At 71.0% G+C, this 54457-nt stretch carries 63 protein-coding genes and 1 pseudogene (2 of these 64 running past the window's edge); 35 read left to right on the forward strand and 29 right to left on the reverse strand.

What is annotated here, in order from left to right:
- The 9 genes from EV375_RS03595 to EV375_RS29530 form a co-directional block, all read left to right on the forward strand.
- On the forward strand, positions 1-970 hold the 3' portion of the coding sequence (locus tag EV375_RS03595) for an NADH-quinone oxidoreductase subunit B family protein (RefSeq protein ID WP_130298162.1). The gene continues 104 nt to the left of window position 1, outside the view; the window shows 970 of its 1074 coding nt (coding positions 105-1074); its start codon lies beyond the left edge, outside the window; its stop codon occupies positions 968-970.
- 91 nt (positions 971-1061) lie between these two features.
- Entirely contained in the window at positions 1062-2801 is a 1740-nt protein-coding gene (locus EV375_RS03600; protein ID WP_486588689.1) for a nickel-dependent hydrogenase large subunit, read from the forward strand.
- Between the two features lie 10 nt (positions 2802-2811).
- On the forward strand, positions 2812-3330 hold the full coding sequence (locus EV375_RS03605) for a nitrogen fixation protein NifU (protein ID WP_130298164.1): 519 nt from the start codon (positions 2812-2814) through the stop codon (positions 3328-3330).
- A 53-nt stretch (positions 3331-3383) separates the two neighbouring features.
- A complete protein-coding gene (locus tag EV375_RS03610) occupies positions 3384-4088 on the forward strand; it encodes a DUF5947 family protein (RefSeq protein ID WP_207227974.1) in 705 nt (234 codons plus the stop codon).
- Positions 4081-4290 carry a hypothetical protein gene (locus EV375_RS03615; RefSeq protein ID WP_130298165.1) on the forward strand — a complete coding sequence of 70 codons (210 nt, stop codon included), beginning with the start codon at positions 4081-4083 and terminating at the stop codon, positions 4288-4290. The genes EV375_RS03610 and EV375_RS03615 overlap by 8 nt, the downstream gene beginning before the upstream one ends.
- The gene (locus EV375_RS03620) at positions 4287-5018 is read left to right on the forward strand and encodes a DUF6084 family protein (RefSeq protein WP_207227975.1); all 732 of its coding nucleotides are present in this window, start codon (positions 4287-4289) and stop codon (positions 5016-5018) included. Before EV375_RS03615 ends, EV375_RS03620 begins: the two co-directional genes overlap by 4 nt.
- Positions 5006-6049 (forward strand): hypothetical protein, encoded by a 1044-nt coding sequence (locus tag EV375_RS03625; protein ID WP_130298166.1) that lies wholly within the window; start codon positions 5006-5008, stop codon positions 6047-6049. The genes EV375_RS03620 and EV375_RS03625 overlap by 13 nt, the downstream gene beginning before the upstream one ends.
- Positions 6046-6864, forward strand: coding sequence for a hydrogenase maturation protease (locus EV375_RS03630; RefSeq protein ID WP_130298167.1), 819 nt, complete (start codon positions 6046-6048; stop codon positions 6862-6864). Before EV375_RS03625 ends, EV375_RS03630 begins: the two co-directional genes overlap by 4 nt.
- A gap of 5 nt (positions 6865-6869) precedes the next feature.
- Positions 6870-7001, forward strand: a complete 132-nt coding sequence (locus EV375_RS29530) for a hypothetical protein (protein ID WP_486588254.1) — start codon at positions 6870-6872, stop codon at positions 6999-7001.
- Positions 7002-7043: 42 nt separating this feature from the next.
- On the opposite strand, the gene EV375_RS03635 is transcribed toward EV375_RS29530, so the two are convergent.
- From EV375_RS03635 to EV375_RS03645, 3 genes are all read right to left on the reverse strand, one after another.
- Positions 7044-7832, reverse strand: coding sequence for a VOC family protein (locus EV375_RS03635; protein WP_130298168.1), 789 nt, complete (start codon positions 7830-7832; stop codon positions 7044-7046).
- 32 nt (positions 7833-7864) lie between these two features.
- The gene (locus EV375_RS03640) at positions 7865-8197 is read right to left on the reverse strand and encodes a plasmid stabilization protein (protein ID WP_130298169.1); all 333 of its coding nucleotides are present in this window, start codon (positions 8195-8197) and stop codon (positions 7865-7867) included.
- Between the two features lie 177 nt (positions 8198-8374).
- On the reverse strand, positions 8375-9187 hold the full coding sequence (locus EV375_RS03645) for a class I SAM-dependent methyltransferase (RefSeq protein ID WP_486588255.1): 813 nt from the start codon (positions 9185-9187) through the stop codon (positions 8375-8377).
- Positions 9188-9461: 274 nt separating this feature from the next.
- Between EV375_RS03645 and EV375_RS03650 the strand changes: the two genes are divergently transcribed.
- Entirely contained in the window at positions 9462-10079 is a 618-nt protein-coding gene (locus EV375_RS03650; protein WP_130298170.1) for a sigma-70 family RNA polymerase sigma factor, read from the forward strand.
- Positions 10079-10852, forward strand: a complete 774-nt coding sequence (locus tag EV375_RS03655; RefSeq protein WP_486588256.1) for a hypothetical protein — start codon at positions 10079-10081, stop codon at positions 10850-10852. Before EV375_RS03650 ends, EV375_RS03655 begins: the two co-directional genes overlap by 1 nt.
- Before the next feature lie 147 nt (positions 10853-10999).
- Here EV375_RS03655 and EV375_RS03660 read toward each other — a convergent pair whose 3' ends face one another.
- The 12 genes from EV375_RS03660 to EV375_RS03715 form a co-directional block, all read right to left on the reverse strand.
- Positions 11000-11425, reverse strand: coding sequence for a hypothetical protein (locus EV375_RS03660; protein ID WP_130298171.1), 426 nt, complete (start codon positions 11423-11425; stop codon positions 11000-11002).
- A 118-nt stretch (positions 11426-11543) separates the two neighbouring features.
- Complete coding sequence (locus EV375_RS03665) at positions 11544-12020, reverse strand: gas vesicle protein K (protein ID WP_130298172.1); 477 nt, start codon at positions 12018-12020, stop codon at positions 11544-11546.
- Positions 12021-12099: 79 nt separating this feature from the next.
- Positions 12100-12369 (reverse strand): gas vesicle protein, encoded by a 270-nt coding sequence (locus EV375_RS03670; RefSeq protein ID WP_130298173.1) that lies wholly within the window; start codon positions 12367-12369, stop codon positions 12100-12102.
- The gene (locus EV375_RS03675) at positions 12359-13255 is read right to left on the reverse strand and encodes a GvpL/GvpF family gas vesicle protein (protein ID WP_130298174.1); all 897 of its coding nucleotides are present in this window, start codon (positions 13253-13255) and stop codon (positions 12359-12361) included. The genes EV375_RS03670 and EV375_RS03675 overlap by 11 nt, the downstream gene beginning before the upstream one ends.
- 8 nt (positions 13256-13263) lie before the next feature.
- The gene (locus EV375_RS03680) at positions 13264-13758 is read right to left on the reverse strand and encodes a gas vesicle protein (RefSeq protein WP_486588257.1); all 495 of its coding nucleotides are present in this window, start codon (positions 13756-13758) and stop codon (positions 13264-13266) included.
- Between the two features lie 45 nt (positions 13759-13803).
- Positions 13804-15012, reverse strand: coding sequence for an SRPBCC family protein (locus EV375_RS03685; RefSeq protein ID WP_130298175.1), 1209 nt, complete (start codon positions 15010-15012; stop codon positions 13804-13806).
- The gene (locus tag EV375_RS03690) at positions 15005-15706 is read right to left on the reverse strand and encodes a hypothetical protein (protein WP_207227976.1); all 702 of its coding nucleotides are present in this window, start codon (positions 15704-15706) and stop codon (positions 15005-15007) included. The genes EV375_RS03685 and EV375_RS03690 overlap by 8 nt, the downstream gene beginning before the upstream one ends.
- Before the next feature lie 52 nt (positions 15707-15758).
- Positions 15759-16016: a gas vesicle protein GvpG gene (locus EV375_RS03695; RefSeq protein ID WP_130298176.1), complete on the reverse strand. Its 258-nt coding sequence runs from the start codon at positions 16014-16016 to the stop codon at positions 15759-15761.
- Between the two features lie 22 nt (positions 16017-16038).
- Positions 16039-16752: a GvpL/GvpF family gas vesicle protein gene (locus tag EV375_RS03700; protein WP_130298177.1), complete on the reverse strand. Its 714-nt coding sequence runs from the start codon at positions 16750-16752 to the stop codon at positions 16039-16041.
- 5 nt (positions 16753-16757) lie between these two features.
- Positions 16758-17210, reverse strand: coding sequence for a gas vesicle structural protein GvpA (locus tag EV375_RS03705; RefSeq protein ID WP_130298178.1), 453 nt, complete (start codon positions 17208-17210; stop codon positions 16758-16760).
- 70 nt (positions 17211-17280) lie between these two features.
- Entirely contained in the window at positions 17281-17697 is a 417-nt protein-coding gene (locus tag EV375_RS03710) for a gas vesicle protein GvpO (protein ID WP_130298179.1), read from the reverse strand.
- A 163-nt stretch (positions 17698-17860) separates the two neighbouring features.
- The gene (locus tag EV375_RS03715) at positions 17861-18871 is read right to left on the reverse strand and encodes a LacI family DNA-binding transcriptional regulator (protein ID WP_130301569.1); all 1011 of its coding nucleotides are present in this window, start codon (positions 18869-18871) and stop codon (positions 17861-17863) included.
- A 213-nt stretch (positions 18872-19084) separates the two neighbouring features.
- On the opposite strand from EV375_RS03715, the gene EV375_RS03720 reads away from it, so the two are divergent.
- Complete coding sequence (locus EV375_RS03720; RefSeq protein ID WP_486588690.1) at positions 19085-19966, forward strand: phytanoyl-CoA dioxygenase family protein; 882 nt, start codon at positions 19085-19087, stop codon at positions 19964-19966.
- Between the two features lie 39 nt (positions 19967-20005).
- Positions 20006-21427, forward strand: coding sequence for a sugar porter family MFS transporter (locus tag EV375_RS03725; RefSeq protein WP_165434675.1), 1422 nt, complete (start codon positions 20006-20008; stop codon positions 21425-21427).
- Between the two features lie 48 nt (positions 21428-21475).
- Here EV375_RS03725 and EV375_RS03730 read toward each other — a convergent pair whose 3' ends face one another.
- From EV375_RS03730 to EV375_RS03745, 4 genes are all read right to left on the reverse strand, one after another.
- Positions 21476-22297 carry a carbohydrate ABC transporter permease gene (locus EV375_RS03730; RefSeq protein WP_130298182.1) on the reverse strand — a complete coding sequence of 274 codons (822 nt, stop codon included), beginning with the start codon at positions 22295-22297 and terminating at the stop codon, positions 21476-21478.
- On the reverse strand, positions 22294-23196 hold the full coding sequence (locus EV375_RS03735) for a carbohydrate ABC transporter permease (protein WP_130301570.1): 903 nt from the start codon (positions 23194-23196) through the stop codon (positions 22294-22296). Before EV375_RS03735 ends, EV375_RS03730 begins: the two co-directional genes overlap by 4 nt.
- An 89-nt stretch (positions 23197-23285) precedes the next feature.
- Positions 23286-24773, reverse strand: coding sequence for an extracellular solute-binding protein (locus EV375_RS03740; RefSeq protein ID WP_130298183.1), 1488 nt, complete (start codon positions 24771-24773; stop codon positions 23286-23288).
- Positions 24774-24848: 75 nt separating this feature from the next.
- Positions 24849-25958, reverse strand: a complete 1110-nt coding sequence (locus EV375_RS03745) for a PfkB family carbohydrate kinase (protein WP_130298184.1) — start codon at positions 25956-25958, stop codon at positions 24849-24851.
- Positions 25959-26202: 244 nt separating this feature from the next.
- Between EV375_RS03745 and EV375_RS03750 the strand changes: the two genes are divergently transcribed.
- Together EV375_RS03750 and EV375_RS03755 are read left to right on the forward strand one after the other, a co-directional pair.
- Positions 26203-26979 (forward strand): DeoR/GlpR family DNA-binding transcription regulator, encoded by a 777-nt coding sequence (locus tag EV375_RS03750; RefSeq protein ID WP_130298185.1) that lies wholly within the window; start codon positions 26203-26205, stop codon positions 26977-26979.
- The gene (locus EV375_RS03755; RefSeq protein ID WP_207227977.1) at positions 26976-28352 is read left to right on the forward strand and encodes a 6-phospho-beta-glucosidase; all 1377 of its coding nucleotides are present in this window, start codon (positions 26976-26978) and stop codon (positions 28350-28352) included. Before EV375_RS03750 ends, EV375_RS03755 begins: the two co-directional genes overlap by 4 nt.
- Positions 28353-28377: 25 nt before the next feature.
- Here EV375_RS03755 and EV375_RS03760 read toward each other — a convergent pair whose 3' ends face one another.
- Positions 28378-29010 (reverse strand): class I SAM-dependent methyltransferase, encoded by a 633-nt coding sequence (locus EV375_RS03760; RefSeq protein ID WP_130298186.1) that lies wholly within the window; start codon positions 29008-29010, stop codon positions 28378-28380.
- Positions 29011-29361: 351 nt separating this feature from the next.
- Positions 29362-30309, reverse strand: coding sequence for a 2-hydroxyacid dehydrogenase (locus EV375_RS03765; RefSeq protein WP_130298187.1), 948 nt, complete (start codon positions 30307-30309; stop codon positions 29362-29364).
- Positions 30310-30602: 293 nt separating this feature from the next.
- Between EV375_RS03765 and EV375_RS03770 the strand changes: the two genes are divergently transcribed.
- The 9 genes and pseudogenes from EV375_RS03770 to EV375_RS03810 form a co-directional block, all read left to right on the forward strand.
- Positions 30603-32066 (forward strand): MFS transporter, encoded by a 1464-nt coding sequence (locus EV375_RS03770; RefSeq protein ID WP_130298188.1) that lies wholly within the window; start codon positions 30603-30605, stop codon positions 32064-32066.
- Between the two features lie 35 nt (positions 32067-32101).
- The gene (locus EV375_RS03775; protein ID WP_486588258.1) at positions 32102-32863 is read left to right on the forward strand and encodes an IclR family transcriptional regulator; all 762 of its coding nucleotides are present in this window, start codon (positions 32102-32104) and stop codon (positions 32861-32863) included.
- Positions 32864-33012: 149 nt separating this feature from the next.
- The gene (locus EV375_RS03780; RefSeq protein ID WP_486588259.1) at positions 33013-34092 is read left to right on the forward strand and encodes a sulfotransferase family protein; all 1080 of its coding nucleotides are present in this window, start codon (positions 33013-33015) and stop codon (positions 34090-34092) included.
- Between the two features lie 193 nt (positions 34093-34285).
- Positions 34286-34924: a helix-turn-helix domain-containing protein gene (locus EV375_RS03785; RefSeq protein WP_130298189.1), complete on the forward strand. Its 639-nt coding sequence runs from the start codon at positions 34286-34288 to the stop codon at positions 34922-34924.
- Positions 34921-36228, forward strand: coding sequence for an MFS transporter (locus tag EV375_RS03790; protein WP_486588260.1), 1308 nt, complete (start codon positions 34921-34923; stop codon positions 36226-36228). Before EV375_RS03785 ends, EV375_RS03790 begins: the two co-directional genes overlap by 4 nt.
- 37 nt (positions 36229-36265) lie before the next feature.
- Positions 36266-37105, forward strand: a complete 840-nt coding sequence (locus EV375_RS03795; protein ID WP_165434676.1) for a Scr1 family TA system antitoxin-like transcriptional regulator — start codon at positions 36266-36268, stop codon at positions 37103-37105.
- The gene (locus EV375_RS03800) at positions 37102-37341 is read left to right on the forward strand and encodes a DUF397 domain-containing protein (RefSeq protein WP_130298191.1); all 240 of its coding nucleotides are present in this window, start codon (positions 37102-37104) and stop codon (positions 37339-37341) included. The genes EV375_RS03795 and EV375_RS03800 overlap by 4 nt, the downstream gene beginning before the upstream one ends.
- Positions 37342-37410: 69 nt before the next feature.
- Positions 37411-37743, forward strand: a complete 333-nt coding sequence (cutA, locus tag EV375_RS03805) for a divalent-cation tolerance protein CutA (protein WP_207227978.1) — start codon at positions 37411-37413, stop codon at positions 37741-37743.
- Positions 37744-37901: 158 nt separating this feature from the next.
- A pseudogene (locus EV375_RS03810) lies at positions 37902-38051 on the forward strand (transposase); the annotation flags it as partial.
- Positions 38052-38095: 44 nt separating this feature from the next.
- Here EV375_RS03810 and EV375_RS03815 read toward each other — a convergent pair.
- The gene (locus tag EV375_RS03815; RefSeq protein ID WP_130298193.1) at positions 38096-39751 is read right to left on the reverse strand and encodes an FAD-binding dehydrogenase; all 1656 of its coding nucleotides are present in this window, start codon (positions 39749-39751) and stop codon (positions 38096-38098) included.
- Between the two features lie 323 nt (positions 39752-40074).
- Between EV375_RS03815 and EV375_RS03820 the strand changes: the two genes are divergently transcribed.
- A complete protein-coding gene (locus EV375_RS03820; RefSeq protein WP_130298194.1) occupies positions 40075-40614 on the forward strand; it encodes an NUDIX domain-containing protein in 540 nt (179 codons plus the stop codon).
- Between the two features lie 113 nt (positions 40615-40727).
- A complete protein-coding gene (locus tag EV375_RS29020; RefSeq protein WP_165434646.1) occupies positions 40728-40883 on the forward strand; it encodes a hypothetical protein in 156 nt (51 codons plus the stop codon).
- A 57-nt stretch (positions 40884-40940) separates the two neighbouring features.
- Here EV375_RS29020 and EV375_RS03830 read toward each other — a convergent pair whose 3' ends face one another.
- Positions 40941-41255 (reverse strand): hypothetical protein, encoded by a 315-nt coding sequence (locus tag EV375_RS03830; RefSeq protein WP_130298196.1) that lies wholly within the window; start codon positions 41253-41255, stop codon positions 40941-40943.
- Positions 41256-41300: 45 nt separating this feature from the next.
- Here EV375_RS03830 and EV375_RS03835 point away from each other — a divergent pair, with 45 nt between their 5' ends.
- The 6 genes from EV375_RS03835 (at position 41301) to EV375_RS03860 (ending at position 46239) form a co-directional block, all read left to right on the forward strand.
- Complete coding sequence (locus tag EV375_RS03835; protein WP_130298197.1) at positions 41301-41696, forward strand: DUF202 domain-containing protein; 396 nt, start codon at positions 41301-41303, stop codon at positions 41694-41696.
- The gene (locus tag EV375_RS03840; protein ID WP_130298198.1) at positions 41693-42028 is read left to right on the forward strand and encodes a DUF202 domain-containing protein; all 336 of its coding nucleotides are present in this window, start codon (positions 41693-41695) and stop codon (positions 42026-42028) included. The genes EV375_RS03835 and EV375_RS03840 overlap by 4 nt, the downstream gene beginning before the upstream one ends.
- A gap of 86 nt (positions 42029-42114) precedes the next feature.
- A complete protein-coding gene (locus EV375_RS03845; RefSeq protein ID WP_130301575.1) occupies positions 42115-42588 on the forward strand; it encodes a gluconokinase in 474 nt (157 codons plus the stop codon).
- A 153-nt stretch (positions 42589-42741) separates the two neighbouring features.
- Positions 42742-43692, forward strand: coding sequence for an MBL fold metallo-hydrolase (locus EV375_RS03850; RefSeq protein ID WP_130298199.1), 951 nt, complete (start codon positions 42742-42744; stop codon positions 43690-43692).
- Positions 43693-43989: 297 nt separating this feature from the next.
- Positions 43990-45012 (forward strand): phosphotransferase family protein, encoded by a 1023-nt coding sequence (locus tag EV375_RS03855; protein WP_130298200.1) that lies wholly within the window; start codon positions 43990-43992, stop codon positions 45010-45012.
- A 3-nt stretch (positions 45013-45015) separates the two neighbouring features.
- On the forward strand, positions 45016-46239 hold the full coding sequence (locus EV375_RS03860; protein WP_130298201.1) for an acyl-CoA dehydrogenase family protein: 1224 nt from the start codon (positions 45016-45018) through the stop codon (positions 46237-46239).
- Positions 46240-46640: 401 nt separating this feature from the next.
- On the opposite strand, the gene EV375_RS03865 is transcribed toward EV375_RS03860, so the two are convergent.
- A complete protein-coding gene (locus tag EV375_RS03865) occupies positions 46641-47081 on the reverse strand; it encodes a nuclear transport factor 2 family protein (RefSeq protein WP_130298202.1) in 441 nt (146 codons plus the stop codon).
- Positions 47082-47357: 276 nt separating this feature from the next.
- Between EV375_RS03865 and EV375_RS03870 the strand changes: the two genes are divergently transcribed.
- From EV375_RS03870 to EV375_RS03880, 3 genes are all read left to right on the forward strand, one after another.
- Complete coding sequence (locus tag EV375_RS03870; protein ID WP_207227979.1) at positions 47358-47567, forward strand: hypothetical protein; 210 nt, start codon at positions 47358-47360, stop codon at positions 47565-47567.
- A 113-nt stretch (positions 47568-47680) separates the two neighbouring features.
- The gene (locus EV375_RS03875) at positions 47681-48703 is read left to right on the forward strand and encodes a phosphotransferase (RefSeq protein ID WP_130298204.1); all 1023 of its coding nucleotides are present in this window, start codon (positions 47681-47683) and stop codon (positions 48701-48703) included.
- 1 nt (position 48704) lies between these two features.
- Positions 48705-49541 (forward strand): class I SAM-dependent methyltransferase, encoded by an 837-nt coding sequence (locus EV375_RS03880; RefSeq protein ID WP_486588691.1) that lies wholly within the window; start codon positions 48705-48707, stop codon positions 49539-49541.
- A 67-nt stretch (positions 49542-49608) separates the two neighbouring features.
- Here the strand turns inward: EV375_RS03880 and EV375_RS03885 are convergent, their stop codons facing one another.
- The 5 genes from EV375_RS03885 to EV375_RS03905 form a co-directional block, all read right to left on the reverse strand.
- A complete protein-coding gene (locus EV375_RS03885; protein WP_130298206.1) occupies positions 49609-50601 on the reverse strand; it encodes an NADPH:quinone oxidoreductase family protein in 993 nt (330 codons plus the stop codon).
- Positions 50602-50762: 161 nt separating this feature from the next.
- Positions 50763-51308 carry a TetR/AcrR family transcriptional regulator gene (locus EV375_RS03890; RefSeq protein WP_486588692.1) on the reverse strand — a complete coding sequence of 182 codons (546 nt, stop codon included), beginning with the start codon at positions 51306-51308 and terminating at the stop codon, positions 50763-50765.
- Positions 51309-51462: 154 nt separating this feature from the next.
- Positions 51463-53127, reverse strand: a complete 1665-nt coding sequence (locus EV375_RS03895) for an acyl-CoA synthetase family protein (protein ID WP_486588261.1) — start codon at positions 53125-53127, stop codon at positions 51463-51465.
- On the reverse strand, positions 53124-53981 hold the full coding sequence (locus tag EV375_RS03900; protein ID WP_130298208.1) for an SDR family oxidoreductase: 858 nt from the start codon (positions 53979-53981) through the stop codon (positions 53124-53126). Before EV375_RS03900 ends, EV375_RS03895 begins: the two co-directional genes overlap by 4 nt.
- A gap of 197 nt (positions 53982-54178) precedes the next feature.
- Positions 54179-54457, reverse strand: partial view of an SAM-dependent methyltransferase gene (locus tag EV375_RS03905; RefSeq protein ID WP_130298209.1) — the final stretch only. Its footprint extends 528 nt past the window's final position; only the last 279 of its 807 coding nucleotides appear in the window; its start codon lies off the right edge, out of view; it ends in the stop codon at positions 54179-54181.

Consider the following 54457-nt stretch of genomic DNA (forward strand, 5'->3'; position numbering starts at 1 on the left):
CACGGTCTCGGTGACCGCGGCCTCGCTGCCCAGCCTGGAGGACGTGGTACTCGGCGCCATCCCCGGCCTTCCCAAGGTCCACCTGCACAACAAGGTGCTGGCCTACGAGACCGGCGAGGACTTCCTGGCGGCCTTCCGCAAGGGAGCAAGCGGTGAGCTGGGGCCGTTCATCCTCGTCGTCGAGGGGTCCATCCCGAACGAGAACATCAACGGTGACGGCTACTGGACCGCCATGGGCAACGACCCGGACACGGGGGAGCCGGTCACCCTCAACACCTGGCTCGACCGGTTGGCCCCGCAGGCATGGGCCGTCGTCGCGATCGGCACCTGTGCCACGTACGGCGGCATTCACGCGATGGCGGGCAATCCGACCGGCTGCATGGGGCTGGCCGACTATCTCGGCTGGGACTACCGCTCCAAGGCCGGTCTGCCGATCGTCAACGTCCCCGGGTGTCCCGTGCAGCCGGACAACTTCATGGAGACGCTGCTGTGGGTCCTCCACCAGGCGGCCGGGCTGGCACCCACCATCCCGCTCGACGAGAACCTTCGGCCCACCTGGCTGTTCGGCAAGACCGTCCACGAGGGCTGCGACCGCGGCTCGTACTACGAGCAGGGCGACTTCGCCAAGGACTACAACTCCCCCAAGTGCCAGGTGAAGATCGGCTGTTGGGGGCCGGTCGTCAACTGCAACGTCACCAAGCGCGGCTGGATGGACGGCGTCGGCGGCTGCCCCAACGTGGGCGGCATCTGCATCGGCTGCACCATGCCCGGGTTCCCCGACAAGTTCATGCCGTTCATGGACGAGCCGCCCGGGGGCTCGCTCTCCTCGTCGCTGATGGGTCTGTACGGACCGTTCATCCGCAGCCTCCGGTCGATCACCAACCGTTCGGCGAACCGTGAACCCAAGTGGCGGCACGACGAGCCCGCGCTGACATCCGGCTACCAGCCCCGCTGGACCGGCCGCAACTAATCCGTTAAGCGACCTGCGAGAGGAACGAGAAGTGGCGACCGCCCAGCAGACCACCAAGGCCCCGGGTACCGGTGAGCGCGAACTGACCGAAGTGGCCTTCGACCCGATCACCCGGATCGTCGGCAACCTCGGGATCTACACGAAGATCAACTTTCCGGGCCGTGAGGTGGTCGAGTGCCGCAGCACCTCGTCCATCTTCCGCGGCTACAGCGTCTTCATGAAGGGCAAGGACCCGCGGGACTCGCACTTCATCACCAGCCGGATCTGCGGCATCTGCGGCGACAACCACGCCACATGCTCGGTCTACGCCCAGAACATGGCGTACGGCGTGAAGCCTCCGCCGCTCGCCGACTGGATCATCAACCTCGGCGAGGCGGCCGAGTTCATGTTCGACCACACGATCTTCCAGGACAACATGGTCTTCGTCGACTACTGCGAGCGCATGGTCAAGGAGACGAATCCCGGAGTCCTCGAGCGCGCCGAGCGCACCGCCGCGCCCCGTGCCGAGTCCCACGGCCACCGCACCATCGCCGACATCATGCGCTCCTTCAACCCGTTCGAGGGTGAGACGTACAAGCAGGCGCTGGTGATGAGCAGGCTGACGCGCGAGATGTGCTGCCTGATGGAGGGCCGCCACGTCCACCCGTCGACGCTCTACCCGGGCGGCGTCGGCACCGTCGCGACGCCGCAGCTCTTCACCGACTACCTGGTGCGGCTGATGCGCTGCATGGACTTCGTCAAGCGCGCGGTCGCCATGAACGACGACGTCTTCGACTTCATCTACGAGGCGCTGCCGGGCTACGAGGAGGTCGGGCGCAGACGCACGATGCTCGGCTGCTGGGGCAGCTTCCAGGACCCCGACGTCGTCGACTACGACTACCGGACGATGAACACCTGGGGCAATTCCATGTTCGTCACCCCCGGCATCGTCGTCGACAACAAACTGGTCACCACCGACCTCGTCGACATCAACCTCGGCATGCGCATCCTGCTCGGCAGCAGCTACTACGAGGACTGGACCTCCGAGGAGACGTACGTCGACCGGGACCCGCTGGGCAACCCCGTCGACCGGCGGCACCCCTGGAACCAGACGACGCTCCCGCAGCCGCAGAAGCGCGACCTCGACGGCGGCAAGTACAGCTGGGTCATGAGCCCGCGCTGGTACGACAAGCGGACGGGGGACCATCTGGCCCTCGACACCGGCGGCGGTCCGATCGCCCGGCTGTGGGCGACCTCGCTGGCAGGAAAGGTCAACACCCCGTACGTGCGTTCCACCGGCCGCAGCGTCCAGATCGATCTGCCGAAGACGCCGATGACGCCGGAGACGCGGCTGGAGTGGACGCCGCCGGCCTTCCCCAACACCATCGAGCGCAACCGCGCGCGGATGTACTTCGTCGCGTACGCGGCAGGCATGGCGCTGCACTTCGTCGACCGTGCGCTGGACGAGGTGCGCGCGGGGCGCACGAAGGTCTTCGAGGACTTCAAGGTCCCGGAGGAGGCCATCGGCGTCGGCTTCCACGAGGCGGTGCGCGGCGTGCTCTCCCACCACCTCGTCATCCGCGACCGCAAGATCGCCAACTACCACCCCTATCCCCCGACGCCGTGGAACGCGAGCCCCCGCGACCACTACGGCACGCCCGGCCCGTACGAGGACGCCGTCCAGGGCATGCCGATCTTCGAGGAGAACAGCAAGGAGAACTTCAAGGGCATCGACATCATGCGCACAGTCCGCAGCTTCGACCCCTGTCTGCCCTGCGGGGTGCACATGTACCTCGGCGGCGGGCGGACCGTGCGGGAGAGCCACTCCCCCACCTTCGGCGCTCTCGCGTGAGGCGGCTGGGATGAGGTGGAACGAGCGCGAGGCGCGTGAACACGTGGCCCGGACCGAGCAGTTGCTCTCCGGGCTGGACGGCATCACCGACACCGCCGTCCGCGAGCAGGCCCTCGACGCGCTGCACGCACTGGCCGCGATGTACGGCGAGTGCCTCGACCGGGTGATGAGCGGAGCCGACGACGCGACGCGGGCGGCGATCGCGGGCGACGAACTTGTCGGTCACCTGCTGCTGGTCCACGGGCTCCACCCCGAGGCTGCCGGGCAGCGGGTGCGCCGCGCCCTGGAGGACATGCGCGGCGTCACGGTGCTCTCCGCCGACGAGGCCGGGGTGCGCGTGCGCATCGCCCCGCAGGGCTGCGGCGCTCCGTCCCCGGAAGAGCTGGCGCAGACGGTCCGCGAGACGGTCGCCTGGGCGGCGCCCGAGGTCGCCCGGGTGGAGACCGAGGACGCCGCGCCGGAGTCGGCGCTGATCCCCGTGGACTCCCTCTTCCGGGGCGCCGCCGCGCAGCCCGCCGGGAACCGGTGAGCGGCGTGGGCCCCGCGGCGCCGTCGCACCCGGTGAGCGGTGCGGCACGGGGCATGCCGGGCGGTCGGCTGCGTGCCCTGCTGGAGCGGCCGCAGGCCACCGGGGCCCCGGGAAGTGCCGGAGCGTCCTCAGCCGCCGACGCCGAGCGGTGCGACCTGTGTGCCGAGCAGGTGCCGGAGAGTCACCGGCACCTGCTGGACGTCCAGGAGAGTTCGGTGCTGTGCACATGCGGGCCGTGTGCTCTGCTCTTCGGCCAGAGCACGGCGGGCGGCAGGCACTACAAGCTGCTGCCGGACCGCCGGACCCCGCTGGATGGATTCCGGATCGACGCGATGCTCTGGGCCCGGCTCCGGGTCCCGGTCGGCCTGGCGTTCTTCGTACGCGACGGCGCGTCCGGCGAGGTGGGCGTGGGGTACCCCAGTCCTCTGGGCGTGACACGCTCCGCCGTCGAACCGGAGGTCTGGGAAGAGCTCACACGGGGGTACCCGGAGCTGGCAGAACTCGCGGACGACGTGGAGGCGCTGCTGGTGCACCGCTCGGACGGCGCGGACGAGCACTGGATCGTCCCGCTCGACGACTGCTACCGGCTCGCGGCCCTCGTACGCACCCACTGGCGGGGGCTGTCCGGCGGCCCCGAAGTGCGCGAGCACCTGGACGCGTTCTTCGCGGGACTCGCCGGGCCCTCCCCGAAGCCCCGCACGAGCGGAACCGCCGTGCTGCCGAGCACAGCGGACGAACCGAGGAGTCAGCATGGCTGAGATCAAGGTCGGCAGGCCGCACGTCAGGCCCGACAAGGCCGCACACGTCACCGGAGTACGCCAGGGCAATCACGAGGGCGTGTACAAGCGTCAGCCGGGACACCTGCCCGACGACACCTCCACCGCCCGCAGGTCCACGGGCATCGGCTCGAAGTCGAAGGACCCGATCCTGCCCGGCATGCCGAACCTCTCCCCCGCGTGAAGGCGCACACCGCCCCGAGCGCGACCGAAGCGCCGCCCGGCCCCGGCGCCGGGCGGCGCACTGACCTGCCCGACCTGGACTTCACCGTCACGGGTGCACGTCCCATGGCCGACGCCGCCGTACCGACGCTGGTCTTCCGGCTCGCCCTCGCACGCAGCGGCGGCGGCAGGGTCCGCTCCGTCTCGCTCAACACGGACGTGCGCATCGCGGTGGCCCGGCGGGGCTACGACAGGGCCGACCGGCTGGTCATGGCCAGGCTCTTCGGCCAGCCCGAGCAGTGGGCCACCAGCATGCACCCGCTGACCTGGGCCAGGATCAGCATGGTCGTCCCGCCCTTCGACGAGCGTGCGGAGAGCGATCTGCCGGTGCCCTGCAGCCGGGACATGGAGCTCGCAGTCACGTCGTACTTCCACGGAGTGCGCGACGGGGAGATCCCGCTGGAGTTCCTCTTCAGCGGGACCGTCTTCCACGACGGGCCCGACGGGCGGCTGCGCACCGCGCAGATCTCCTGGACCAAGGACGCCGCCTTCCGCCTTCCCGCCGCCCTCTGGCACGAGGTGACGGGCAGTTACGACGGCGGCACGAGCTGGCTGCCGCTCTCGCCCGGCACCTACGGCGAACTCACGGCCCACCGGGACCGCCACGCACTGACGAGCTGGGACGAGACGGTCTCCGACCTGCTCGCCCGCGCACGGAACACCGCAGGAGGTACGGCGTGGACGCCGTAGAGAAGATCGCCCGCGCCTGTCTCTACGAGGGATACCTGCTGTGGCCGTACCGCAGGGGCGCGCTGAAGAACGCCCAGCGCTGGACCTTCGGCGGCGTCTACCCACAGCGCTGCGGCGAGCTGATCGGTGAACCCTCGCGGATGCGCACGGAGGTGCTGCTGCGCGGCAGCCCGGCGGCGAAACTGACGGTGCACGTACGGTTTCTGCAGGTCATCGACCGGCAGGTGTACCGCAACGGGCCCACGGGGCCGGTTCCCGTCGACGAGCTTCGCGTGGCCGGCCACAACCATCTGACGTGGCAGGAAGCGACCGAACGGCGCTGGGTGTGCCCCCCGTGGTCACCGCGCCGCGGTCCGCGCACCAGCACGGTCGACATCGCGGCGGGCTCGGACCGCGAGGCGCTGCGCTCCGAGTCGGGCAGCGTCGCCGGGACGCTCGTGCGGAGCTGGCAGCGGCTGACGGGAAAGGTCCGGCTGTCTTCCGTGCCCGTCACGGACACCGTGATGCGCGTGACGGTGGACGTCCGGAACACTTCGCCGTGCCCACTTCCCGCCGCCGGTGCCCGGGGGGCGCGGGACGCGATGGCGCCGTACTCCTTCGTCTCCACACACGCCGTGCTGAACACCGACTCGGGCCAGTTCGTCTCGCTGACCGATCCGCCGGCCGGGCTGCGGGAGGCCGCGGCGGCCTGCGAGAACGTCGGTGTGTGGCCGGTGCTGGTGTCGCAGGACCCGCAGGCCGCGCAGCGCAGCCCGCACTACTCGTCCGAAGTGCTCTCCTCGCCCATCACCCTCTACGACTATCCGGCCGTCGCACCCGAGAGTCCCGGTGACCTCTTCGACGGGGGCGAGATCGACCAGCTGCTCATCCTCAGCGTCCTCAGCCTCACACCCCGCGAGCAGGACGAAGCGCGGGCAACCGATCCGCGCGCACGGGAGATCCTGGACCGCTGCGCATCCCTGGAGCCGGAGGAGCTGGCCGCCCTGCACGGGACGATCCGCGCCTTCCGGCCGGTACTGGAGGCACGATGACCACGGCTTCCGGACGGACCGTCCAGGTCGGGGACGTACGGCTGGGCCGCGGAAGCCGCGTGCGGCTGCGGCCGCGGCAGTCGGCGGACGTGCTCGACCTGGCGCTCACGGGACGCACGGCGGAGGTCGACGCCGTCGAGGAGGACCTGGAGGGCCGCGTCCACGTCGTCGTGACGCTCGACGGCGACGACGGACGGGACTTCCGGACCGGCCTGGGCCACCGCTTCTTCTTCACGCCGGAAGAGGTGGAGCCCGTCGAGAGCGGCCCCGCGGGCCCGCGCATCCTCGTCGCCGGCATCGGCAACTTCTTCATGGCCGACGACGCCTTCGGGCCTGAGGTCGTGAGTGCCATGCGCGGGCGGCCCCTCCCGGAGGGCGTCCACGTCGCGGACTTCGGCATCCGCGGGATGGATCTGGCCTACCGGCTGCTGGAGGGCTACGACGTCGCCGTGCTCGTCGACGCGGCTCCGAGGGGCAAGGAACCCGGCACGGTCCACCTGATCGACCCCGGACCGCCGAGCACCCCGGCGGACACGGCCGACGGCGCCCTTCCGCAGGCGCACGGCATGAACCCCGTGCAGGTGCTCGCGCTCGCGCGGCAGCTGGCGGACGGGACGCAGGAACTGCCCCGCGTGCTCGTCCTGGGATGTGAACCGTCGGTGCGGATGCGCGGCGACGAACCCGACGTGGTCGTCGGACTGAGCGAACCGGTGCGGGCCGCGGTGCCGGTGGCCGCGGACATGCTGGAGTCGCTCACCGGCGAGCTGCTGCGCGATCCGCACCGCGACCTGAGCAGACCTGCAGTTGGGAGGTGAGGGACATGAGGAAAGGGATCTTCATTCCGGCGGTCGCCGTCCGCGTCGCCGTCGGCACCGCCGTGCTGGCGGTGGCCGCGATGACCGCGATCAGCGCACCGGGGATGGTGCGCTACATCAAGATGAAATCGATGTAGGGGCGGCAGGCGTGCGCGCGGCCGGGGGCGGCTCGTCACCTCTCACGGGAGTGCACGGTTCTCACGGGAGTGCACGGTGAACAGACCGCCCTCGGGGTCGACCAGGCGGGCCGAACGCCCGAAGGGATTGTCGCCGGGGCCGGTCGCGACGGCACCGCCGGCGGCGACCGTGGTCTTCGCGGCGTCGTCGACGTCGTCCACGGAGAAGGAGACGTGCCAGCGCGGCCGGATGTGCGGATCGGGCGCGGACTCGATCGCTCCGCCGCGCAGCGTGGCCACGGCGCGGCCGTCGACCCGTACGACGACCGCCTCGTACTGGTAGTCGACCTCGCAGCGTCCCGCTTCGGACGCCCAGCCGAAGACTTCGGCATAGAAGATGGCGGCGGCGAAGGCGTCCCGGGTGCGCAGCTCCAGCCGGGCCGGCAGATCGCGGCGGTCGGCGTCCCAGCTGGAGAGCACCGCGCCCTCCCAGAAGCCGAACGTGGCGCCGGCGAGGTCGGCCGCCAGGGCCGTGCGTCCCTCGCCCATGCGGAGCGGGCCGACCGCCACCGTCGCGCTCCGCTCACGCACACGCGCTGCCGTCGCGTTCGCGTCGGGAACGGCGAAGAACGGCGTCCACTGCACGGCCACGCCCATCGTGCGGGCGATGGCGCCCAGGCCCACCACGGGCACGTCCTCGGAGTAGGCGACGCTGAACTCCTCGCCGAGGCTGGCCCGCCGGAAGGACCAGCCCAGCACCTGGCCGTAGAAGCGCTGGGCGTTCTCGAGGTCGCCCGTCGCCAGGCTCACCCAGCAGGGCGCTCCGTACACGGGTGACACCTCGGAGGCCATGCCGGCTCTCCTCGCCGCTCCTGCGTAGCCGATCAGCGGCCCAGTGCTTTCTGGAGCTGGCGCTTGTTCATCGAGGAGCGGCCCTCGATCCCGCGCTGCCGGGCCTCGTTGTAGAGCTGGTCCCGGGTGGGGCCGCCCTTGGGGCCCATGCCCCGGCCCGAGCGGGTGCCGCCGCGCGCGGATGCGGACCTGCCCTTGGTGGAGGTCCGGCTGGCGCGCTTCGCCTCGCCCGTACGGGCCCGCTCCTTGTTGACCGTCCGGGCTGCGATCTCCTTGGCGCGGCCCTTGGAGGTGCCGCGCTTCTCGGCGCCCTCCTTGATGTGCTCGTACTGCCGCTCACGCTTCGCGTTCGACCCTGCAGGCATGACGCCTCCCTGTCTCACGTTCGGACCAGTGCCCCGGCTACCCGTCCGCAGCGATTGCTAACAAGAAGGCGCATAACGGAAGCGACCGGCGCCTTCGCCCCCGGAGGTTGAAAGCGCGACGACCCGGCGGCGGCGGGCGTCAGCAGGGCAGGGCAGGTCAGGGCAGGAGGCCTCGCGTCAGGGCTTGCGGGCCACCGCGCCGTAGCACGTAGCCTCCGCGTCGGTGACCTGGGAGAGGTCGTGCTCGGGATCGGGACGCCAGCGGTGGGTGACGGTGATGCCCGGGTCGAGCAGCTCCCAGCCGTCGAAGAACCGGGTGAACTCCTCGCGGGTGCGGGCCTGTACGGGGGTGCCGGCCGCGTCGTAGGCGGCGAGGGCCCGCGCCAGCGGCTCCGGGTCGAAGTCCGGGGTGACGTGGCTGATCGTCAGTGTGCTGCCGGAGGGCAGGGCCTCGCGGAAGTACTCGACGACGTCGTGGGCGGTGCGCTCCCCCGGTACGAAGTGGAGCAGCGCGATCAGGCTCAGGGCGACGGGGCGGCCCAGGTCGAGGGTCTCGCGCACCTGGGGGGACTTCAGCAGGGCCTCGGGGTCGCGGGCGTCGCACTGCACGTAGGCGGTGCGGCCCTCGGGGCTGCTGCGCAGCAGGGCGTGCGCGTGGGTGAGGACGATGGGGTCGTTGTCGGTGTAGACGACGCGCGCGTCGGGAGCGGTCTCCTGCGCGATCTCGTGCAGGTTGGGCGAGGTGGGGATTCCGGTGCCCACGTCCAGGAACTGGCGCATTCCCATCTGTGCCAGGTGCCGCACCGAACGGTGCATGAACTGCCGGTTGGCGCGGGCGGCGACCAGCAGGGCGGGGAAGACGGCCATGGCTTTGCCGGCGCTCTCGCGGTCGGCCGGGAAGTTCGTCGTGCCGCCGAGGAAGTAGTCGTACATCCTCGCCGAGTGGGCCCGGTCGAGCGCCAGGTCCACCGCGCCCTCGTCAACGGCCACAGGATTCCGCCTTTCTCGATTTCCGCGTCACGCACGGCTGTCGTGGCCGCTATCGTGCGCCACTCCGGTGAACTTGCCCAAGGCACATGGGAGTCGGCGGCCGGGACCGGTCGCAGCGTGGCGCGAAAGCAGCCCATCCGGACGGGCACGGTAGCGGGTCTTTCACTCTGTGTAGTATTTTGGCCGGACTTCCGCGGACACGTGCGTTTCCGGCTGTTCGCGTCTTCTTGACCAACGCTTTCCGACCGACGTTCTCCCATGGGAGGGCTCCTCCATGACGGCCGAGGACTACCAGCCGCCCGGCCCCGCCGCCCAGGCAGCGACCGCGACGGACGTGGCACACGACGGCCTTGACCGCCGGCGGCTGATGCTCTCCTTCGACGCGTTCGACACCTCCCACCACCGGCTCTGGCTTCGCTACGCGCACACCCAGGCCGGCAGCCGCGAGGCGGCGCAGCGCATCGTCGAGGACGCGTGCCGTCATCTGCTCGCCCACTGGGAACACGCCCTGCGCCGGCAGTCGCTCACCGGGTACGCCTGGACCGTGCTCAAAGAGCACGTGGCCACATGGCTGGCCGAGCGCGGGCTGCGGCCGCAGCTCGCCGAGACCGCGGCCTTCCACACGGCGGTGCGCAGGGTGCTGCTGGACGAACTGCGCGACGAATTCGCCGTTCTGGAAGGCGAGATGGGACTATACGCGGCGATCGTGCGGCTCCCGGAGCGGCAGTACGACGTGGTGGTGCTGCGCTACGTCCTGGGCTGTTCGGAGGAGGAAGTGGCCGACTGTCTCGGTTTTGAGACAGCGACGGTGCGCTCCCACATACGCTATGCGAAACGGAGGCTCGCCCGGGAGCTGCGCACGGCACCGGGGCCCGGCACAGGGGAAGGCTGATGCGGGGGAGGTACGAACACCGCACCATCGACGCGCTGTTGAGCGGTGCGGAGGTGCTCGCCGACGACTACGACGAGAGCGACGTGGCCACGGTGAGGGAGCGGGTGCTCGCCGGCGCGGAGCGTCGGGGAACCGGCGGCTCAACGGGTTCAGCGGTTTCCGCCACCGCGGCGGCGGCTTCCACGTCAGGGGCGGACCCGGCGGCGGTTCGCGCGCGTCATTACCCCACAGAGTGCGAACAGGCCACGCACGACCTGGACTTGGCGGTAAGCCTCGTCGTCAACGCCCCCGAGGCGGCGGCGAGTCTGACGCGTCTGGTCGACGACCAGGAGGCCATCGCACCGGAGGGCGCGCTTGTCTTCGGGTGCCTGCTGCATCTGGCGCGCTACCGCGAAGCGGCCCAGTTCTGGTGGCAGTTCGCGGCCGGCGGCGGCTCCGGGACCGCCGCGTTCTGCCTGTGCCTGCACCACCGGCGGCACGGAGAGTTCCGCGACGCCGAGTACTGGCGGGCACAGTCGGCCGGGCTGGCGCGGCGCGCACGTACGGCCGCGGCGCCGGCGCCCCGCCCGCCGCAGCCGCCCGCCGCACGTGCCCTCCTGCCGGACGGTGTGCGGCACGGGCTGCTGAGCGAATGCCACGAGGGCGGGCATCCCCGCCTGCCGAACGCCCTGGAGGCGGTGATTCACCGGCTTCCCGTGCTGGACGACGACGAGGACTTCGGGGAAATCCCCCAGCCGGCCAGGGACTTGACGGGGCATCTGACCGCTGTCTGAGAGCGGCCGGCCGGCGCTCGCATGTGGTGGGACCTTCTCGCGGACCCGCCACCCGGCACCCGGCAGGCGCCCGCCTGCCCTGCCGGGCGCCTGCCGGGTGAGCTGCTGGTCGCTGCTGCTCAGCCGTGAGGCGGTCTGCGAGCGGTGTTACAGCCGCCCGCCGGTGAGCCGCGTGAACGGGCCCGTCCTGCGCCTGGCCGAGTAACGGCCGGCCGCGAAGGTCGCGGCGAAAGCGGTAAGCGCTCCGGTGCCGAGGCCGGCGGCGACGGCCTTGCGGTTCTTCACCACGGTCCATGTCGCAGAAGCGGCGGTCGCGGCGGTGCTGGAGACGGAGACGAGCTTCTGGCGTCCCGCCTCGGCACTCCTGCTCGCGACGTGTCCGGCGCGCCTGGTGGCGTCCCCGAAGTTCCGGCCGCCGCCCTCGACGGCTTCGCCGACCGAGTGGGTGGCCGAACTCGTCTTCTCCGCGGCGTTGGTGATGCCGCGGTCCGCCTTCTCCCCTGCGGCGGCGGGCTTCTTGGTGCCGGCTGCAGCCTTTCCTGCGGTGCTTGATGTCTTGCCGTTCTGAGTCATGGTCAACGGGTTGCCGTGCGTTGGGGCTTGAAACATTCGATGTGGAGGGATTGTGTGCAACCTCCCCGGGGAAGAAGCTCCCACCCCGTGCGCGCTGCGGCCGCGGCCCGGGCAGGGCCTATCCGTCCTGGCGTGGCAGCAGTGAACCGAGCGGCCCCAGGTCGAGGTTGAGGTCCTCCATCGTGAGCCCGTAGCGCTCGCACAGCTCCGTCATGCGCTCGTGGAGGATCATCAGCGTCATGCCTATCCGCTCCTCCTGGTCCTCGCTCAGGTCGCCCTGGTCGACTCTGTTCAGGGCCGTGCGTTCCATGAGCTGACGCAGCAACTCCACGATCGTCAGGACGAGTTTCATCAGATCGCGCTCGACGGAGTCGGGGTCCGTGCGCAGCCTCTGGGCCAGCCTGCCGTCGCCGCGCGAGCCGCCTTCGTCGGGCCCGGCGGGCAGCAGCTCGAAGGCGCGGGCCGCCGAGCGTGCAACGTCGTCCAGGCGGACGCCGTCCGGCAGCCCTTCCGGGAGCCTGCCGGACTCCGGCCGCGCCGGCTCGCTTCCGGCCTCGTGCCCCGCGTTGTGCCGGGGCTCCTGCTCACTGGTCATGCCTGGCTGTCTGTCCGTTCCGTCGGTACGGTCTGCCGGTCCCTGCCCTGCGCCGACGGACCGGCCGGCGCGGCCGCGCTCACCACGGCGCCGGGTCGTCGGCGGTGACCGAGTGGATCACGGCACGCAGGTTGATGCGCACCAGGTCGACGTCCGCGATGGAGAGCACGAGGTCGCCGGTCAGCACCGCGCCACCGGACAGCAGCCGGTCCAGGAGGTCGATGAGGGCAACCTGGCGGCCGGCCAGCCCGTTCTCCTCGGCGATCCCCTCCGCGAAGCCGTCGGACGCGGACCGGGTGCCCGCCGCCACGGTGTCGGCGAAGCCGTGGCCGGGCAGTTCAGGTTCCATCGCCGGCGGTTCCCGCGTGCTGGGACTGCTGCGGGGAGGGCGACGACGGCGGGGTCGCGAACGAGTACGGCGCCCACGGCCCCGTCAGCACGACGCGGACACCCGGCACGCCCTCGGCGAGGCCGCCGATCGCGGCCCTGAAGTCCTCACTGCGCGCCTCGGGCACCAGATAGGCGTCGTTGGTGATGTTCTCGCCCGGCCCGGAGGCCAGTTCGCCCTGCTGCGGCCGGTGCGAGACCCTGGCCGCGGCGATGCCGTCCGCGAGCGCCGCCACGCGTTCGCCCACCGCGCCGGCCGCCCGGTAGGTGTCGCGGTGTGTGCTGCGCTGCTGCCTGCGCTGCTGAAGGTACGCGCGTCCGGGACTGCCGGACGCCGGCGACGACGCCCCACCGGGCGAGGACGCGGAAGCGGCGCCGGCCGCCGCCTCGCGGGGGTCGGCGTAGATCTTCACGCCCCACTCGACGTGGCCCTCCAGCCGGGAGAGCAGAGCGTCGAACTCGCCTTCCCGCTCGGCCAGCATCTCCGCGACCCGCCCGTCGTCGAGGTACACCGTCGCCAGGCGCATGGGCAGCACCGTGGTGTGCTCGTACGCCGCGCCGACGACTGCGTGGTGGGAGCGGGCCATTGCCTCCAGCCGCGCCATGTCCTCCAGTTGGGCCTTCAGCCCGGCCTCGTCGTAGAGACCCGCCGGGACGTCCGACACGAGCGCGCTCAGCCCGGCGGCGTCCACGGTGCGCACCGGAGAACCGGACGGACCGGAGAGCCCGTCGGCCGCGGATTCGAGCCGGCCGCCGCCGCGGCCGACCGCGAAGACGTAGCGGACCCGGGTCCGTTCGTCCTCCTGGCCGTGCTGCGGCACTGCGGGCTCTCCCTCCGGGATCGGCATCCTGATCATCACCTTCCGCGCTTGCGCGTGCCGTCGCCGTCGCCCTGCCGTGCGGCGGCCCGCTTCCGGGCGGGCTCCTCGCCGGTGGCTGCGCTCTCGTCCGTCCCTTCGCCGGCGGGGAGTTCGGCGGCCGAGCGCAGCCGTTCGATCTCCTGGCGGAGCCGGTCGTTCTCCTCCGCCAGGGCACTGCTGTTCTCACCGCCGCCCATGGCTGCGCCGGACTGCTGCGAGCGGACGGGCGCCCGGGAGGAGAGCGACGGGTCGTTCTCCCACCAGTCGATCCCCATCTCCTTCGCCTTGTCGACGGAGACCACGAGCAGCCGCAGTTTGATGGTCAGCAGCTCGATGTCGAGGAGATTGATCTGGATGTCGCCGGCGATGACGACGCCCTTGTCGAGCACCCGCTCGAGGATGTCCGCCAGGTTGGCGGAGGAGCCCTGCTGGCCGTACGGGCCCGCCCTGTTGGCGGACGGGCCCATGCGGCCGGCCAGTGAATCGGACACGTGGTATCAGCCTTGCCTGCTCAGTCGGAGTGTCACTTCGGACGGTCAGCGGCCGGCGGAGACAGTCCGGCGGCCACGCTCGACTTCCTCTTCAGCGTCGTCCGCCTCTTCCTCGTACTCCTCCTCGGGCTCGTACTCGTCGTCGTACTCGCCCTCGGGGTCCGCCTCTTCGTCTTCGTCTTCCTCTTCGTCTTCGTCTTCGTAGTCGCCTTCGGGTTCGTAGTCCTCGTCGAACTCGCCCTCGGCTTCTTCGTCCTCGACGTCCTCGTCCTCGTACTCCTCGCCGGACCCGTCCTCGCCGGAGGGGCGGTCCTCGTCGTCGTACTCGTCCTCGGCGGCCTCGGAACGGGACTCGGAGCTCCCGGACTCGGAACCCACGGCCTCGGAGCTCTCGGACTCCTCCCCGGCGCGCTCTTCCTCCTCGACGGCGTCGTCGTGCTCGACCACGACCTCGCCGTCCCGGATCTCACCGCGCCAGCCGTGCGTGGCCTCGCCCCGCATCATGATGAACTTGCGGTACAGCTTCAGGTCCAGCCGCGCGCGGCGGCCCTGCGCCCGCCAGATGTTGCCGGTCTTCTCGAACAAGCCGCCGGGGAAGTACTCCAGGACCAGCAGCACCCTGGTCAGGTTGTCGGTGATCTTGTGGAAGGTCACCACACCCTTGACGCTGCCCTTGGCGCCGTCGGTCGTCCAGGAGATGCGCTCGTCGGGGATCTGCTCCGTGACACTGGCCTTCAGGCTGCGCGTGGACTTGGCGACCTTCACCTTCCAGTTGCTGGAGGTGTCGTCGGCCTTCTCGACGCTGACGACGCCCTTGGCGAAGGTGCTGAACTCCTGGAACTGCGTCCACTGGTCGTACGCCTCGCGCACCGGCACGCCCACGTCGATGTCCTCGACGATGGTCACGCTCTTCGACTTGCCGCCGCCGCTCTTCCTGCCCTTGCCGAACAAACCCTTGACCTTGTCCTTGACAATTTCCTTGACGTGCGAGGTGCCCACCGCCATGGCGGCCTGCGCCGGGGACTTGCCCTCGCTCAGCGCCTGGCCGCCCTTCGCGAGGCTGCCCACGAGGGCGCTCGGGCCGCCGCCGGGATCGGCCAGCTTGCCGACGCCCTCGCCCAGCTTGCTGCCCAGGCCCGACACGGCCTTGAAGGCGCGGGCCTGCAGGTACGACTGGAGCTCCTGCTTGAGACGGTCGGTGGCCGGGTCGTTCGCCACTTCTTCCTTGAAGGTGCTCAGCGCGGACTCAGCCATTGCCGCCTCCCCGGTTGGCGGCCTTGCGCGCGCCGCCCGAAGCGGTCTTCGCGGCGGTCTTGCGCGCGCCGCCGGTGGTCTTGCGCGCGCCGCCGGTGGTCTTGCGCGCGCCGCCGGCGGTCTTGCGCGCGCCGGACGAGGCCGACTTGCGGGCGCCGGCCCCGGAGCCGCCGGTGCGGCGGCCGGACGCCGCCTTGCCGTTGGAGGAGGCGGCGCTCCCGGTGGGCTTGGCCGTCCTGGCGGCCGTGCCGCCCGCCGAGGTGGACTTGCGCGGCCTGGGCCGCGCTTCGCGCTCCTCGTGCTCGTCACGCCCGTCACGCTCGCCGGCCTCGTCACGGCCGGCTTCGGCGCGCTCCGCACCGTCCTCGGCGGCCTCGGCACGCCTGGCGCGCCGCGTGGGGTCGTTCATGTCGAGCGTGCGTTCGTGGAGGGAGTCGGCGAGACTGCCGGCCCGCTTGGTGACAGCAGAGGTCAGCGCGGACTTCGTGTTGTCGAAGAGGTCCTTGCGGACCTGGTCGCTCAGCTGTCCGACCACGGGCGAGTTCGCCACCATCCTGGCCAGCTGCTGCGGATTGATGTTGAGCTTCTTGCCGGCGAGGGCCATGCCCAGGCCGATGGCCAGTTTGGCCTTCTTGGTGCGCCCCAGGAGGTAACCCCCCACGAGCGCCATCCCTATCTTGCTGTTGTCCGTCATCTTCCGGTCACCTTCCGTCTCCCCGCCCTTCTGGACGGGGGTCTGGGCGCAGTCATGAGCGCTCCTGTTGCTGTCGTTGCCAGGCCTGGCGCCACTCCAGTTCGTCCAGGAGCTGGTCCTCGACCCGGTCGAACTCCTCTTCCGTGATGCGGCCGTCGAGCAGTTCCTGCTCCAGTTCGGCGAGCTGCCGGAGCACCGGCTCCGGGTCGTAGTACTGCTGCTCCGCGGTCAGCACGAGCTGGTCCATGACCCACAGCGCACCGCGTACGGGAGCGAGCGGCAGGGCCAGGAGTTCGGTGATGAGGCCCATGAACAGGCCCTCCGATCACGTGTCAGACGAAGCTGTAAGGGGGCAGCGGTCCGTAGAGGTTGAGCGAGTAGGCGTCGCCCTTGCGCTCGGCCTCCTCGTGCACGGCCTGTGCGAAGGCCGCCGCGTCCTCCCGCCGCACCAGGAACGAGGCGTTGAGGAAGTGCGACTGCGTCGGCTCCGCGACGGTGTGACGCTGTGCGCCGCCCGACAGCCGCTCCAGCAGTTCCCCACCCTCGGCCTCATGACGGGCCTGGACCTCGTTCGAGACCAGCTCGCCCAGCCGGATCTTCTCGTCCCGGGCCTCGGGACGGTCCTTGGTGACCTCGCGCAGACGCTGGATCTCCTCGGATCCGGCGACGATCTCGCGCAGCAGGTCGTCCTCGTCCCGGCCCGCCTTGAGGTTGTACTCGACGCAGCCGTCGAGCTCCGAGAGCCGCTCGGCATAGACGTCCTGGTTCTCCTCCAGCACCGTCTCGACGGCTCCGTCGTCGGGGCCGACCAGGCCGAAGCGCATCGGCAGCGTCGCGCCGTCCGCCATCAGCTTCTCCAGGACGGCCTGGTGAGCGGCGAGGTCGCGGCGCTTGGCACGCAGGTCCCCGGGAGCGTCGCTGACCACGGCGCTCAGGGATTCCGACTTGACCGTACGCAGCGTTCCTGCCGGTTCGCCGACGCCGTTCAGCCCTTCGAGGTTCTTCGGGTGGCCGGCGGCCGTGATCGCGTAGATGTAGGTGGACAACCGGATCAGTCCTCCTTGCGGCGGGTCGTGCGGCGGCTGCCGGCGGAGGCGGACTTCCTCGGTTCCCGCTCGTGCTCTTCGTCGTCGGCGTCGCGTCCCCTCTGGAAGGACTCGCTGAAGGCCTCGACCGCTCCGGTCAGGGCTCCTTTCGACTTGCCCTTCGCGCCGCTCTCCGTCGCGTCGCCCACGATGTCGGTGAGCTGGCTCGGCGCCTTGCGCCCGGCCTCGAGGTCCAGCCTGTTGCAGGCCTCGGCGAAGCGCAGATAGGTGTCCACGCTGGCGACGACCACACGGACATCGATCTTGAGTATCTCGATTCCGACGAGGGAGACCCGCACGAAGGCATCAATGACGAGACCACGGTCCAGGATCAGTTCGAGGATGTCGTAGAGATTCCCACCGCCGCTGCCGCTGCTCGGCTGAGAGTTGCTCGTCTGTGGGACTACCGTCACCTTCATCATCCTTTCGGGAAGGCATTGCAGGCGGAGACCGCCTTTTCGTGATCAGTGCTGCGGACAGCGCGGCGGCTTACTTCCGCTGATCGATCTGGCCGCGCGCGTACCGGCGGGTGCGCTCGTAACCGAGCAGATTTCCCTGGCCGTCGAGCTCCACGTGGTAGGTGCCCATCACGCTGGTCGTCTCGGGAACGCGCTCCACCTCTACGACCTCTACGTCGGCCTTCCAGCCCTGGTCCGTGGCCTTGACCGACGAGACGGACGCGGGCTCGCGCTGAAGGAGCCCGGCGAGCTGTCCGGCCGCGAGACGCATGGCCTCCGCGATCGGAACCCGCCCACTCTGCGAACTGCCGCTGCGCCCCTGACCACGGTCGGCGCTGCTGCTGCGGTCCTGCTTCTGATCAGCGTTCTCCGGCGCCCGACTTGACCGTCGGGGGACCGCCTGTTGCGTTTTTTCGTCTTTGCTCTCTTTGTCACCCGTTGTCGCCATGCTCTCACCCCTTTCCGTGAGGCCGGGCTGCAGTCCTGTGTTCCAGGTCTCTCACCGCTCAATCAGCGGAGGGTCTGTTGGGTGCCCCGACTGTGAAGACCTATGCGTCGGGCTACACGCGACAATCACAACTGCCCCGAGAGAGCGGGCAGTTGGGCTCAAATCAGGCGGAAGCGGTCTCGCGCACGACCAGTCGGTGCGGGACGGTGACCCGGCGCGCGGGCAGATGACCGAGGCGTCCGTACACGCGGTCCGCCAGGCACTGCAGAGCGCGCTCGGCGATCTGCCCCTTGTCGGGCGAGACGGTGGCCAGCGACGGCACCGAATACCTGCCGTCCTCGATGTCGTCGAAGCCGACCAGCGCCAGGTCCGCGGGCACCCGCAGACCCGCTTCATGGGCGGCTCGCAGCGCACCGAGGGCGAGTTCGTCGCTGAAGCAGAAAACGGCGTCGGGCGCCTGCCGCGAGTCCAGCAGTTCACGCATCGCGCGAAGGCCCTCCTCGCGGTGCAGGGTGGCGACCTCCCGCGTCAAGGACTCCCTGTGGGGCAGCCCCGCGGAGGCGAGAGCCTCCCGGTAGCCCTGCGCGCGCTGTTCGGCGGTGCCGTTGGAGAGCTGCGGCTGGAGGCCGATCGCAGCGATGCGGCGGCGGCCCAGGGAGGCGAGATGGTCCGTGGCCTCACGGGCGGCGGCGACGTTGTCGATGGCCACGTGGTCCGCGGTCCCGCCGGTCTCCTGCTCACCGAGCACGACGAGAGGCAACGTGGCGCTGTGACGGCCCAGCTCCCCCGGGGTGAGCGACCAGGGGCTCATGATCATCCCGTCCACGGTGTGCCGCTCGGAACCTTCCAGCAGGCGCCGCTCCCGCTCGGCGGTGCCGTCGGTGCGGTCGATGAGCACCGTCCAGCCGCGGTCCTGAGCGGCGTCGATGAGCAGCTCCGCTATCTGCCCGAAGTACGGGGAGCGGACCTCGGGGACGGCGAGCCCGATCAGCCCGGTGCGCCCCTGCCGCAGATTGCGCGCCGCGAGATTGGGCCGGTATCCCAGTTCGTCGATGACGCGCAGCACCCGCTCACGCGTGGCGGGAGCCACGGCGGCGGCGTTGTTGACGACGTTGGAGACGGTACGGACGGAGACGCCGGCCCTGGCTGCCACGTCCTTCAGCTTCGCCGCCACCTGCGCCCGTCCTTCCGGTCCGGTCTCCACCCCGCCGTTCACTCGCACCGGCGAACCGATCCTCCCATGCCGGGCAATGCGACGGTGAAATCTTCCTCCATCGTATTGCCACGCTGCATGCAACGTTGCAACAGTGGCGGTCACGCCAACTCTCACGGAAGGAGTCCGCCTGTGACCACGACGAGCACCCGGCCGGACAGCGACGCCGATCCGGTGAGCCTGTCGGCCATCGGCAACGTGGTGCGCGACCTGTACACCGACGGCATCAGCGCATGCCGCGGCGCCTTCACGCCCGAGTGGGCCGACCGCATGCGGGAGGACATCGAGGAGGCTTTCGAGGAGGCGCGGCATCGCCCCGGCGGCGCCGTGGGACGCGGGCCGAACCGCTACTACGTCGAGATACATCCGCAGCAGCTGCGAGGGTTCGCCGACCTGGCCGGGCACCCCTGGGTACGGGCGGTCTGCGAAGCGGTGCTCGGCCCGCAGTACTCGATCGTCGAGCTCGGGTTCGACATCCCCTTCGCGGGCGCCGTACGTCAGCCCTGGCACCGCGACTTCCCCATGCCCGACGTCACACGGACCCGTCGCCACCTGAACTCGCTCGCCTTCAATCTCACGGCGGTCGACACCACGGAGGAGATGGGGCCGTTCGAGATCGCGCCCGGCACGCAGTGGGACGAGGGCAGCAGCTTCGAGCACGGCATGTTCCCGCCCCGCGAGGACTACGCCCGCTACGACGAGCTCGGCGTACGCAAGTTCCCGCAGCGGGGCGACATCTCGGTGCGTTCGGCACTGACCATCCACCGCGGAACCGCCAACCTCTCGCAGCTGTCCCGCCCGGTGCTCGTACTCGGCGTGGACGCCCCCGGAGCTGGTAACGACGGGCATCACGACATGGCCGTCACCCGCGACCACTGGGAGACGCTGCCGGAGCACCTGCGCGCCCACCTGCACTGCCCGGTCGTCGACTCGCTCACGCCGATCGTGCAGAAGCACACCATCGAAGGCCTGGTCATGGGCGACGCAGACCCCGGCTCCCCCACCGGAGGAATGGCCGCCGTCGCCCCCGAGGACGCCGGCCCCGAGGGCGGCTGACCGCCCGGCGAAATGGACGAACAAGGAAAGGGCCTCACCGTGACCACCCCTGCTCCGCCGGACACGGCCGACTCCGCCGCACCCGGACGCCAGCCACCGCTGCTGTACGCCGTTGCCGCGATCTCCGCTCTCGGGGGTCTGCTCTTCGGCTACGACACCGGCATCATCGCCAGTGCACTGGTCGACCTGGCGCGCGACTTCCAACTCTCCTCCCGCGCACAGGAGATCGTGGTCAGCGCCATTCTCGTGGGCGCCATGGTGGGCGCCCCCGTCTCGGGGACGCTCGTCGCCCGCCACGGGCGCAAGCCCGTCGTGACCGGCGTCGCCGTCCTCTTCGCCGTGGGCGCCGTCGCGGCCGCCGTCGCGCCCGGCACGGGCACGCTCATCGCCGCCCGCTTCATCCTGGGGCTGGCGGTCGGGGCGGCGTCGAACACCGTGCCCGTCTACATAGCCGAGACCGCACCCGCGGCGATCCGCGGTCGGCTCATGGTGCTCTTCCAGCTCATGGTGGCCATCGGCCAGCTCATCTCCTACCTGGTCGGCTACGCCCTGGCGGGGCCCGGCGGCTGGCGGTGGATGTTCGCGCTGGCGGTCGTGCCCGCGGTGGTGCTCGCAGTCGGGATGCTGCCGCTGCCGGAGAGTCCGCGCTGGCTCGTCGGACAGGGGCGGACGGAGGAGGCCGCCGCCGTACTCACCAAGCTGCGCCGGCCCGGGTCGGACATCGGCGGGGAGATCACCGACATCAAGGCGGTACGCACCAAGGAGCGCGGCGCGGGCTGGCGTGCCCTGCGTGGAAGCTGGGTGCGCCCGGCGCTGGTGGTCGCACTGGGGATCGCCGCGTTCTCCCAGCTGACGGGCATCAACGCGATGGTCTACTACGCGCCCAAGCTGCTCACGGACGCCGGGTTCGGCGACTCGACGGCGCTGCTCACCGGCGTCGGGATCGGTGTGATGCTGGTCCTCGCGGGAATCGCCGGCACCCTGCTCGTCGACCGGACGGGGCGGCGCCGTCTGCTGCTGTGGCTGCTGCCCGGTTCGGGACTCGCCATGGCGGTGCTCGCTCTGGCGTTCCTCGGCGCTTCCGGCTCGGAGGCGCAGAAGTGGACCGTCATCCTGTCGCTGTTCGCCTACATCTTCCTCAACGGCGCGAGCATGCAGGCCGTCGTCTGGCTCATCGGCCCGGAGGTCCTGCCGCTGGCCGTGCGCGGCCCGGCCATGAGCCTTGCCACCACTGCGGTGTGGGGTTTCGACCTCGTCATCGCGATGACGGCGCTGACCGCCGTCGACACCTTCGGCCGTACCGTGACGTTCCTGGTCTACGCGCTGATGAACGCGGCCTGCTGGATCTTCGTGCTGCGCCGGGTTCCGGAGACGCGCGGACGCACGCTGGAGGAGATCGAGCAGGCGCTGCGCCACCCCGCGGGCAGGAAGAGCACCGCGAAGGAGCCGACGAACGCCTGACGGACCTCCCGGAACCGCCGGGCCGCGCCAGCGACGCGGCCCGGCGGTTCACTCCTTCACGGCGCCCGTCAGCATGCCCTCGATGAAGCGGCGCTGCAGTGCCACGTACACCACGACGACCGGCAGGGCGATGAGCACCGAGGCGGCCGCGAGCAGCGCCGTGTCCGAGCTGTGCTGCCCCTGGAAGAAGGCCAGCCCGAGCGGGACCGTGCGGTGGGCTTCGTCGCTGACCATCACCAGTGCCATCAGGAACTCGTTCCACGTCCACATGAAGACGATGACGGTCATCGTGGACAGCGCCGGACGCCCCATCGGAACGAGTACGCGCCACAGCGTCGTCCAGCTGGACGCCCCGTCGAGGCGGGCGGCCTCGATGACCGAGCGCGGGCTGCTGCGGAAGTACGCGCGCATCCAGAACACGCCGAAGGCGAGCGACTGCGCCGTCTGCGGCAGGATCAACGCCCAGTAGGTGTCGGTGAGTTGCCAGTACCGCATGTCGAAGTACAGCGGCACGACGAGCGCTTCCTGGGGCAGCGTCAGTCCGAGGACAAAGAGGTAGAACAGCACGCCCGAGCCGCGGAAGCGCATCACGCCGAAGGCGTAGGCGGCGAGAGTGGCCAGCACGGCCGTGGCCGTGACGACGACGACCGCGACGAGTACCGAGTTCGTCAGGTACGAGCCGAAGTGCCCGCGGGTCCATGCCTCGGCGAAATTGGCCCAGTTGAGGCCGTCCGGCAGCGAGAAGCCCGCGGCCTGCGAGGAGGAACGCCCGAACGCCGTGGAGAGGATGCCGATCACGGGCGTGAGGCTGATGACGGCGAACAGGGCGAGAATCCCGTAGGTTGCGCTGCGTTCTATGCGGCCGGTCATCGGTTGCGTCCTTCTACGAGCCGTGCGACGGAGACCGTCAGCACGAAGATCAGCACGGTCAGCCCGACGCCCATCGCGGCCGCCGACCCGACCTCGTTCGTCTCGAACGCGCGGTGGTACACCTCGTAGGCGGGTACGGAGGTGGCGTTGCCCGGGCCGCCGCCCGTCGTGATGTAGATCAGGTCGAAGTTGCGCAGCCCGGCGACGATGGTCAGGGTCAGCGCTACGGCGATCTCCGCGCGCAGCGCCGGGAGGGTGACGGCGAGGAACTCCCGCACCGGGCCGGCTCCGTCCATGCGTGCGGCCTCGTACAGCTCACGCGGGATGCGCTGCACGCCGGCGAGGAAGAGCACCACGCACAGCCCCGTCTCCACCCAGGTCCCGATCGTGCCGACCGCGGGCAGCGCCCAGGTGTAATCGCCGAGCCAGGAGCGTGCGAAGGAGCCGAGGCCGACCGCGCGCAGCGAGTCGTTGAGCAGTCCGTCCGGGCCGAGGATGGAACGCCAGGCGACGCCGACGACGACCATCGCCAGGACCTGCGGCAGGAAGAACACCGTGCGGAAGAAGGTCGTCCCCCGCACCCGGAAGCGGGAGAGCGCCGAAGCCAGGAGCAGGCCCAGTGCCACGGGCAGGACGGCGTAGAAGAGCAGCAGCACGAGGGCGTGCAGGAAGGGCCCGCGCAGCGACGGATCGGTCAGCAGGGCCTGGTAGTTGGCGGCTCCCGCCCAGGTGGCGACGGTCAGTCCGTCCCAGTGCAGCAGCGAGAGCCACACGGTCTGTCCGAGCGGGAAGAGCAGGAAGACGCCGTACAGGACGAGGGCCGGTAGGACATAGAGGTAGCCGACCGCGCGCGGCTCGCCGGGGGCCCCGCCTCTGCGGCGGCCCACGGTGCGGCGCAGCGGCCCGGAACCTCCGTCCGCCGCCGCGCTCCCGGGGTCGCGGGAAGCGCCGTCGCGGGGTTCGGCGGCCGGTGCCGCGGGGGCGGAGCTCACTGCTTCGCCTTCCCTTCGGCCCGCTTCTTCTCCTGGAAGTCCGTGTAGGAGCGCTGCATCTTCGACGACAGCTCCTCCGGGGAGAGCGAGCCGTCGATGACGCCCTGGAGGTCGGCGGAGAGCGAGTCGTAGAAGTCGGGCGTGGTGTAGTCGAGGTACGGCACGAGCCCGTCGTCGGCGTTGAGCTGCTGCCAGCCCTTCACCATCTGGGCGTCGACGCTGCCCTCGGGAATGCCGCGGGCGGCCTTGCCGGGCAGGGCGGGCAGCACGCCCTCCTCGGTCATCACGTCGGCCGCGTGCGTGCTGGTGATGAAGTCCAGGTAGGCGGCGGCGACTTCAGGATGACGGGACTTGGACGTGACGGACCATGCCAGGCCCTGACCGCCGGTGGTGACGGGTGCTGCGTCCTTCTTCGCGGGAGGCGGAGGCATGAATCCGAGGCTGTCGCCCATGGTCTTCTTCAGATCCGGCAGTTGCCAGGTGCCGGTGATGAGGAAGGCTCCCTCGCCGCCGGTGAACTTCTTTGCCGCGTCGTCGTATCCGGTGCCGTTGGCCCCCTTGGGGATGAAGCCGCGCTTCTTCCAGTCGGCGAGAGTCCCGGCGGCTTCCTTCGTCGGTTCGTTGTCGAAGCCCTTGCCGCGGCCGAAGACGCTCTCGCGGGTCTCCTCCGCCCCGCCGGCCTGGTTCTGGAGCACGCCGAAGGTGTGGATCGCCGGGTACTTGTCCAAGTTGCCGAACTGAACGGGGAGTTCACCCTCGTCCTTGATGCGGGGCAGTGCGTCCGTCAGCTCGTCCCAGGTCTTCGGGGGCTTCACCCCGGCCTTCTCCAGGACGTCCTTGTTGTAGTAGACGCCGATGTACTCGCCCGTCTGGGAGATGCCGTAGAGCCGTCCGGTTCCGAAGTCGCGCCCGTCGGCGGAGACCCGGTTGAGGTTGAGCAACGTCGGGGGGTAGCGGGTGTTCCAGGCGTAGATGCCCGCGTAGTTGTCGAGCGGCGTGAGCAGCCCCGCCTTCACGAAGGCCACCATGTCGGCGTAGCCCTGGTTGGCCTGGATGACGTCCGGGGGCTTGTTCCCCGAAATGGCCAGTTTCAGCGTCGTCTTGAGGTCGGAGAAGCTGCGCGCGACGCGCTTGATGCGGATGTGCGGGTACTTCTTCTCGAACTCGGCGTTGAGCCGCTCCAGTTCGTCGTTCTGTCCGCCGCGGACCTCCTGGTCCCATACGGTCAGAGTGGCCTTGCCCGCCTTGGACGGGTCGGGCTTGGAGGTGACGGCCGCTCCGGGCACGCCTGCTCCGGCCGCGCCGGAGCCGTCGGTCCCCGGCACGCAGGCCGCGGCCAGCAGCGCGCCGCCGAGGGCCAGAGCGAGCGCCGCGGTACGCCGCCGGGTCCGTCCCGTGGCGCTGAACGGGCCTTGACGGAACGGGCGTTGGCGGAGCGGCGCCCGTCGCACCGGGCCCGCGCCCGTCAGTCGCTCAGCACGCATGGAGTCTCCTCTCGGCGCCCTGCCGCGGTGACCGTGGTACGGACCGGGCGGGCCGCCCCCGTACCGCGGCACCCGTCAGGTCGCACGGAATCCGATGGTGGGCGTGGCACGGCGCAGTGCCGAGCCCCGGTTCGCCCCGGGCAGCAGGTCGGACAGGAAGGCGTAGCGCCGCATCACGTCCTCGCTCTGTCCTCCGCAGCGGGTCGCGTACTGCCACCACGCGGCGACCTCGGGCCAGCCCGGCGCGGAGAGCGAACCGCCGAAGTGCTGCACGGACAGGGCGGCGGTGAGGTTGGCGAAGGCGAGCCGGTCGGCGAGCGGCCAGCCGGCGAGCGTGCCGGTGATGAAGCCGGCGACGAAGACGTCACCGGCACCGGTCGGGTCCAGCGCCTCGACGGGCAGCGCGGGTAGGTCGGCGCTCTCGCCGGTCAGCGAGTCGACGGCGACGGCACCGCCGGAGCCCTTGGTGACGACGGCGATAGGCACGAGTTCGGCCAGGGCACGCACCGCCTCCTCGGGGCTTGCGGTGCGCGTGTAGTGCTGTGCCTCGGCCGCGTTGGGCAGGAAGGCGTGGCAGTAGGCGAGGTCGGCCAGGGTGTCCGGATCCCAGGCTCCGGTGTCGTCCCAGCCGACGTCGGCGAAGATCTTGCTTCCCTCGTCGTGGGCCTCGCGCACCCAGCTCTCCAGCCGCCCGGGTGCCAGGTCGGTGAAGCAGGCGCGGGAACGCGGGCGCGCGGCCGACCGCACGCAGGGGGCCGGGGCCTCGTGCCCGTGGGAGACCATCGTCCGCTCACCCTCGTAGGCCATGGAGACGGTGACGGGCGAGTGCCAGCCCTGGGCGCGGTGGGACGGTCCGAGGTCGATGCCTTCGCTGTCGGCCAGCGACTCCCAGCAGTAGTCGCCGTACACGTCGTCCCCGAACGCGGCGGCGAGGGAGGTGCGAAGTCCGAGGCGGCGCAGGGCGGTTGCCATGTTGGCCACGCCGCCGGGGGACGAACCCATGCCGCGGGCCCAGGACTCGGTGCCGCGTACGGGAGCGTGGTCGAGCCCGGTGAAGATGATGTCGAGGAAGACGGTGCCGGTCAGGAACACGTCCTGCTCCGGGCCGCCGTCGCCGCGCAGGGCCGACAGCGGGTCCAGGGCCGCCGAAGTCGGCGCCGGCTGCGCGCTCCCGGTCGTGCTCACTGCTCCTCCCGCCCCCTCTGCGCATGTCCTGCTGCATGTTCTGCGGCCTGTGAAGACCCGTCCTCCGGTGCACCGGCAGCGTCGTGCTGTGACGGCGTCGCGCTGTGAGCCCCCGGGCCGTGAACGGCCGGGCGCAGCCGGAAGCTCCTCGATTCTTTGAGCGATACCTTGCACGTCAGCGGCGACGAGTGCAAGACCCCGGTCACACTCGCGCAAAGACGCTCACGCACGCTACATTGCTGACATGTTGCGCGAGACCCGTCATGAGCGGCTGCTGAAGCTGCTCCGCGAGGAGGGCGTGCTGCCCGTCGGGCAGATCGCACATCGCCTCGGCGTCAGCGAGGCCACCGCGCGGCGCGACCTGAACGACCTGGGCAACGCGGGCCGGCTGACGAGGGTCTACGGCGGCGCCGTGGCGCGGGGCCCGGTCGAACGGCCCTTCGCGGAGGAGGAGGTCGACGACCGCGCGGACAAGGACGCCATCGCCAGAAGCGCCGCCGCCACGGTCGAGGACGGAGAAGTGGTGCTGCTCGACATCGGCACCACGGTGCTTCAGCTCGCGCGCAGGCTCCACGGCCGCAGCATCACCGTGGCGACCAGCAACCTCGCGGTCTACGAGGAGCTGAAGGACGACCCCGAGGTCACGCTGGTACTCCTCGGCGGCCAGGTGCGCCGCAACTACCGCTCGCTCGTAGGCCACTTGACGGAGTCGAGCCTCAGTCACCTCTACGCCGACCGGCTCTTCCTCGGCACCAGCGGCGTACTGCCCGACGGGCGCGTGCTGGACACCACCGACGTCGAAGTGCCCGTCAAACAGGCCATGCTGGCCTCGGCGCGGCACGTGGTGCTGCTCGCCGCGGCACGGAAGTTCCCCGGGACGGGCACTGCCCGCGTCTGCGGGCCGCAGGACATCGACGCCCTGATCACCAATCAGGCGTCGGACCCGAAAACCCTCGCCGTCTTCCGCGAGGCCGGGGTGAAGGTGGAGACAGCCATGGACGCGGAGGTGGAGGGCCGATGAGGCTGACGGTGCTGGGCGGCGGCGGATTCCGGGTGCCCCTGGTGCACCGGGCGTTGCTGGAGGACGAGGGCGACGACGCCGGACGCATCACCGAACTCGTGCTCCACGACACCGACTCGGACCGCCTGGGCGCGATCACATCGGTCCTCGCCCACCAGGCGGAACAGTCGCGGCGGGACCCGGACCGGGGCGGCGGGGGCCCGGCACCCGCCGTGCGCGCCACCACGGACCTCGACGAGGCGCTGCGCGGCGCCGACTTCGTCTTCTCCGCCATCCGCGTCGGCGGCCTCGAGGGACGCGCCCGCGACGAGCGCACTCCCCTCGCCGAAGGGGTCCTGGGCCAGGAGACGGTGGGCGCCGGCGGCGTCCTCTACGGGCTGCGCACGCTGCCCGTCGCCGTGCACATCGCCGAACGCGTCGCCGAAGTCGCCCCCGACGCGTGGGTCATCAACTTCACCAACCCCGCCGGCATGGTCACCGAGGCCATGAGCCGCGTGTTCCGCCAACGGGGCCTGGGCGAGCGGGTGATCGGCATCTGCGACTCCCCGGTGGGCCTGTGCCGGCGCGCGGCCCGCGCCCTGGGAGCGGACCCCGACCGCGCCGACTACGACTACGTGGGGCTGAACCATCTCGGCTGGCTGCGCCGCGTCGTCGTCGACGGCAAGGACCGGCTGCCCGGGCTTCTCGCGGACGACGCGCTCCTCGGGTCCTTCGAGGAGGGCAAGCTCTTCGGCGCCGGCTGGCTGCGGGCCCTGGGCGCGCTGCCCAACGAGTACCTGCACTACTACTACTTCAACCGCGAGGCCGTCGCCTCGATCCGGGGTTCGCAGGCCACCCGTGGGGAGTTCCTGCGCGAGCAGCAGTCCCGCTTCTACGAAGGGGCACGCCCGGGGCGTGCGGCCGGCCCGCCCGAGGCGTACCAGGCCTGGGCCCGCACGCGCCGGGAGCGCGAGGAGACGTACATGGCCGAGAGCCGCGAGGCGACCGGCGGCTGGGAGCGCGACAGCTGCGACCTGGAAGGCGGCGGCTACGACCGCGTCGCCCTCGCCCTGATGCGTGCGGTCTCCCGCAACGAGCGCACCACGCTGATCCTCAACGTGCCCAACCGCACCGCCGTTCCGGGTCTGGACGCGGAGGCGGTGGTGGAAGTGCCGTGCCTGGTCGACGCCGGTGGCGCCCGGCCCCTCTCCGCCGGCCCCGTCGCCGCGGACCAGCTCGGCCTGATGCTCCAGCTCAAGGCGGTGGAACGTTCGGCGATCGAGGCCGCGGAGAGCGGCTCACGGGCGGCGGCCCTGCGGGCGCTGGCCCTTCATCCGCTGGTGGATTCGGTACGGGTCGCGGAGCGCATCCTCGACGCGTCGGGCGGGTTCTGAGCCGCCGTCCCCAACTCGCCGATCATCAGCCGCTGTTGCGGAAGACGAGCAGATAGCGCCAGAAGAGCAGCCTGCGGATGCGGGAGCCGGGCAGCAGGACGGCCGCTTCCGACCGGACCTGCGACAGCGTCATCCCGGGCTGCCTCGTCGGGGGATCCGTCCGTGCCCGGCCTGCCGGAGCCGGTGCGGGACGCAGCCGTTCCAGTGCCCGAACAGCAAGCCTGGCAACGGCGTTTACGGGCACGGCGGTCAGGCTCCAGAGAAGGTCGAGCCGGCCCTTCTCCCGGTAGCAGCCCAGGATCACCAGGACGCCTCCGGGCGCGAGCGCCGCTCGCAGCGCGGAGACCGTACGGAACGGCACATGGTGGATGCTCGCCAGGCACGAGATGAAGTCGTAGTGCTCCTCGGGCAGTTCGAGGGCCGTGACGTCGGCCTGCCGGAAGTGCGGGTTGCGTGCGCCCGCTGCGGCAGGGCCCAGGGCATGTGCCTGCTCGATCACCTCCTGGGAGGGGTCGATGGCATCGACGTCCATCCCGAGCCGGGCGAGTCGCCGCGCGAACCGTCCGGTCCCGCAGCCCACGTCCAGCGCCGTGCCGCCGTGCCGCGGCACATGGCGCGACAGCAGCCGGTGATAGTGATCGTTGTGGTCGAAGGGCACCGCACGATCGTGTCACGGGACGAAGCCGACGAGGCGAGTCCCCCGGGTGTTCACCCGCGCTCCACGGCCGCACCGGACGGCCCCCGCTCGCCGGAACCCGTCGGCGCCCACCAGCGCCCACCAGCGCCCACCGGCGAGCGGGGGAACCGGGGGCCAGGCAACGCAGGACGGTGCGGCCGGGGGCTCCCTGTGAGTCCGGCGGAGCGGGGTGCGCTTCGCTTCACCGGAACGCAGGCGCGGGGCAAGGCCGTTGGCCGCGAGCCTCCGGACACCGAGGGTGCCGGTCCGGCTTGCTCGCCGCGGTGCGCACAGTGGACCGCCCCGCTCCGTGCCTGCTGTCCCGGACGCGGTTCAGGGACGCGGGAAGGCGTTGACGAGGGGCTCCCCCGCTGCGTAGCGACGGACCTGTTCCACGATCAGCTGCTCGGCGCGCGGCCGGAACGTGGCGGAACCGCCCGCGACGTGCGGCGTGATCAGCACCCCGGGCTGCTTCCGCAGCGGATGGTCCCCCGGCAGCGGTTCGGGGTCGGTGACGTCGAGCGCGGCGCGCAGCCGTCCGCTCCGGGCCTCATCGAGCAGCGCACCCGTCTCCAGTGTGCGGCCCCGTCCCACGTTGACGACGAGCGCCCCGTCGGGCAGCGCGGCGAGTTCGTCGGCGCCGAACATGCCTGTCGTGGCGGGCGTTTCCGGCAGTACGAGCACCGCGATGTCCACGTCCGGCAGCAGTTGTGGAAGTTCGGTCACCGCGTGCACGTCCTCCTCGGGCCTGGGCCGCCGGGCGACGCGCACGACCTCCGCCTCGCAGGCCAGCAGCCTCCGCTCCAGTGCCTGCCCGATCGATCCGTATCCGATGACGGCGACGCGCGACCCGGCGAGGGAGCGCGTGAAGTGCGGTTCCCAGCGCCCGGCCTGCTGATCGGCGACCCAGCGCGGAAGGTCGCGCTGCGCGGCGAGGATCAGCCCGAGCGCGTGTTCGGCGGTGCTGGCGTCGTGCAGACCCCGGCCGTTGTAGAGCTTCGCACCTTCGGGCATGACCGGCAGCAGCTTCTCGACGCCGGCGCTGAGGGACTGCACGGCACGCACGGCGGGGAGCCGCGGCAGCAGCCGCTCCGCGTCGGGCACGGCGTAGGGCATCACCCACAGACCGGTCGACTCCAGTGCTTCCGCGGGCAGTTCGTCCTCGGGTGTGTGTCCGTCCCATATGTGCACGCGGACGTTCGAGGGCCACGGCCCGTGCCGCTCGTCGAGGCCGTTCCAGGGCAGGAGCACGTGGACTGCGGGGTCGGTGGTCTCGGGCATCGGCGTGTGCCTCTCCTCGTCGCGTACGGCGGATGACGGGCGGACGGCCGGAACGAACGGACGGAGCGGCGGCTGACCGGCTGACCGTCGCACCGGCTGACTGGCCGACCGTCGCGCCGGCTGACCCACGGACCAGTCCGACCGTCCGCCGGACCGTCCCGGAACGCCCGCGGCGTGCGGACCGTGATGGGTCCTGACCGGCCGCAGCCATTGACCCGGCCCGCACACACTCGTAACGTCCTTCCCGCCCAGTGAAACACTTTCCACCCGACGGAAACAGGGGAGGTCCGGGAATGACGGCAGCGTCTCCCTCCCGCACCGGCAGCGGCGGCTTCTGGTCATCGACCCGCGCCAGGTATCTGATGCCGATCGCGTTCGTCACGTACTCGCTCGCCTATCTCGACAGGTCGAACTACGCGATCGCCTCGGCGGGCGGCATGGCCGACGAACTGAACCTGTCGGCCGGAACCGACTCCCTCATCGCGGCCTCGTTCTTCCTCGGCTACTTCTTCTTCCAGATCCCGGGCACGATCTACGCCGAGCAGCGCAGCGTGCGCCGGATGGTCGCCGGCTCCACGATCGCCTGGGGCGTGCTGGCGACGGCGCAGGGCCTGCTCAGCAGCCCCGGCCAGCTGATCCCGGTGCGCTTCGCGCTCGGCGTCGTCGAGGGCGCCGTGCTGCCCGCGCTGGTGGTGCTGCTGAGCCGCTGGTTCACCAAGCGCGAGCGCGGCCGGGCCAACTCCCTGCTGATCCTCGGCAATCCGATCACCGTGATGTGGCTGTCCGTGCTCTCCGGATGGCTCATCGAGATCTCCGACTGGCGGATGATGTTCATCGTCGAGGGCGTCCCCTCGATCATCTGGGGCCTGCTGTGCATACGGTTCATCAAGGACCGCCCGGCCGAGGCCCGGTGGCTGCCCGAGGCCGAACACGACCGGCTGCGCACGGAACTCGCCGACGAGCAGCGGGCCGCTGCCGCCGCGCCCGGCTCGGCCGTGACGGCCACGGAGGTCAGCGCGGGAACTCCGGCCGCGCCGGAGGCCGAGTCCGACCCCGGGGCGCACGCCACCACCGCCGACGCGCCGCGCGCGACGGCCGCGGACTACAAGAAGGTGCTGCGCTCCCGTGCCGTGACCGTGCTGGCCGCCCAGTACTTCTTCTGGTCGTTCGGCATGTACGGCTTCATCTTCTGGCTGCCGTCCATCGTGAAGCAGGCCTCGGGCGAGGGCATCGGAGCGACCGGCCTGATCTCGGCGATCCCCTACGCGTTCGCCGTCGTGGCGATGATGCTCAACTCCCGGCTGTCCGACCGCACCGGACGCCGCCGCATCGCCGTGTGGCCCTGGCTGGGCACGGGGGCACTGGCGCTGTTCGGGTCCTACCTCGCCGGGCCGAACTTCCCGGTCGCGCTGACCCTGCTCGTCGTCGCGGGATTGTGCATGTACGCGCCCTACGGCCCGTACTTCGCCTTCGTCTCCGAGCTGGCGCCCGCCGGTGTCGCGGGCGCGGCCGTCGCCGCCGTCAACTCCTTCGGTGCGCTCGGGTCGTTCGCGGGCACCTATCTCGTGGGCTGGGTGCGCGGCACACAGCTCGGCGACGCCGGCGCCTTCGGCTTCATGGCGGTGTGCACGATGATCTCCGCGGCGCTGATGTTCGCGGTGCGGGAACCGCGGGCCACCACGGCCGATACCGGTACGGTGAACCGCGAAACGCACACGAGTGCCGCCACGGCACCGGGCAGTGGCGGACGCGACTGACCTTGCCGCGCACGATCTTCGAGGGAGCACCGACGGTGACCGCACCGCCCGGCGACGACATGCTCAGCCGGGGCCTGCGGCTGATGACGGTACTGGCCGACAACCCGTCGGGGCTGGGTGTCAGCGCGGCGGCACGCACTGCCGGGCTGCCCGTCAGCAGCGCGCACCGGCTGCTGGGACGTCTGGCCGCCGAACGCTTCGTCGCCTACGACGAGGACACCCGCCGCTACGCCCTCGGCGTGCGCGTCCTGGAGTTCTCCCGTGGCTTCCAGCGCTCCCCCGCCGGCTACTCCGCCGCGGCCGCACCGATGCGCCGCCTCGCCGCCCGGACGGGACTTCCCGCCATCGCGGGGATCCTCGACGGCGGCGAGGTGCTCATCGTGCTCAGCGCACAGGGCACGCAGCACCTCCAGCTGCGCAGCGCCGAGGGCACCCGCAACCCGTGGCACGCCACCTCCATGGGCCTGGCGCTCGCCTCGGTGCTGCCGGAGGAGGAGCTGGCGGCGCTCCTCGCGTCCGACCTGCCCTCCCCCACCGCGCACACCGTCACCGACCCGGAGGCGCTGCGCGAGAAGGTCGCCCGCGTACGGGAGCGGGGCTGGGCGGAGGTCGACGAGGAGAACGAGGTCGGTGTCCGCTCCGTCGCCACGGTCGTGCCCGACCTGGACGGAGGAGTGCGCCCGCGGCTGGCGGTCTCGCTCGGCGCCACCGTCGTGCTCACGACCTGGGACGAACTCCACGGCCACGTACCGGCGTTGCGTGCCTGCGCGGAGGAGATCGCCTCCCTCATGGGGTGACAGCTCTTCGGGGTGGCAGCTCATTGGGGTGACGCCTTCGGCCGATCGTCCGGTCCTCCGGGTCGGGCGCCGTGCGCGGGGGTAGGACTGGGTGCGATCGGAAGCCGAACGGCCTGCGACGCAGCCAGGCCCTGGGGGAGGAAACCAACGTGCGGACGGGCATCAAGACGCTGACCTTCGTCGTCGGCACCGGGCGCAGCGGCTCGACGGCGCTGTCGCAGGTGCTGCGGCTGCATCCCGACGTGCTCAGCCTCAACGAGCTCTACTCCTGCATCGACGGACCACCGGCACTGTCCCGGCAGCCGCTCACGGGCCCGGAGTTCTGGCGATGTCTGCGCGAACCGATGGAAGTCTTCGACGCCATGGTGCGCAGCGGCACCCCGCTCCCGGAGTTCATCTACAACCGCCACCCCGAGTGGCGCTACTCGGCCGAAACGACGGGCATCCCCGCGATCAGCATGATGACGCTCCCGCACCTGAGCGACGACCCGGACGCGCTCCTCGACTCCCTCGAACCGGAGGTGTGCTCCTGGCCCGAGCGTCCCGCCCCGCAGCAGTGGCAGGCCCTCTTCGGCGCGCTCGCCTCCCGCGCCGGCGGGCGCGAGGCCGCCGTGGAGCGCTCCGGATACTCGCTGCACCGCGTCGGACTGCTGCACGAACTCTTCCCCGAGGCCCGCTTCGTGCACCTCTTCCGGGACGGCCCCGACTGCGCGCTGTCCATGAGCCGCCACAACGGCTACCGCATGATCTCCCTGCTGCGCGAGATCGTCCGCCGCTCGGGCGTGGAGTCCGCCTCCGACCTGACCGACGACCACATCAAGCAACTCCCCGCGGACCTGGCCCCGTTGCTGGGCCCGCAGTACGACCCGGCGCTCGTCCTCGACCGCGAGATGCCGGTGCCGGACTTCGGCACGCTGTGGTCGGACCTGATCTGCGAAGGCGTGGACCAGCTCTCCGCCGTCCCGCGGGATCAGGTCACGACGCTCTCGTACGAGCGCCTCCTCGACGCGCCCCGGGCGGAGCTGGCCCGCCTGGCGGACTTCATCGGGGTCCAGCCCTTCTCGGAGTGGCTGGAGGAGGGCGACGAGATCCTCGACGGCACGGGCCGCCGCGGCTCGGCGCTTCGCCTGCCCGCCGGGGTTCTCTCGGCGCTCCGCGAGAACTGCGCTCGTGGAGAAGGGGCGTTGGGCGTGCGTGGCGCGGATGCCGCCGTGCCGCACGGGCGTTGATTCGGCCCGTCGCCTCGGGCCCCCTCGGGCCGCCTCGGACACGGTCCTCTTCCATCCCCGGTAACCGGCCTTCCGGCCGGAACCGGGCACGGATCACGTTCGGCACCTGATTCGCTCCAACTCCGCCTTGACTGCAAAGAGTTCTTCGCAAAGAACCCTTTGCGAAGACATCTTTGCGTTCTAGGTTGGGGGCATGGGGAAAACCGACGAAAGCAGTTCTCCGCACACACCGCCGCCGGCACCGCAGAACACTCCGCGGGACACGGTCGTCCTGGACGCGAAGGGCCTGCGTGCACTGGCGCACCCGGTGCGCGTCCAGCTCGTCGGGCTGCTGCGCAAGAACGGCCCGTCCACGGCGACCCGTCTCGCGGAGCAGCTCGGCGTCAACTCCGGGACGGCCAGCTACCACTTGCGCCAGCTCGGCGCGTCCGGCTTCGTCGAGGAGGACACCGGGCGCGGCAACGCCCGTGAACGGTGGTGGCGTTCCGTACACCGCAAGACGCGATTCGACGACATGGAACTGGCCGAGCGCGAGCCGGAGGCGACGCTCACCTACCTGCACTCCGTGGCCGCCGCCTACACCCTGCGCACCCAGCGGGCCGTGAACGAGTTCCAGACCCTCCCCCGCGAATGGCGCGAAGCCTCCGACATGAGCGACTGGGCACTGCGCCTCACCCCGGAGGAAAGCCGTTCCCTGTACGAGGAGTTGACCTCGGTCATCGGCCGCTACCGGCGGGACGCGCCCGGAACCGACGCCCCCGAGGGCGCGGAACGCGTCATGCTGATCACGCAGATCCTCCCCGAGCTGGACGGCCCGGGGAGGCGGGAGTGACTCGATCCCCTTCCGGGCGCCGGTCGTTGCGGCCGCTGGCCGGCGTGCTCGCCGCGACCGGGCTGTCGCTCACGGGCACCCGCATCTCCGTCATCGCTCTGCCCTGGTTCGTCCTCGTCACCACGGGCAGCGCATCGCAGACCGGTCTCGTGGCCTTCTGCGAACTGGGGCCGTACGTGCTGGTGAAGGCGTTCATCGGACCGCTGGTGGACCGAAGCGGCCCACGCATCGTCTCCTGGTCCACGGACCTGGTGAGTGCGACGGCCGCCATCACGATTCCCGCTCTGCACGCCGCGGATCTGCTCTCCTTCTGGCTGCTGCTGCTCCTCGTCGCGATCATCGGCGCGGCCCGCGCTCCCGGCGATCTGGCCAAACAGGTCATGGTTCCGGAGGCCGCCGACCTCGGCAGCGTACGGCTGGAGCGGGCCACGGGGCTCAGCGGCGTCATGGAACGCCTCGCGTTCACACTCGGACCCGCCGCGGGGGGAACGCTCGTCGCGCTGCTCGGACCGATGACCGCACTGGTGGCCAACGCGCTGTGTTTCGCGATGGGTTCGCTCGTCATCGCACTGGTCGTACCACGCGGCGTCGGCCGCACCGCCGAAGAGCGCGACCCCGACGCGGACGGCGCGGGCTACTGGAGTCGCCTCGGCGAGGGAATGCGCTTCCTGCGCGACGATCCGCTGCTCCTCACCATCACGGCGATGATCGCGGTCACCAACCTGCTGGACACGGCCTTCTCCTCGGTCCTCGTACCGGTCTGGGCGAAGGAGTCCGGCAACGGCCCGGCCGCGATCGGGCTCACCGGCACCGCGACGGGGGTCTCGGCCATCGCTGCCAGCTTCGCGGCCGCCGCCGTGGCACACCGGTTCAACCGCCGCGTCGTCTTCTTCGCCGGCTTCGTACTCGCGGGCGCCCCGCGCTTCCTGATCCTCGCCGTCGACGTGCCACTGTGGACCGTGGTCGCCGTCTTCGTCGTCAGCGGCTTCGGCGCGGGCTTCCTCAACCCCATTCTGGGAGCGGTCCTCTACGAACGCATTCCGCGCCAACTGCTGGGCCGCGTAACGGGCCTGGGCACATCGATGGCCTGGCTGGGCATGCCGCTCGGCGGACTCGCGGCGGGAGCGGCAGTGGCCTCCGTGGGTCTCGTCCCGTCGCTGGCAGTGGCCGGAGTGGCGTACTTCCTCACCACGAATCTGACGGGACTGCGCCCGGAATGGCGGCAGATGGACCGTCGACGTGCCGAGGCGCGGAATCTCCCGGATGAGCAGATTCCCCAACCGAGTGACACAGCACCGACATAGGCTGAGTGCAACAGATCAGTCACTCCCGGTGAGACACATGACCGATATCGAAGACCTCGACGCCGACGAAGCAACGCCGGACCCGGTCCACAAGGTCCTCGGCAAACAGATCAAACACCTGCGTGAGCAAGCGGGCCTCACCCAGGCGGAGTTCGGCAAACAGGCGGGCTACGGCATGGACCTGGTCTCCTCCGTCGAACGCGGCCGCCGCGCGGCCAAGCCGCAGTTCATCGACGCGGCCGAACGCATCCTGGACGCCCGCGGGTTGCTGAAGGCGGTCGAGGAGGACATCGACAAGGCGCGCCTGCGGTACCCGGCGTTCTTCCGCGAGTTCGCGCGGTTGGAAGCGGTCGCCGTCGAGCGGCACGAGTACGAGACGATGGTTGTTCCCGGTCTCCTCCAGACCGAGGACTACGCGCGGGCGGTGTTTACAATGCGCCGCCCATTACTCGATGACGAGACCATCGAGCTACGGGTTGCGGCCCGCCTGGCCCGTCAGGAGATCTTCGACCGCTGGCCACCACCGAACCTGAGCTTCGTCCTGGAGGAGGTCATTCTCCGCAGACCGTTCGGTGGTGCAGCAGTACTCCAGGGACAGCTTCACCAATTGGCACGCTTCGCCCGCATGCGTCACGTCGAACTGCAAGTGATGCCGACGAGTCGCACAGACCACCCAGGACCGGCAGGCCCCCTCACCCTGCTCGAACCTCCCGACAAGCCCAAGCTGGCCTACGGCGAAGTGCAGGACCGCAATGTCTGGTTCACAAAACGCGAAGCAGTCCGTGCCGTCGAGGCGCGCTATGGGATCATCCGCGCGCAGGCGCTCACGCCCGACGAGTCCCTGGGCCTCATCGAGACGTTGCTGGGAGAAGGATGAACACCACCCTGAACTGGCTCAAGAGCAGCTACAGCGACAACGAGGGCGGCGCGTGCGTCGAAGTCGCCCTGGCCTGGCACAAGTCGAGCCACAGCAGTGGTGAAGGCGGCAACTGCGTCGAGGTCGCCAACTGCCCCGGCACCGTGCACGTTCGGGACTCCAAGGACGTCAGCGGCCCCCAGCTCGCCTTCCCGGCGGCGCCCTGGGCCGAGTTCATCGCGTACGCAACTCGCTGACGGGGCCGGACGGGCTCGGCTTCGTCCTGGGGTACGGTCGCCCCCGGTATTCGACCGGGAGGAGACATCGTGGCCGAGGCCGAGTTCCTCGCTGTGCTCACCACGACGGACACCGAGGAGAGTGCTCAAGTGCTCGCCAGGTCCGCCGTCGCGGGGCGGCTCGCCGCGTGTGGGCAGATCGACGGGCCGATCAAGAGTGTGTACCAGTGGCAGGAGAAGGTCGAGGTCGACACGGAATGGCGCGTGCTCCTCAAGAGCACGGCGGCCCGCTACGACGAGCTCGAAGCGCTCATCAAGTCCCTGCACTCCTACGACACACCCGAGATCATCGCCACCCCGATCACCGCCGGCAGCGACGAGTATCTGGCCTGGCTGCGGAGCGAGACTCAGACCGCCAACTGACGCCGAAGCGTGAGGGGTTCGGCCCGCCCGTCGTCCGCATCCTATGAACGCGCCCCGCGCCCGGGATTCTGAGGGCCGGAGCCTGCACGAGCGGAGGCCTGAGTTCCCGTTCGTCCTCGGCGTTGTCCTGGCGGGTCTCAGGGGGGCAATGGTTCGGGCTGATTGTCAATGTAGAACCGGCCTCGTGGGACCACGGGATGGGCAGGCCGGTGCGGGATCGCCGCCAGGTGGTCAACGGGAGCTTGTGGGAGCTATCCACGGGCGCGACTTGGCGGGACCTGCCTGAGCGGTACGGGCCGCGGAAGACGGGCGGCCGCGAGCAGAGCGAGTTCGGAGGCGACGGGGGTGACGGCTACCCGACGGCCTTCGCCGCCGCCTTGCCCGCCGTGCGCCCCGAGAAGATGCAGCCGCCGAGGAACGTGCCCTCCAGCGACCGGTACCCGTGCACGCCGCCGCCCCCGAACCCGGCGGCCTCGCCCGCCGCGTACACGCCGGGCAGCGGCTCGCCGCCCTCGCCCAGCACCCGCGCGTCCAGGTCGGTCTCCAGTCCGCCGAGCGTCTTGCGCGTGAGGATGTTGAGCCGCACGGCGATGAGCGGCCCGGCCTTCGGGTCGAGGAGCCGGTGGGGCGACGCGACGCGGATCAGCTTGTCGCCCAGGTACTTGCGCGCGCCGTGGATCGCCGTCACCTGGGAGTCCTTGGTGAAGGGGTTGGTGATCTCCCTGTCACGGGCCTCGATCTCGCGCCTCAGCCCGGCCTCGTTGATGAGCTCCTGGCCCGTCAGCTCGTTCATCCGCCGTACCAGGGCGCCGAGTTCGCGTTCGATGACGAAGTCGGCTCCGCGGTCCATGAACGCCTGTACGGGGCCGGGCGCACCGGACCCGACACGGGCCAGCAGCTGCCGCAGGTCACGTCCCGTCAGGTCAGGGTTCTGCTCGGAGCCGGAGAGCGTGAACTCCTTCTCGATGATCTTCTGGCTGAGCACGAACCAGGTGTAGTCGTGGCCCGAGTGCATGATGTGGTCGAGCGTGCCGAGTGTGTCGAAGCCCGGGTAGAGGGGCACCGGCAGCCGCTTCCCCGTGGCGTCGAGCCACAGTGACGACGGTCCGGGCAGGATGCGGATGCCGTGCAGATTCCAGATGGGGCTCCAGTTCTCGATGCCCTCGGTGTAATGCCACATCCGGTCCCGGTTGATGATGCGGCCGCCCGCTTCCTCGGTGATGCCGAGCATCAGGCCGTCGACGTGCGCGGGGACCCCGGAGAGCATCCGGGCGGGCGGAGTGCCCAGCCGCTCGGGCCAGTTGGCGCGCACGAGCTCGTGGTTGCCGCCGATGCCGCCGGAGGTGACCACGACGGCCTGTGCCCTCAGCTCGAACGCGCCGGTCACCTCGCGGCTGCTCGCGGTGCCCCGCTCGGCGTCGCTCGGCTCCAGCACCTCGCCGGTGACGGTGTCGACCGTGCCGGAGCTGCGGGCCAGGCCCGTGACCCGGTGCCGGAAGCGCAGTTCGACGTTGCCGCGTTCGACGCCGGCCCGCACGCGCCGTTCGAAGGGCTCGACGATGCCGGGGCCCGTCCCCCACGTGATGTGGAAGCGGGGCACCGAATTGCCGTGTCCCGTCGCTCCGTAGCCGCCGCGCTCGGCCCAGCCGACGACGGGGAAGATCTTCAGGCCCTGGCCGCGCAGCCACGACCGCTTCTCACCGGCCGCGAAGTCGACGTACGCCTCGGCCCAGCGCCTCGGCCAGTGGTCCTCCTCGCGGTCGAAGCCCGCGGTGCCGAGCCAGTCCTGCCAGGCCAGCTCGTGGCTGTCCCGGATGCGCATGCGGCGCTGCTCCGGGGAGTCGACGAAGAAGAGGCCGCCGAAGGACCAGTGCGCCTGCCCTCCGAGGGACTGCTCCGGCTCCTGGTCCAGAAGGATCACCTTCCGTCCCGCATCGGCCAGTTCGGCCGTCGCCGCGAGCCCCGCGAGTCCCGCTCCGATCACGATGACATCGGCGTCGTACGCCATGCGTCCCACCTGTTCCGCGCCCGGCTGTCCACCCTGAAGATCTGGTGACGGGAGGGTATGCCCACCCGGACGTGCGCGGCACCCCGGGGCACAGGGTTCGGGCGGCGCGTCCGCGGACTGCCGGGGCGCGCTGGGGTGCTGGACGTCGGGGGCCTCCCGTCCGCCCTCCAGTCCGCGCGGTACCCGGCGCCGGCCTCCTCCGGGCCTCGCGCGGCGCCTCGTCCCGAAGCCCGGCGAAGGCTGACGGCGGCAGGCTCTCTGGGAGACTGACCGCCACGGTGCGGGACCTTGCACTTTCGAGGCGCGGAAGACTGGGATGCGGGATGAGCGAAGAAGCCCTCTCGGCGGACGAGTTGCTCGACATCGTCGACGAGGACGACCGCGTCGTGGGGCAGGCTCCGCGGGGTGAGGCGATGGCGCGGCGGCTGCGGCACCGGGCCACGTCCGTCCAGGTACGTGACGCGCTGGGCCGGATCTTCGTGCACCGCCGCACACCGCGGAAGCTGGTCTTCCCCTCCATGTACGACGTGGTGGTCGGCGGCGTCGTCGGAGCGGGCGAGAGCTACGACGACTGCGCTCTGCGGGAGGCGGAGGAAGAACTGGGCGTCAGGGGGCTGCCCGCACCCGAGCCGCGCTTCACGTTCCTGTACGAGTCGCCGGAGCACACCTGGTTCCTGCGGGTCTACGAGCTGGTGTGCGAGCTGCCCGTACGGCCCCAGCCGGAGGAGATCGACTGGTGGGACTTCCTCCCGCAGGAGGAGCTGGAGCGGCGGCTGACACTGCCGCAGTGGCAGGTCGTACCTGACGGACTGGAGTGCCATCGGAGGCTCCGTGCCCGGCACGGAACGGGCAACGGCGACTGAACTGCCCCTGCGCCGCCGGGGGTTACGCATCAGCACAATCCGCCCCAGGACGCGACAAGGACGGGACGATCTACAAGAAGAGCGCCGTCAAGACCTCGACCGGCAAGAGCCGCGTGAGCCAGAACGCCGCACGCCGGTGCGTGAAGAAGCAGACGTACACCGGCCTCGCCAACGGCCTGGTGACGTTCCCGCCCAACTACACGCCGCGGACCGAGAAGGTCAGCCACCGGAGGGCGAGCGAGGTGATCCGGGCGTGCAAGAAGAAGTGATCCCCCGGCGGTGACCCGGTGGTGACGCGCGTGCGACGGTGACGTCTCCTGCGAGGCTCACTCGCGGAGCGCGTCCGGCACTACGAGCGCCAGAGCCTCGAGGCGTCGTCCGCCCGTCAGATCCCCGATCAGACGGGCGGACCCGCCGACGAAGGTGGAGTCCAGGTCGACGTCGGTCGCCACGCACCATGCCCGGTCCCCCGGCCACCACAGGTTGGGCGACTGGGGGAAGAAGAAACCGGCACCCCGCTCCCCCATGTCGACCGCTGCCCCGACGGGGCCCTCGTAGAGCAGATACGCGCGGCTTCCCAGGTCCGCACGCGGGGCGTCGTCGCCGCAGCCGATACGCGCGGAAAGTCCAGTATGAGCCATCGGGTGCATCCGCACCTCAGGTCGAGGGCCCGTAGGCTCGTCGGCATGATCGACCGGCTCAAGGCGACGCTCCGGCTGTGGTTCGCACCTCAGCACCTCCGGGCTGAGGGCACCACGCCCGACTACCGTTTCTCGCTCGCCAACGAGCGCACCTTCCTCGCCTGGATCCGCACCGCGCTGGCACTCGTCGCGGGCGGCATCGCCGTGGACCAGTTCCTCACGGAACTGAGCTGGGCCGTCCGCACGGCGATCTCGGTATCGGTGCTGGCGTTCGGCGCGCTGTGCGCGTTCCGCGCCGTCAATCACTGGATGCGCTGCGAGCGCGCGATGCGGCGCGGCGAGGACCTTCCCGTCTCCCGCTTCCCGGTGCTGCTGGCGACGGCGACGGCGGTCGCCGCGCTTCTGGTGCTCATCGCCCTGCTGGTGGGAGGCGGCCCGTGAACGCGGGCGGGGCGCCGAACGCCCGCACCGGTGACCCCGCGGCGCAGCCGGAACGGACGCGCTTCGCCTGGCGCCGCACCACGCTCACGTTCGCCGTCGCCGTCGCACTTGGTGTGCGTGCGGCGGTGTACGGGGGCGACGGCGTCTCGGCCGCGGAAGCGGCGGCGGCCGCCGTCGGCGCCCTGGCGTGGCTGATGTTCCTGGTACTGGCCCACCGTCGCATCCGGGCCATGGAGGCGGACCGGCCCTCTGTCGTGGGGGCGGGGACCGTACGGGCGGCGGCGCTGTGCACACTGGCCATGGCGATGGTTGGAGTGGTCTTGCTGTGGTGAACGAGGAAAGCGGACGCGCGGAGCGGCCGGAGGCGGCCGGCGGAGACGGAGCCGCCGACGGCAGGCGGGCACCCCTGGTCGTGGTGATGGGGGTCTCCGGCTCCGGCAAGTCCACCGTGGGCGAGCTGCTCGCGGACCGGCTGGGAGTGCCGTACGCCGAGGCCGACTCCTTCCATCCGCCGGGGAACATACGGAAGATGTCCGCCGGCACACCGCTCGACGACGAGGACCGGCGCCCGTGGCTCGACGCCATCGCCGCCTGGCTCTCCGAACACGCGGGGCCCGGCGGCGTCGTGAGCTGCTCCGCGCTGCGGCGCCTGTACCGCGACCGGCTGCGCGCGAGCGGCGCGCCGATGTTCTTCCTGCATCTGGACGGCTCGGAGGAGCTGATCGCGGAGCGACTGGAGGGCCGCAAGGGCCACTTCATGCCGCGTTCGCTGCTGCGTTCGCAGTTCGCGACGCTGGAGCCGCTGGAGCCGGACGAGCGGGGGGCGGCGGTCGCCGTCGGGGGGAGCCCGCAGGAGGTCACGGACAGGGCACTCGCCGCGCTCGCGCCGTAGCCGCGACGCCGAACGCACTGACAAGCTTTGAGCGTTGTGACACATGGCCCGGCAGCCGCAGGGCCGGCGGAACCGCCGCCGGTCCGTCGCTGGTCAGCCGGCAGTCGGTCGGGCAGTCAGTCGGCAGTCGGCCAGAACGAGGGAGAGCAGCGCATGACGTCTGCGTCAGCGGCGGAGGCGGACGAGAGCGCCCCGGCGCCGGGTGAGCCGTACACGGAGGAACTCGCCGGCGGGGTGCACGCCTACATACAGCCCGACGGCGGCTGGTGCCTCAGCAACGCGGGCTGGATCAGCGACGGCGGCGAGACGCTGCTCGTGGACACCGCGGCCACGGAACGCCGGACCAGAGCCCTGCGCACGGCACTTGCCGCGAGCGGCGCGCCCGCACCCGCCACCGTCGTCAACACCCACCACCACGGCGACCACACCTACGGCAACGCGCTGTTCAGGCCCGGCGCGACCGTCGTCGGCCACGAGACCTGCCGGCGGGAGACGCTGGCCGCCGGGCACCAGCTCCACGCGATCTGGCCCGGTGTCGACTTCGGCGACATCCACATCACCGCGCCGGACCTCACCTACCGCGACGAACTGACGCTGCACGTCGGCGGGACCGAAGTGCGCCTGCTGCACCCGGGCGTCGCGCACACCGCCGGCGACACCGTGGTCTGGCTGCCGGAGCAGGGGGTGGTCTTCACCGGCGACATCGTCTTCCACCACGGCACCCCCTTCATCCCGATGGGCTCGCTCAGCGGTTCGCTGCACGCGCTGGACCGGCTGCGGGCGCTGGGAGCGCGCACCGTCGTCCCCGGCCACGGTCCGCTCGCCGGGCCGGAGGTGTACGACACGGTTGAGCGCTATCTGCTGTACGTCGACGAGGTGGCCCGTGCGGCGCGCGGCCGCGGGCTCACACCCCTGGAGGCCGCGCGCGAGGCGGGGCCCGGCGAGTTCGCCGAACTGGCCGAGAGCGAGCGGCTGGTGGCGAACGTGCACCGCGCGTACGCCGAGCTGGAGGGGCGCCCTCCGGGAGATCCTCTCGACATCCTCTCCGTGTGGGCCGACATGGAGCAGCTGAACGGCGGCAGGCCGGTCGCATGCCACGCGTGAGCCGCCGCCCGCCGCGGTGCCGGGTCCGCCGGGTCCGCGCAGTCCGCCGGGTCCGGTGGCGGTTCGCGGGTGTGTCTCGTCACATGCGGGCCGTCCGGCGGGGTCCGTGGCCCTGTACCCCTAGACGCCATACCGACTAGTCGGCATGATCGTGCCAACCGCCGTACCACGGCCGTCAGTCAGCCGGCTCCGTCCCCGTCTCCGTTCTCCCCTGCCCCGTCCTCCTACTCCCCGTCGTCCACTCCACTGTCGCCCACTCCCTGTCCCCGACCCACTCACGCAGAAGGAGCGCTCACGATGAGCAAGGAGAATCCGCCCGGGCTCGATACGGAGCGGCTCGCCGCACATCTGGACCGGGAGCGGCCGGGCCTGGTGCGGGGGCCGCTGGAGGCAGAGGTGATCCAGGGCGGCCGGTCGAACCTCACATACCGGGTGACGGACGGCGTGAACCGCTGGGTCGTGCGGCGCCCGCCCCTCGGTCATGTGCTGGCCACGGCGCACGACATGACGCGCGAGTACCGCGTGATCAGCGCCCTTCGCGGCACGGACGTGCCGGTGCCCGGCACGGTGCTGCTGTGCGAGGACGAGGACGTGCTCGGTTCGCCCTTCTACGTCATGGAACAGGTGGAGGGCACCCCGTACCGCACGGCCGGTGAACTCGCCGCGATCGGCCCGGAGCGCACTCGCGAACTGGCGCTGGCGCTGCCCGACACGCTCGTCGCACTGCACTCCGTGAACCCGGCGGAGGTGGGGCTGGGGGACTTCGGGCGCCCTGAGGGTTTCCTGGAGCGGCAGTTGCGCCGCTGGGGCAAACAACTCGAGGCCTCCCGCAGCCGGGAGCTGCAAGGGATCGACGAACTGCACGCGTCGCTGGGGCAGCAGCTGCCCGACTCCCCCGAACCGGCCGTCGTGCACGGCGACTTCAGGCTCGACAACGTGCTGGCCGGCGACGACGACCGGATCGCCGCCGTACTCGACTGGGAGATGTCCACCCTCGGCGATCCGCTGACCGACCTGGGCCTGCTGGTGATGTACAGCGAGCCGCTGAACGTCCCTGACGCGCCGGTCAGTTCGACGGCGGAGGCCCCTGGGCACCCCTCGCCCGGCGAGCTGATCGAGCGCTATGCCGCCGGTTCGGGCCGGGACGTCTCGCGCATCAACTGGTACACGGCCTTCGCCTGGTTCAAGCTCGCGGTGATCCTGGAGGGCATCCACTACCGCTACACGCTCGGCCAGACGGTCGGGACCGGCTTCGACCGGATAGGCGGCCTCGTCCCGGTCTTCATCGACAACGGACTCACCACGCTGCGGAAGGGATGAGCAGTGGACTTCGCATTCGACGCCCGCACGGAGGAACTGCGCAGGAAGCTGCAGACCTTCATGGACGAGCACGTCTATCCGGCCGAGACCGTCGCCGACGAACAGCGGGCCGCACAGGACTCGCCCTGGGAGACCCCGCCCGTCGTGGAGGAGCTGAAGAGGACAGCGCGAAAGCACGGCCTGTGGAACCTCTTCCTTCCCGACCGCACCTACGGCGCCGGGCTGACGAACCTCCAGTACGCACCCCTCGCGGAGATCCTCGGACGCAGCCCCCGGCTGGCGCCGACGGCCGTCAACTGCGCCGCACCGGACACCGGGAACATGGAGGTGCTCACCGAGTTCGGCGACGCGGAGCAGCGCAGGACCTGGCTGGAGCCGCTGCTGAGCGGCGAGATCCGCTCCGGCTTCGCGATGACCGAGCCGGACGTCGCCTCGTCCGACGCGACGAACATCGAGACGCGCATCAGGCGTGACGGCGACGACTACGTCATCACGGGCCGCAAGTGGTTCATCTCCGGTGCGATGAACCCCGACTGCAAGATCTTCATCGTCATGGGCAAGACCGACCCGGACGCCCCCGACATCCGCCGCCAGCAGTCGATGGTGCTGGTGCCGCGGGACACCCCGGGTCTCGAAGTGCGCCGCGCCATGCAGGTCTACGGGTACGAGGACCATTACCACGGCGGCCACGCGGAGATCGTCTTCGACGGCGTGCGGGTGCCGAGGAGCAACCTCGTCGGCGAGGAGGGCGGTGGCTTCGCCATCGCCCAGGCGCGGCTCGGGCCCGGCCGCATCCACCACTGCATGCGGCTGATCGGCATGGCGGAGCGGGCCGTCGAGCTCATGTGCCGCCGGGCGCAGGGGCGTTCGGCCTTCGGGGGGCAGCTCGCCGCGCAAGGGCAGGTGCGGGAGTGGATCGCCGACGCGCGCGTGCAGATCGAGCAGCTGCGGCTGCTGGTGCTGAAGACGGCCTGGCTGATGGACACCGTGGGCAACAAGGGCGCTCACACGGAGATCCAGGCAATCAAGATCGCCACGCCGCGTGCCGTCGTCGGCATCCTCGACCGTGCGGTGCAGCTGCACGGTGCCGGCGGCGTCAGCCAGGACTTCCCCCTGGCGGAGCTGTGGGCGGCCGCCCGCACGCTCCAGCTCGCCGACGGGCCGGACGAGGTGCACCAACGCTCGCTGGCCAAGCGGGAGTTGAAGCGGCACGCCGTCGACGGCTGAGCAACCGGCCCGCCGACGCCCCGAGCCCCGTTTCCCGGCCGGCGGCCGGGGAGCGGGGGCCGCGGGCGGGGCAGGCCTTCCGCGTCCCGGCCGACCTCGGCGGTCACGCGGGCGGGGCGGTCCGGCAGGGCGTCGCTGACGTCCTCATGCCCGTCTGCGACCAGCCGCGGGAGCCACGCCGAGCGCCTTCGACGCACACCCTCAACAGTTCGCAGGCAACCCATCAAACCCCCGAGTCACACCGGACGTTCGACACTCCCTGTTGCGGCAGGGTCAGCGGGCCTCGGCACGGCTGCCGCCGCCAACAGAGCCCTGACAGCCGCTGGGGCGTTTCTCTTGGATCACCGGGCTGCTCACGCCGAGACCTCCGCCCGGGACGGCCGTCCACACGGAACGGCCCGTCAGGAACATTCCGGCTCGAACGCCTGCGCCACAGCCAGGCTGTCCTCGTATATGTGGAAGCGGACGACAAGGCCCTCTTCGAACGTGAGGTGCAGGGCGAACCGTGCCCGGTAGGCACGCCCCGTGGGGCGGGCGGTCTGCCGGATCTCACCGAGGACGACCGCGTCCTCGCCGTCGACCAGAATCCGCTCGACCTCAGTCGCCGCACCGCCCGGGGTGTGATGCCCGGCGAGCTCGCGGAAGTTGGCGCCGGCGTCGGCGCGGGTCGTCCTGTGACGGATCCACGGCGTTGCGCTCCGCCCGTGTTCCTCCTCGGGCCAGTCCAGTTTCCAGTCGACCCGCTCGGCGTACATCTCGGCGATGCGCTCCGGGTCGCCCTCGGCGATACGTCTCAGCAGTTCCTGCGTCCGGGCCCGGGTGTCGGTCGGGGTTGCGAGCACGAGGAGTCTCCGTCCTGGTATCCGGCGTCGCGCGGCGCGACGTACCGGATTCTTCCTGCGGGCGGCGTCCCGGGCGATTACCCGCCGGGTAATGGCCACTTCCGGTGTTCCACCCCGACTCCCCTTTCAGCTACGATCACTCGCATGACTGCCGGGTCGGCCGTGGGCCGCACACAGAACGGATTCCCGGCCGGCGATTGATCACCGCGCGGGCGAGAGGCCCGCCCCCGTTACGAGAAGCGCGCACAGCCACTCGTAGCGGAAGGAGGTGAGTTGATGAGCTGGCAGGAATTCCTCGCCCGTCACCAGGCAGGTGACGTCATCGAAGGCGTGGTCACCGCTGAAGTGCCGTTCGGTTCCTTCGTCGAAGCGGAAGGGGTCACCGGTCTCGCGTATCAGGAGTCCTGGCCCGTAGGCACCCGTGTCTCGGTCCGCATCCTCGAGATCGATCCCGAGAAGCAGCGGTTCAGCCTGGCCTCGGCCTGAGCCCGGCACTGATCCGGGGGAACGGAACTCCCCCGGATCAGTGTGACCGCATTATCCCGCCCCGTGCCCACACCGGAGCACCCCGGCACCTCTCACACGAAAGGGTTGCTCCGATGCGTGAACCGCCACCCGTGCAGACGGGCAGCAGACGCAAGTCGTGGGCGGAAATGCCGCGGTCGGTGAGGTCCGGCATCGAGGACGTCTTCGGCAGAAGGGCGGCCGTGGCCACGAGCCTGCCGGGTGGCTTCTCCGAAGGGCTCGCCGCGCGGCTGGAGTCGGCCGACGGCCGCCGGGTCTTCGCGAAGGCCGTCGACGCGGCAGCCGCACCTGCCGTGGGAGCCTTCCACCGGCGTGAGATCGCGACAGCGGGCGGGTTGCCGCCCGGGGCGCCGGCGCCGCGGCTGCTCGGTTCGTACGACGACGGCGAGTGGGTGGCCCTGGTCTTCGAGTACGTCGACGGGACGCTTCCCGTACAGCCGTGGCGGGAGGCCGAACTGGAGCGGGTGCTCGGCGGCGTCACGGAACTCGCGGAAGCGCTGACGCCCGCGCCCCGGCTCGAGGTGACTCTCGGCGCACCGCGATTGGGCGGGTGGAAACGTCTGGCCGCTGACGGCCGGGCCCTGGCGAGGCTGACGGCCCTCGCGCCCGGAGCCGCGCGGGACCTGGATCTGCACCTGACGCTGGAGGCGCAGCTCGACGAGGCCACCGCGGGCGGGACGCTCACCCACGGGGACCTGTACCCGTTCAACGTCCTGCTCGCCGACGAGCGTGCCTGCTTCGTGGACTGGCCGCACGCCTGGGTGGGCCCCGCGCACGCGGACCTCGTGACGCTGCTGAGCAGCGTGGCGCTCAGCGGCATCGACCCTCAACCGTTCGCCGAGCGCGCCCCGTTGCTGCGCGGGGTCGAGCCGAAAGCGGTCGATGTGCTCATCTCGGCGCAGGCGGGGTTCCTCCTGGCATCGGCCTCTTCGGCCAACACCTCGGCGGACCCGCACCTCGTGCGCATGATGACGCAGCTCGGACTGGCCTGTCTGCGCTGGCTGTCCACCCGCCGCACGACGAACGCACGGCGGACGCATGCCGGTTGGGGGCGAGCGACGACAGGACGCGGGGCACCGGAAGAGGACGGTGGCTGACATGCAGACCGGCAGTGCGAGCCGTTCCGCAATGGGCAGTGCGCTGCTGAGGGCGGCACACGTGCATGAAGACGATCCGCCGTGGGTGATGAAGGACACCGTTTCGGCATCGCTGCTCGACGCCGATGACGTGTCCCGGCTCGAAGCCTCCATGTCGTCGTGGGCGCCCGAGGTTCGTCGTGCCTGGCGTGTCGCTCACGCGGTGCGGGCGCGGCTGGCTGAGGACGTCGCCGTCGAAGGGCTCGCCCACGGGCGCCGCGACTACGTTCTGCTCGGTGCCGGCCTCGACTCCTTCGCATGGCGTCACCCCCGGGCGGCCGAGTTCGCCATCTGGGAGTTCGACCACCCGGACACACAGGCGTGGAAGCGCGCGTCGCTGCGGCGCAGGCTCATGCCCGAGCCGGCCAACCTTCGATTCGTGCCCGTCGATTTGTCAGCGACGGCGCTCGACGAGGCGGGCACGCCGCCGCTGGCCACGTGGAACTGGCTCGGCGTGACGATGTATCTGCCCCGCCCGGCAACGGAGAAGACGCTGCGTACCGTCGCGGCACACCGCCCGGGGACCACACTCGTCGTTAACTTCGTCCTTCCCGCACGGGAGTTGGACGAGCTGGCGGCCGCCGTGAGTGAGAGTGCGGCCTCGGCCGTCGCGGAGGCACACGAGCCCGTGCTCGCCTGCTACACGGCCGCTGAAGCGGCATCAATGCTTCGCGATGCGGGCTTCGGCGACATCCGCGTGCTGGACGCCCAGGCCCTCGGCCGGCGGTACCTGTCCTCGAAGGCACAGGCACCGCTACGGCTGCCCGGCTCGACCGTCGTCGCGGTGGCCACTGTCTGACACGCCCAACGGCCGGCGAGCGATACGCAGCCGCCGAAACCGGCGCACCTCCTCATGTCCCGTCTACTCAGGGCTGGATGACGACCCGTCCCGTCGTGGTGCCGTCGAAGACGCGCTGGACGGCGCTTGCGCCCTCCTCCAGCGGCAGGCGTTCGCTGATGAGCGGCTTGACCGAGCCGGCCGCCGCGAGTGCGGTCAGCTCCTCGTGGCAGGCCTGGACGGCGGCCGGGTCCTTGGTGTTGTAGAGGCCCCAGTGCAGGCCGAGGACCGAGTAGTTCTTGATCAGTGCGTGGTTGAGGCCCGGGGTCGGCACCGCACCGCTCGCGAAGCCGACGACGACGATGCGGCCCTCGAAGGCGATGCACTTGACCGACTTGGCGTAGGCGTCGCCGCCGACCGGGTCGTAGACGACGTCTGCGCCGCGGCCGCCCGTGGCTTCCTTCACGGCCGCCACGATGTCGTCCTCGCGCCGGTCCACGACCACGTCGCAGCCCAGCTCGCGTGCCGTCTCCGCCTTGGCCTTGCCGCCCACGACGCCGATCACGCGCGCACCGGCCGCCCTGCCGAGCTGCACCGCGGCGCTGCCGACGCCACCGGCCGCCGCGTGCACCAGCAGCGTCTCGCCGGGCTGGAGCCGGGCCCGGCGGTGCAGGCCGAACCAGCCGGTCTGGTAACCGATGTGGAGCGCCGCCGACTCGGCGTCGTCCAGTGCTTCCGGTGCCTTGCGCACGCTCGCCGCGCCGACGAGCGTGGCCTCCGCGAAACCGCCCATGGGCAGCGCCGGTTGGGCTATGACGCGGGAGCCCACCTCGGGTGCGTCGCGCTCCGGGGTGCCCTCCCCGACCGCGAGGACGTCGCCGCACAGCTCGACGCCGGGAGTGAACGGGAACGGAGGCTTGACCTGGTATTCGCCCCGGCACATGAGCGCGTCGGGAAAGTTGACGCCGGCTGCACGCACCCGCACGAGCACTTCGCCCGCGCCGGGTTCGGGGTCGGGGATGTCCTCCAGCCGCATCACCTCACGCGGCTCGCCGTTCTTGTGGACGCGCCATGCCTTCACCGGTGCTACCTCCGGAACGTAGTTGTGCCTGCTCTTCGCTCGTCTGCTCGCTGGTCCTGCCGCCCGGCCGCCGGGCCGTTGCGCGGGGGCGGCGAGCCCGTTTCCGGGTCCGTGTCCGTGTCCGTGTCCGTGTCCGTGACTGTGCCCGCGTGCGCCGCGTCCTAAGGCCGCAGCGCACGCAGCAGCAGGTCGGCGAGATGGTCCGCGACCTCCTGCGGAGTGAGCCGCCCCTCGGGCCGGTACCAGGTGCTCAGGTGGTGGACCGAGCCGAAGTGGTAGTCCACGACGAGGTCCGCCGGCGTCGCCGCGTTGAAGATCCCGTCGCGCTGGCCCTCGGCGACCAGGTCCCGGAAGCGTTCGTGGTATCGGCGTCGCTCCGCGCGCACCTGCTTCTGCTTCTCGGGGCTGAGCTGGTGCATGGAGCGGAAGAAGATCCGCGCGTCGTCGAGGTTGTCGATGGTGGTCACGACGACGTCGGCGGCGGCTCTGCGCAGGCGGTCCGCGACGGGCTGCTCCGCGTCCGCGTAGGCGTCCAGGCGCTCCTGCTGGAGGCGGAGCAGCCGTCCGTAGATCTCGTGCAGCAGGTCGTCCTTGGAGCCGAAGTAGTGGTAAAGGGCGCCCTTGGTCACCCCTGCCGCCTCGACTATCTCCTGGACGGACGTGCGGTCGTAGCCGCGTTCGGAGAACAGACGCGTCGCGGCGGCCATCAGACGCTGCGGTACGGGTACGGCAGCCGTGCCGCCCGTACCGTTCTTGTGGGCGCCGGTGCGGGGCGCCGTTCTAGGTGTGGCCATGCGCCCTCACCTGCCTTTCCTCGTGCGCCCGCTCACCGCGTACACCGCGACGGCCGCCGCCAAAGTCTCATCTGCCGCTGTCACCGCGGGAACGCAGTTCCCGCCTGAGGATCTTCCCACTGGTCGTCTTGGGCAGGTCCTCCAGTATCTCGACCTGCCGCGGGTACTTGTACGCCGCCAGCCGTTCCCTGCAGTGCCCGATCAGTTCCTCCGGCTCTGCCGGGTTCCCGGGGCGCAGGCTCACGTACGCCTTCACCGACTCGCCGCGGTACGGGTCGCTGACGCCGACGACCGCCGCCTCCCGCACGGCCGGATGACTGTGGAGAACGTCCTCCACCTCTCGTGGCCACACCTTGAAACCGGAGGCGTTGATCATGTCCTTCTTGCGGTCGACGACGTAGAGCCAGCCGTCGGCGTCCATGAACCCGATGTCCCCGGTGCGCAGTTCGCCGTCGGGCATCGCCGCGGCCGACTCCTGCGGCCTGCGCCAGTAGCCGGGCACGACCTGCGGTCCGCGGACGGTGATCTCGCCCTGCTCGCCGAGCGGTACGGGCCTGCCCTCGTCGTCGACTATGCGCACCACCGTGTCGGGCCCGGGTACGCCGACGGCGAGCGTGCCGGAGGCCGGGTCGACGGGCGCCTCGCGGCCCGGCGGCACGGAGGCGCAGGGCGCGGTGCACTCGGTCAGCCCGTATCCGTTGCGCAGGTACGTTCCGAAGGCAGCGCCGAGCCTCGTGACGAGCGCCGGCGGCAGCGGCGCCCCGCCCGAGGAGAGGACGCGGAAGGAGGAGAAGTGCTCCCGCGTGGCCTGCGGTTGGGCCGCCAGCGCCATGTAAGCGGTGGAGGGGCCGACGGTGAACGCCGGCCGGTGCTCCAGGAACGCGTCCAGTACGACACCGGCTTCGAACCGGTAAGCGAGGGCAAGGGTGCCGCGTCCCGCCAGGCAGGCCGACAGCTCGCAGACCATGCCGGTGATGTGGAAGAGCGGCGCGAGGACGAAGATGCAGGAACCGTCGGGCAGTTGGAGGCCCGTGTGCTGACGCTCGGCGTTGTAGGCGATGTTGGCGTGCGTGTTCATGGCGCCCTTGGGTGCGCCGCTCGTCCCCGACGTGTAGCTGATGAGCGCGATGTCGGAGCCGGCCGGTTCACGTCCCGGCTGGGCCGCGCCGCCAGCGCGCGCGACCGTGAGCAGATCGTCGGCGTCCTCTGCCGGCGCGGCACGTCCGAAGTCCAGTACGCGCGGATCGTCACGTGACTGGAGGTCGAGTTCGCAGGCCGTCAGGGCGATGCGCACCGGCGATCCGGCGGCGGTCGCCCGCAGATACGGCTCCCACGCCCTCTCGTCGCACACCAGCGCCGACACCTCGGCGTCGTGGAGTACGTGCGCGACCTCGCCCGCCTTGTACATGGGGTTGACGGGCACCACCACTGCTCCGGCCTTCCACGCGCCGAGCAGTGCGAGCACGAAGTGCGGGCTGTTCTGCAGCATCAGCGCCAGCCGGTCTCCGCGTTCGAAGCCGCGGGCGGCGAGGTGCGCGGCTATGCCGTCGGACAGCGTGTCGGCCTCGCGGTAGGTGAGGCGCCCGTCGAAGTAGGCGAGGGCGGTGCGGCCGGGGACGGTGCGCACCGCGTCGCGGAACGCGTGCAGCATGGTCTCCGGCGGCTGTACCGGGGCGCGCTGCACCTCGTTGAGCTGCTTCAGCCACGGCTTGTCCTCGTACGTCACGGTCAACGTGCCGCCCCCTGCGAGCGGTCGGCGCCGCCGGCTCCCGCCGCTTCCCCGGCGGTCTGGCCCTGCGCCTTCTGGTCGAGGAGCGCCTCCTGTCCGAGGATCCCCTCGAGCTTGCGCTGCATCTTGTTCATGCCGCCCAGCCAGTGGTCGGGGTCGCTCGCCCGGGCCGTGTAGAAGTCCGCCGTCTCGGGGTGCGGCAGTACGAGGAAACGCCCCGCCCGCATCGCTTCGAAGAGTGAGTCGGCGACGGCCTCCGCCTCGATGGCGGTCTCGGCGAGCACCAGTTCGCCCGCGGCGCCGGTACCGGCCAGCATGTCGGTGCGTACGCCCTGGGGGCACACGGCGTGCACGTCGATGCCGCGGTGCTTGTAGGTGACCGCCAGCCATTCCGCGAAGGACAGGGCCGCGTGCTTGGTCACGCTGTAGGGGGCGGAGCCGAGCATGGTGAGCAGCCCCGCCGCGGAGACGGTCGCCACGAACCGGCCACGGCCCCGCTCCAGCCAGCCGGGCACCAGTTCGCGTGCCGCCCGCACGTGCGCCATCACGTTGACGTCCCAGGCGCTCTCCCACAGCGCTTCGTCCGCCTCCTGACCGCCGTGCGGCGCGATCCCGGCGTTGGCGCAGAAGGTGTCGACGGTGCCGCCGAGCGCTTCACGGGCCGCCGGCACGATCGTGGAGGCGTCGCCGGGAACGGCGACTCCGCCGATCTCTTCCGCGACCGCCGCCGCCTTGGCCGCGTCGAGGTCGTTGACCGCGACGCGGGCGCCCTCCGCGGCGAACCGGCGGGCCATGGCCGCTCCGATACCGCCGCCCCCGCCGGTGACGACCACTGTGCTGTCGCGCAAAGACTCCATCCCCGCAACTCCCCTTCGCACTCTCGCGTCGGCTCTCCCCGCGGCGGCAGACTAACCAGTCGGTATGCCCGGGGGAAGAGGCAGGTTCCGGCCCGGGCAGGGGGGACCATGAGGACGCGGAGGGTGAGAGCTGCGGTCGGTACCGCCCCGCGCCGCGCTGACCAGCGTCCTTCGCCGGGCGGCAGGGGGGCCGACCGTCAGGGCTTGCGGCCGACCCCTCCGTAGGTGGTGACGGGGGTCACCGGGAACGGCGTGTGGTCGGGCCGCCACTGGGTGACGGGAACGAGCCCCGGCTCGAGCAGTTCGAGTCCGTCGAAGAAGCGGCCCAACTCCTCGGGGCTGCGCAGGTGGTAGGGAACGGCGCCGCTGGTGTTGTACTTCTCGTGGGCCGCCTGGCGCGCGGCGCTGACGTCGGTGCCGTCGCTCAAGGTGAGATAGCTGCCCGGGGGCAGGGCGTCCAGCAGCCGCCGCACGAG

The organism is Streptomyces sp. CNZ301, from assembly GCF_004217425.1.

Bases quoted from the DNA above. Each gene is read 5' to 3' on its own strand.
- EV375_RS03605 (WP_130298164.1), top strand. From the start codon at position 2,812: ATGAGGTGGAACGAGCGCGAGGCGCGTGAACACGTGGCCCGGACCGAG.
- EV375_RS03610 (WP_207227974.1), top strand. From the start codon at position 3,384: ATGCCGGGCGGTCGGCTGCGTGCCCTGCTGGAGCGGCCGCAGGCCACC.
- EV375_RS03615 (WP_130298165.1), top strand. From the start codon at position 4,081: ATGGCTGAGATCAAGGTCGGCAGGCCGCACGTCAGGCCCGACAAGGCC.
- EV375_RS03630 (WP_130298167.1), top strand. From the start codon at position 6,046: ATGACCACGGCTTCCGGACGGACCGTCCAGGTCGGGGACGTACGGCTG.
- EV375_RS29530 (WP_486588254.1), top strand. From the start codon at position 6,870: ATGAGGAAAGGGATCTTCATTCCGGCGGTCGCCGTCCGCGTCGCCGTC.
- EV375_RS03635 (WP_130298168.1), bottom strand. From the start codon at position 7,832: ATGGCCTCCGAGGTGTCACCCGTGTACGGAGCGCCCTGCTGGGTGAGC.
- EV375_RS03640 (WP_130298169.1), bottom strand. From the start codon at position 8,197: ATGCCTGCAGGGTCGAACGCGAAGCGTGAGCGGCAGTACGAGCACATC.
- EV375_RS03650 (WP_130298170.1), top strand. From the start codon at position 9,462: ATGACGGCCGAGGACTACCAGCCGCCCGGCCCCGCCGCCCAGGCAGCG.
- EV375_RS03655 (WP_486588256.1), top strand. From the start codon at position 10,079: ATGCGGGGGAGGTACGAACACCGCACCATCGACGCGCTGTTGAGCGGT.
- EV375_RS03660 (WP_130298171.1), bottom strand. From the start codon at position 11,425: ATGACTCAGAACGGCAAGACATCAAGCACCGCAGGAAAGGCTGCAGCC.
- EV375_RS03665 (WP_130298172.1), bottom strand. From the start codon at position 12,020: ATGACCAGTGAGCAGGAGCCCCGGCACAACGCGGGGCACGAGGCCGGA.
- EV375_RS03670 (WP_130298173.1), bottom strand. From the start codon at position 12,369: ATGGAACCTGAACTGCCCGGCCACGGCTTCGCCGACACCGTGGCGGCG.
- EV375_RS03675 (WP_130298174.1), bottom strand. From the start codon at position 13,255: ATGCCGATCCCGGAGGGAGAGCCCGCAGTGCCGCAGCACGGCCAGGAG.
- EV375_RS03685 (WP_130298175.1), bottom strand. From the start codon at position 15,012: ATGGCTGAGTCCGCGCTGAGCACCTTCAAGGAAGAAGTGGCGAACGAC.
- EV375_RS03690 (WP_207227976.1), bottom strand. From the start codon at position 15,706: ATGACGGACAACAGCAAGATAGGGATGGCGCTCGTGGGGGGTTACCTC.
- EV375_RS03695 (WP_130298176.1), bottom strand. From the start codon at position 16,016: ATGGGCCTCATCACCGAACTCCTGGCCCTGCCGCTCGCTCCCGTACGC.
- EV375_RS03705 (WP_130298178.1), bottom strand. From the start codon at position 17,210: ATGAAGGTGACGGTAGTCCCACAGACGAGCAACTCTCAGCCGAGCAGC.
- EV375_RS03710 (WP_130298179.1), bottom strand. From the start codon at position 17,697: ATGGCGACAACGGGTGACAAAGAGAGCAAAGACGAAAAAACGCAACAG.
- EV375_RS03730 (WP_130298182.1), bottom strand. From the start codon at position 22,297: ATGACCGGCCGCATAGAACGCAGCGCAACCTACGGGATTCTCGCCCTG.
- EV375_RS03740 (WP_130298183.1), bottom strand. From the start codon at position 24,773: ATGCGTGCTGAGCGACTGACGGGCGCGGGCCCGGTGCGACGGGCGCCG.
- EV375_RS03750 (WP_130298185.1), top strand. From the start codon at position 26,203: ATGTTGCGCGAGACCCGTCATGAGCGGCTGCTGAAGCTGCTCCGCGAG.
- EV375_RS03755 (WP_207227977.1), top strand. From the start codon at position 26,976: ATGAGGCTGACGGTGCTGGGCGGCGGCGGATTCCGGGTGCCCCTGGTG.
- EV375_RS03765 (WP_130298187.1), bottom strand. From the start codon at position 30,309: ATGCCCGAGACCACCGACCCCGCAGTCCACGTGCTCCTGCCCTGGAAC.
- EV375_RS03770 (WP_130298188.1), top strand. From the start codon at position 30,603: ATGACGGCAGCGTCTCCCTCCCGCACCGGCAGCGGCGGCTTCTGGTCA.
- EV375_RS03785 (WP_130298189.1), top strand. From the start codon at position 34,286: ATGGGGAAAACCGACGAAAGCAGTTCTCCGCACACACCGCCGCCGGCA.
- EV375_RS03795 (WP_165434676.1), top strand. From the start codon at position 36,266: ATGACCGATATCGAAGACCTCGACGCCGACGAAGCAACGCCGGACCCG.
- EV375_RS03800 (WP_130298191.1), top strand. From the start codon at position 37,102: ATGAACACCACCCTGAACTGGCTCAAGAGCAGCTACAGCGACAACGAG.
- EV375_RS03815 (WP_130298193.1), bottom strand. From the start codon at position 39,751: ATGGCGTACGACGCCGATGTCATCGTGATCGGAGCGGGACTCGCGGGG.
- EV375_RS03820 (WP_130298194.1), top strand. From the start codon at position 40,075: ATGAGCGAAGAAGCCCTCTCGGCGGACGAGTTGCTCGACATCGTCGAC.
- EV375_RS03830 (WP_130298196.1), bottom strand. From the start codon at position 41,255: ATGGCTCATACTGGACTTTCCGCGCGTATCGGCTGCGGCGACGACGCC.
- EV375_RS03835 (WP_130298197.1), top strand. From the start codon at position 41,301: ATGATCGACCGGCTCAAGGCGACGCTCCGGCTGTGGTTCGCACCTCAG.
- EV375_RS03845 (WP_130301575.1), top strand. From the start codon at position 42,115: ATGGGGGTCTCCGGCTCCGGCAAGTCCACCGTGGGCGAGCTGCTCGCG.
- EV375_RS03850 (WP_130298199.1), top strand. From the start codon at position 42,742: ATGACGTCTGCGTCAGCGGCGGAGGCGGACGAGAGCGCCCCGGCGCCG.
- EV375_RS03855 (WP_130298200.1), top strand. From the start codon at position 43,990: ATGAGCAAGGAGAATCCGCCCGGGCTCGATACGGAGCGGCTCGCCGCA.
- EV375_RS03870 (WP_207227979.1), top strand. From the start codon at position 47,358: ATGAGCTGGCAGGAATTCCTCGCCCGTCACCAGGCAGGTGACGTCATC.
- EV375_RS03875 (WP_130298204.1), top strand. From the start codon at position 47,681: ATGCGTGAACCGCCACCCGTGCAGACGGGCAGCAGACGCAAGTCGTGG.
- EV375_RS03880 (WP_486588691.1), top strand. From the start codon at position 48,705: ATGCAGACCGGCAGTGCGAGCCGTTCCGCAATGGGCAGTGCGCTGCTG.
- EV375_RS03890 (WP_486588692.1), bottom strand. From the start codon at position 51,308: ATGGCCGCCGCGACGCGTCTGTTCTCCGAACGCGGCTACGACCGCACG.
- EV375_RS03900 (WP_130298208.1), bottom strand. From the start codon at position 53,981: ATGGAGTCTTTGCGCGACAGCACAGTGGTCGTCACCGGCGGGGGCGGC.